This window comes from Devosia sp. BK, assembly GCF_032907385.1.
GTDB lineage: Bacteria > Pseudomonadota > Alphaproteobacteria > Rhizobiales > Devosiaceae > Devosia.
Map to the genome: position 1 here is coordinate 284,051 of NZ_JAIMBX010000003.1, position 57,139 is coordinate 341,189.

Annotated in this window: 53 protein-coding genes (2 of these 53 cut by a window edge); 21 read left to right on the plus strand and 32 right to left on the minus strand. The window is 60.8% G+C overall.

Going from position 1 to position 57,139, the window contains the following annotated elements:
- Positions 1–382 carry the 3' portion of a TetR/AcrR family transcriptional regulator gene (locus DevBK_RS16950; protein ID WP_061909320.1) on the plus strand. The gene continues 155 nt to the left of window position 1, outside the view, so only the last 382 of its 537 coding nucleotides appear in the window; the start codon falls outside the window, past its left edge; it ends in the stop codon at positions 380–382.
- A 3-nt stretch (positions 383–385) separates the two neighbouring features.
- Here the strand turns inward: DevBK_RS16950 and DevBK_RS16955 are convergent, their stop codons facing one another.
- Complete coding sequence (locus DevBK_RS16955) at positions 386–640, minus strand: hypothetical protein (protein ID WP_156464082.1); 255 nt, start codon at positions 638–640, stop codon at positions 386–388.
- A gap of 78 nt (positions 641–718) precedes the next feature.
- The gene (locus tag DevBK_RS16960; protein ID WP_317186288.1) at positions 719–2,629 is read right to left on the minus strand and encodes a methyl-accepting chemotaxis protein; all 1,911 of its coding nucleotides are present in this window, start codon (positions 2,627–2,629) and stop codon (positions 719–721) included.
- Between the two features lie 266 nt (positions 2,630–2,895).
- On the opposite strand from DevBK_RS16960, the gene DevBK_RS16965 reads away from it, so the two are divergent.
- From DevBK_RS16965 to DevBK_RS16980, 4 genes are read left to right on the plus strand one after another with little or no spacing between them, the layout of a single operon-like run.
- Positions 2,896–3,486: a hypothetical protein gene (locus DevBK_RS16965; RefSeq protein ID WP_317186289.1), complete on the plus strand. Its 591-nt coding sequence runs from the start codon at positions 2,896–2,898 to the stop codon at positions 3,484–3,486.
- Positions 3,487–3,488: 2 nt separating this feature from the next.
- Positions 3,489–3,905: a phage holin family protein gene (locus DevBK_RS16970; protein WP_062629949.1), complete on the plus strand. Its 417-nt coding sequence runs from the start codon at positions 3,489–3,491 to the stop codon at positions 3,903–3,905.
- A complete protein-coding gene (locus DevBK_RS16975) occupies positions 3,905–4,948 on the plus strand; it encodes a DUF3618 domain-containing protein (protein WP_317186290.1) in 1,044 nt (347 codons plus the stop codon). Before DevBK_RS16970 ends, DevBK_RS16975 begins: the two co-directional genes overlap by 1 nt.
- A complete protein-coding gene (locus DevBK_RS16980; protein WP_317186291.1) occupies positions 4,932–5,174 on the plus strand; it encodes a hypothetical protein in 243 nt (80 codons plus the stop codon). The genes DevBK_RS16975 and DevBK_RS16980 overlap by 17 nt, the downstream gene beginning before the upstream one ends.
- 42 nt (positions 5,175–5,216) lie before the next feature.
- Here the strand turns inward: DevBK_RS16980 and DevBK_RS16985 are convergent, their stop codons facing one another.
- The 13 genes from DevBK_RS16985 to DevBK_RS17045 form a co-directional block, all read right to left on the minus strand.
- Positions 5,217–5,918, minus strand: coding sequence for a TfuA-like protein (locus DevBK_RS16985; protein WP_317186292.1), 702 nt, complete (start codon positions 5,916–5,918; stop codon positions 5,217–5,219).
- Complete coding sequence (locus DevBK_RS16990; protein ID WP_317186554.1) at positions 5,915–7,066, minus strand: YcaO-like family protein; 1,152 nt, start codon at positions 7,064–7,066, stop codon at positions 5,915–5,917. The genes DevBK_RS16985 and DevBK_RS16990 overlap by 4 nt, the downstream gene beginning before the upstream one ends.
- Positions 7,063–7,290 carry a hypothetical protein gene (locus DevBK_RS16995; RefSeq protein WP_317186293.1) on the minus strand — a complete coding sequence of 76 codons (228 nt, stop codon included), beginning with the start codon at positions 7,288–7,290 and terminating at the stop codon, positions 7,063–7,065. The genes DevBK_RS16990 and DevBK_RS16995 overlap by 4 nt, the downstream gene beginning before the upstream one ends.
- Before the next feature lie 11 nt (positions 7,291–7,301).
- A complete protein-coding gene (locus tag DevBK_RS17000; protein ID WP_317186294.1) occupies positions 7,302–8,936 on the minus strand; it encodes a hypothetical protein in 1,635 nt (544 codons plus the stop codon).
- Between the two features lie 753 nt (positions 8,937–9,689).
- Positions 9,690–10,649 (minus strand): nucleoside hydrolase, encoded by a 960-nt coding sequence (locus DevBK_RS17005; protein ID WP_317186295.1) that lies wholly within the window; start codon positions 10,647–10,649, stop codon positions 9,690–9,692.
- A 3-nt stretch (positions 10,650–10,652) separates the two neighbouring features.
- The gene (locus tag DevBK_RS17010; protein ID WP_317186296.1) at positions 10,653–12,170 is read right to left on the minus strand and encodes a DUF5060 domain-containing protein; all 1,518 of its coding nucleotides are present in this window, start codon (positions 12,168–12,170) and stop codon (positions 10,653–10,655) included.
- 10 nt (positions 12,171–12,180) lie between these two features.
- Positions 12,181–13,758, minus strand: coding sequence for a DUF5060 domain-containing protein (locus DevBK_RS17015; RefSeq protein ID WP_317186297.1), 1,578 nt, complete (start codon positions 13,756–13,758; stop codon positions 12,181–12,183).
- Between the two features lie 37 nt (positions 13,759–13,795).
- On the minus strand, positions 13,796–14,620 hold the full coding sequence (locus DevBK_RS17020) for an ABC transporter ATP-binding protein (protein ID WP_061909287.1): 825 nt from the start codon (positions 14,618–14,620) through the stop codon (positions 13,796–13,798).
- Complete coding sequence (locus DevBK_RS17025; RefSeq protein WP_317186298.1) at positions 14,617–15,528, minus strand: ABC transporter ATP-binding protein; 912 nt, start codon at positions 15,526–15,528, stop codon at positions 14,617–14,619. Before DevBK_RS17025 ends, DevBK_RS17020 begins: the two co-directional genes overlap by 4 nt.
- Positions 15,525–16,436, minus strand: a complete 912-nt coding sequence (locus DevBK_RS17030; RefSeq protein ID WP_317186299.1) for an ABC transporter permease — start codon at positions 16,434–16,436, stop codon at positions 15,525–15,527. Before DevBK_RS17030 ends, DevBK_RS17025 begins: the two co-directional genes overlap by 4 nt.
- Complete coding sequence (locus DevBK_RS17035) at positions 16,433–17,434, minus strand: ABC transporter permease (RefSeq protein WP_317186300.1); 1,002 nt, start codon at positions 17,432–17,434, stop codon at positions 16,433–16,435. The genes DevBK_RS17030 and DevBK_RS17035 overlap by 4 nt, the downstream gene beginning before the upstream one ends.
- A gap of 72 nt (positions 17,435–17,506) precedes the next feature.
- On the minus strand, positions 17,507–19,366 hold the full coding sequence (locus DevBK_RS17040) for an ABC transporter substrate-binding protein (RefSeq protein WP_317186301.1): 1,860 nt from the start codon (positions 19,364–19,366) through the stop codon (positions 17,507–17,509).
- A gap of 320 nt (positions 19,367–19,686) precedes the next feature.
- Complete coding sequence (locus DevBK_RS17045; protein WP_200940911.1) at positions 19,687–20,517, minus strand: DeoR/GlpR family DNA-binding transcription regulator; 831 nt, start codon at positions 20,515–20,517, stop codon at positions 19,687–19,689.
- Here DevBK_RS17045 and DevBK_RS17050 point away from each other — a divergent pair.
- From DevBK_RS17050 to DevBK_RS17070, 5 genes are all read left to right on the plus strand, one after another.
- Positions 20,502–20,762 carry a hypothetical protein gene (locus DevBK_RS17050; protein ID WP_317186302.1) on the plus strand — a complete coding sequence of 87 codons (261 nt, stop codon included), beginning with the start codon at positions 20,502–20,504 and terminating at the stop codon, positions 20,760–20,762. The genes DevBK_RS17045 and DevBK_RS17050 overlap by 16 nt on opposite strands.
- A 71-nt stretch (positions 20,763–20,833) precedes the next feature.
- Entirely contained in the window at positions 20,834–21,667 is an 834-nt protein-coding gene (locus DevBK_RS17055) for a transketolase (RefSeq protein ID WP_410494100.1), read from the plus strand.
- On the plus strand, positions 21,667–22,626 hold the full coding sequence (locus tag DevBK_RS17060) for a transketolase family protein (protein ID WP_061909276.1): 960 nt from the start codon (positions 21,667–21,669) through the stop codon (positions 22,624–22,626). The genes DevBK_RS17055 and DevBK_RS17060 overlap by 1 nt, the downstream gene beginning before the upstream one ends.
- Entirely contained in the window at positions 22,623–24,116 is a 1,494-nt protein-coding gene (locus DevBK_RS17065; protein ID WP_317186303.1) for an FGGY-family carbohydrate kinase, read from the plus strand. Before DevBK_RS17060 ends, DevBK_RS17065 begins: the two co-directional genes overlap by 4 nt.
- The gene (locus DevBK_RS17070; RefSeq protein ID WP_317186304.1) at positions 24,113–25,099 is read left to right on the plus strand and encodes a sugar phosphate isomerase/epimerase family protein; all 987 of its coding nucleotides are present in this window, start codon (positions 24,113–24,115) and stop codon (positions 25,097–25,099) included. Before DevBK_RS17065 ends, DevBK_RS17070 begins: the two co-directional genes overlap by 4 nt.
- A 49-nt stretch (positions 25,100–25,148) precedes the next feature.
- Here the strand turns inward: DevBK_RS17070 and DevBK_RS17075 are convergent, their stop codons facing one another.
- The 9 genes from DevBK_RS17075 to DevBK_RS17115 form a co-directional block, all read right to left on the minus strand.
- Entirely contained in the window at positions 25,149–25,910 is a 762-nt protein-coding gene (locus DevBK_RS17075) for an ABC transporter ATP-binding protein (protein WP_317186305.1), read from the minus strand.
- Positions 25,907–26,947 carry a FecCD family ABC transporter permease gene (locus DevBK_RS17080; protein WP_410494092.1) on the minus strand — a complete coding sequence of 347 codons (1,041 nt, stop codon included), beginning with the start codon at positions 26,945–26,947 and terminating at the stop codon, positions 25,907–25,909. Before DevBK_RS17080 ends, DevBK_RS17075 begins: the two co-directional genes overlap by 4 nt.
- On the minus strand, positions 26,944–27,972 hold the full coding sequence (locus tag DevBK_RS17085) for an ABC transporter substrate-binding protein (RefSeq protein ID WP_062629930.1): 1,029 nt from the start codon (positions 27,970–27,972) through the stop codon (positions 26,944–26,946). Before DevBK_RS17085 ends, DevBK_RS17080 begins: the two co-directional genes overlap by 4 nt.
- A 166-nt stretch (positions 27,973–28,138) precedes the next feature.
- Positions 28,139–29,224 (minus strand): sn-glycerol-3-phosphate ABC transporter ATP-binding protein UgpC, encoded by a 1,086-nt coding sequence (locus DevBK_RS17090; RefSeq protein WP_317186306.1) that lies wholly within the window; start codon positions 29,222–29,224, stop codon positions 28,139–28,141.
- 13 nt (positions 29,225–29,237) lie between these two features.
- Positions 29,238–30,062 carry a carbohydrate ABC transporter permease gene (locus DevBK_RS17095; protein ID WP_317186307.1) on the minus strand — a complete coding sequence of 275 codons (825 nt, stop codon included), beginning with the start codon at positions 30,060–30,062 and terminating at the stop codon, positions 29,238–29,240.
- On the minus strand, positions 30,059–30,994 hold the full coding sequence (locus DevBK_RS17100; RefSeq protein WP_317186308.1) for a sugar ABC transporter permease: 936 nt from the start codon (positions 30,992–30,994) through the stop codon (positions 30,059–30,061). Before DevBK_RS17100 ends, DevBK_RS17095 begins: the two co-directional genes overlap by 4 nt.
- Positions 30,995–31,166: 172 nt before the next feature.
- Positions 31,167–32,468, minus strand: a complete 1,302-nt coding sequence (locus DevBK_RS17105) for an ABC transporter substrate-binding protein (protein WP_200913607.1) — start codon at positions 32,466–32,468, stop codon at positions 31,167–31,169.
- Positions 32,469–32,576: 108 nt separating this feature from the next.
- Entirely contained in the window at positions 32,577–33,734 is a 1,158-nt protein-coding gene (locus tag DevBK_RS17110) for a serine hydrolase domain-containing protein (RefSeq protein WP_317186309.1), read from the minus strand.
- Entirely contained in the window at positions 33,731–34,687 is a 957-nt protein-coding gene (locus DevBK_RS17115) for a hypothetical protein (RefSeq protein ID WP_317186310.1), read from the minus strand. Before DevBK_RS17115 ends, DevBK_RS17110 begins: the two co-directional genes overlap by 4 nt.
- 120 nt (positions 34,688–34,807) lie before the next feature.
- Between DevBK_RS17115 and DevBK_RS17120 the strand changes: the two genes are divergently transcribed.
- Entirely contained in the window at positions 34,808–35,821 is a 1,014-nt protein-coding gene (locus DevBK_RS17120; RefSeq protein ID WP_317186311.1) for a LacI family DNA-binding transcriptional regulator, read from the plus strand.
- A gap of 10 nt (positions 35,822–35,831) precedes the next feature.
- Here DevBK_RS17120 and DevBK_RS17125 read toward each other — a convergent pair whose 3' ends face one another.
- Positions 35,832–36,458 (minus strand): arylesterase, encoded by a 627-nt coding sequence (locus DevBK_RS17125; RefSeq protein ID WP_317186312.1) that lies wholly within the window; start codon positions 36,456–36,458, stop codon positions 35,832–35,834.
- Between the two features lie 66 nt (positions 36,459–36,524).
- Here DevBK_RS17125 and DevBK_RS17130 point away from each other — a divergent pair, with 66 nt between their 5' ends.
- The 4 genes from DevBK_RS17130 to DevBK_RS17145 all read left to right on the plus strand — a co-directional run bounded on the left by DevBK_RS17130 (position 36,525) and on the right by DevBK_RS17145 (position 43,595).
- Positions 36,525–37,229, plus strand: coding sequence for an ABC transporter ATP-binding protein (locus tag DevBK_RS17130; RefSeq protein ID WP_317186313.1), 705 nt, complete (start codon positions 36,525–36,527; stop codon positions 37,227–37,229).
- A complete protein-coding gene (locus DevBK_RS17135; protein WP_317186314.1) occupies positions 37,226–39,769 on the plus strand; it encodes an ABC transporter permease in 2,544 nt (847 codons plus the stop codon). The genes DevBK_RS17130 and DevBK_RS17135 overlap by 4 nt, the downstream gene beginning before the upstream one ends.
- Before the next feature lie 63 nt (positions 39,770–39,832).
- Entirely contained in the window at positions 39,833–40,330 is a 498-nt protein-coding gene (locus DevBK_RS17140) for a DUF427 domain-containing protein (protein WP_062629922.1), read from the plus strand.
- 139 nt (positions 40,331–40,469) lie between these two features.
- Positions 40,470–43,595, plus strand: a complete 3,126-nt coding sequence (locus DevBK_RS17145) for an autotransporter domain-containing protein (protein ID WP_317186315.1) — start codon at positions 40,470–40,472, stop codon at positions 43,593–43,595.
- A 12-nt stretch (positions 43,596–43,607) separates the two neighbouring features.
- On the opposite strand, the gene DevBK_RS17150 is transcribed toward DevBK_RS17145, so the two are convergent.
- The 5 genes from DevBK_RS17150 to DevBK_RS17170 all read right to left on the minus strand — a co-directional run bounded on the left by DevBK_RS17150 (position 43,608) and on the right by DevBK_RS17170 (position 47,961).
- A complete protein-coding gene (locus DevBK_RS17150) occupies positions 43,608–44,858 on the minus strand; it encodes an FtsX-like permease family protein (protein WP_061909252.1) in 1,251 nt (416 codons plus the stop codon).
- The gene (locus DevBK_RS17155) at positions 44,855–45,523 is read right to left on the minus strand and encodes an ABC transporter ATP-binding protein (protein ID WP_061909247.1); all 669 of its coding nucleotides are present in this window, start codon (positions 45,521–45,523) and stop codon (positions 44,855–44,857) included. The genes DevBK_RS17150 and DevBK_RS17155 overlap by 4 nt, the downstream gene beginning before the upstream one ends.
- A gap of 7 nt (positions 45,524–45,530) precedes the next feature.
- On the minus strand, positions 45,531–45,971 hold the full coding sequence (locus DevBK_RS17160; RefSeq protein ID WP_317186316.1) for a hypothetical protein: 441 nt from the start codon (positions 45,969–45,971) through the stop codon (positions 45,531–45,533).
- Between the two features lie 129 nt (positions 45,972–46,100).
- Complete coding sequence (locus DevBK_RS17165) at positions 46,101–47,627, minus strand: alkaline phosphatase (protein ID WP_317186317.1); 1,527 nt, start codon at positions 47,625–47,627, stop codon at positions 46,101–46,103.
- 112 nt (positions 47,628–47,739) lie between these two features.
- Positions 47,740–47,961 (minus strand): hypothetical protein, encoded by a 222-nt coding sequence (locus DevBK_RS17170; protein WP_061909243.1) that lies wholly within the window; start codon positions 47,959–47,961, stop codon positions 47,740–47,742.
- Between the two features lie 162 nt (positions 47,962–48,123).
- On the opposite strand from DevBK_RS17170, the gene DevBK_RS17175 reads away from it, so the two are divergent.
- Complete coding sequence (locus DevBK_RS17175; protein WP_317186318.1) at positions 48,124–49,434, plus strand: esterase-like activity of phytase family protein; 1,311 nt, start codon at positions 48,124–48,126, stop codon at positions 49,432–49,434.
- An 80-nt stretch (positions 49,435–49,514) separates the two neighbouring features.
- Here DevBK_RS17175 and DevBK_RS17180 read toward each other — a convergent pair whose 3' ends face one another.
- On the minus strand, positions 49,515–50,354 hold the full coding sequence (locus tag DevBK_RS17180; protein WP_317186319.1) for a MurR/RpiR family transcriptional regulator: 840 nt from the start codon (positions 50,352–50,354) through the stop codon (positions 49,515–49,517).
- A 63-nt stretch (positions 50,355–50,417) separates the two neighbouring features.
- Positions 50,418–51,155 (minus strand): HAD-IA family hydrolase, encoded by a 738-nt coding sequence (locus DevBK_RS17185; protein ID WP_317186320.1) that lies wholly within the window; start codon positions 51,153–51,155, stop codon positions 50,418–50,420.
- Between the two features lie 143 nt (positions 51,156–51,298).
- Between DevBK_RS17185 and DevBK_RS17190 the strand changes: the two genes are divergently transcribed.
- The 5 genes from DevBK_RS17190 to DevBK_RS17210 form a co-directional block, all read left to right on the plus strand.
- Positions 51,299–52,165, plus strand: a complete 867-nt coding sequence (locus DevBK_RS17190) for a metallophosphoesterase family protein (RefSeq protein WP_061909235.1) — start codon at positions 51,299–51,301, stop codon at positions 52,163–52,165.
- Positions 52,158–53,081: an ABC transporter permease gene (locus DevBK_RS17195; RefSeq protein WP_317186321.1), complete on the plus strand. Its 924-nt coding sequence runs from the start codon at positions 52,158–52,160 to the stop codon at positions 53,079–53,081. The genes DevBK_RS17190 and DevBK_RS17195 overlap by 8 nt, the downstream gene beginning before the upstream one ends.
- Positions 53,078–53,983, plus strand: a complete 906-nt coding sequence (locus DevBK_RS17200; RefSeq protein ID WP_317186322.1) for an ABC transporter permease — start codon at positions 53,078–53,080, stop codon at positions 53,981–53,983. The genes DevBK_RS17195 and DevBK_RS17200 overlap by 4 nt, the downstream gene beginning before the upstream one ends.
- A gap of 93 nt (positions 53,984–54,076) precedes the next feature.
- Positions 54,077–55,624, plus strand: a complete 1,548-nt coding sequence (locus DevBK_RS17205; protein WP_317186323.1) for an ABC transporter substrate-binding protein — start codon at positions 54,077–54,079, stop codon at positions 55,622–55,624.
- Positions 55,625–55,686: 62 nt separating this feature from the next.
- Positions 55,687–57,139: the 5' portion of an ABC transporter ATP-binding protein gene (locus DevBK_RS17210; RefSeq protein ID WP_317186324.1), read on the plus strand. 269 nt of this gene lie beyond the right edge of the window; 1,453 of the gene's 1,722 nt are visible here — the first part of the coding sequence; the start codon lies at positions 55,687–55,689; its stop codon lies off the right edge, out of view.

A 57,139-nucleotide genomic window follows, 5' to 3' on the forward strand; every position in this document is an offset into this window, starting at 1 on the left:
TGAGCTAATCAAGGCGCTGGTTGACCGCTGGACGGGTCAATTTGATGCCGAACTCGCCGACAATGATGATCAAACGATGAGCGGAATTATCCGTCGCTATATCGCGGTGACCCGAACATCGCAGGGCGCGATGAATGCCAAGCTCGCCGGCCTGATGATTGCCTATATCCAGGACCCGGAGAACCTCAAGGAAACGAGGGCCTGGTATCAGTCCATGTTCGATAAGTTCGCGGGTAAGGATCCAGACGCGCAGGCTGTGCGTGTCGCGTTCCTGGCGGTCGAGGGCCTGTTCCAGCTTCGCATCGCGGGGATCGACGAAGAGGGCGCCTGGCTCGGCTTTCTCGACGACGTTGAAGCCGTGCTGAGCCGGCTGCTCGACTAGGGGCTACCAAGAGCCGCGGATGCGGTCGATGATCTGAGCGAGCATCAACTGTCCGGCCGAGGTGAAATGGAAGCGGTCGCCATCCAGCTTGCCCAGATCTTTTTCCGAAAGCTCAGAAATGGCTTGGGGGTCTGCGCGATGGCCGGCCCCGTCACCAGCAATAACACTGGTTACTGCATCACCGGATTCGAGCTGATGGTAGGCGGCGAATGCAAAGACGGCGAGTGCCTTGTCGCTCAGGTCATTTGGGGTGGTCATGCTGGTCTCTGCTTCTGAGTTTGGCCAGAGCAGAAACGACATCGTGGATGACTTGTTCCTCCGACAAGAGCGGCAGCCTCAAGCCGCGCGACGCGAGGCGCGGAGACCGGTAGTGTCGATGGTAAAGACCTCGACGATCTGATCGAGGACAATGGCCTGGGATTCAGTCTGCTCGATAGCAGCGTTGGTTTCCTCGACGAGGGCCGCATTCTGCTGGGTCATTTCATCCATCTGGCGCACGGCCGTCGAGATTTCGGCAATCGCGGTAGACTGCTCCTGGCTCGAGGCTGCAATCGCTTCCACGAGCTGAGCAGCATCGCGGACGCCTGATACCATGGTGCTAAGGCGGGTCGTAACTTCGGCGACGAGTTTGGAGCCGCCATCAACCTGGCTTGCAGATTCTTCGATAAGCGCCTTCACCTCGCTCGACGCCTGCGCTGCGGACTGGGCAAGACGGCGAACTTCGACAGCGACTACGGCAAAGCCCTTGCCTGCCTCGCCAGCGCGCGCCGCTTCCACAGAGGCATTTAGGGCCAACAAATTGGTCTGGAAGGCAATGTCATCGATCATGCCGATGATGTTCGATATTTTCCGCGAGCTGGCAGAGATGTCTTCCATCGCCTCGTTGGCGCGAGCCATGACAGCGCCAGTCTGATCTGCGGCTTCTGCAAGTTGCACAGACTGGCGGCTGGCGGTCTTGGCGCGGCTCGCGTTCTCGGTGACTGTTTGTGAAAGCTGTTCCATCGCCGCCGAAGTTTCCTCGATGGCGGCGGCCTGGCGGGTCGTGCGGCTCGAGAGGTCATTGGCGCCGGTCAGGATTTCGCCGGTGGCATTCTTGACGCCGAGCGAGGTGTGGCGGAGGCGACCAACGATTTCGGTCAGGCGATCGGAGACGGTGTTGACGTTGTGCTTGAGTCGTTCAAAGGCGCCGGCATAGTTGCCCGCGACCCGCTTGGTGAGATCGGTGTTGGACAGAGCCGTCAGCACATCGCCGGTTTCCCCGAGGCCGCGATCGACAGTGTCGACGAGCTGGTTGACGCTGCCGGCGAGCGTGTTGAGCTCGGTATCTGGAAAATTGGCATCGACGCGGCGGGAGAAGTCGCCATTGACGGCGGCGGAGACCACCTCGCCGAAGGCAGCCTGGAGGTTGGCCATCATCTTGCGGCGATCCGCGGCCGTAGCAGCGGCTTGGGCCACTTCGGCCTCGGTCATGTTTGCGATCTTCAGCCCGTTCTGGCGGAAGATCTCGGCGGCCGTCGCGATGCGGCCGATTTCGTCGCGGTCACCCGCCGAGGGAATCTTGGTATCGAGCTTGCCTTCGGCGACCGCGAGGAGAGCCCCTTCCATCTTGGTGAGGCGGCCAGACACGGTGCGGAAGATAACGAAGCTCGCATAACAGACGGCCGCTAGCGCAATAGCGCCCATGCCGTAAAGGATCAAAAGCAGCTTCGAGAACCCGGCCTGACTTTGCGCATAGACATCAAGCGCGACATGGCCCTGAAGATTGACGAGATCAGTCAACGCTGCGCTTAGCGGGTCGATCGCCGGGTAAAGTTCAGTATTGATGAACTGAACGAGGCCCTCGCTATCTTGAGCCTTGAATAGCGCCAGTGCTTTTTTCGTTGCAGCTTCGGCAGTGGTCCGAGCGGCGTCGGCCTTTTTTACCAATGCTTGTTCTTCAGGCGTCAGATAGGTGCTGACATAAGCCTGCCACTGCTTCGTATCGGTCGCTATCGCGGCTTCAACGGACTGCGCACCCTCTTCCCAAGAGAAGGCGCCGGAGCGAACTTTGTGGGATGCATCGACAACGAAGACGGCATAGGCATCTGCGACTTCCTTGATCTGTTGCAGCGGGATCAGCCGATCCTCAATGACGGTCTTGAGGTCGCCATTAAGACTGAGCGCCGAAGAGAAATTCTCGAAAACCAGCGCTGTGACGACCAGACTCAGTGCGGCCAGCGTCAGAACCAGCTTGGTTTTGATCGTCATTGCTTTTTTCGCCTGCATGCAAACGGCAAGGTCCGCCCAACCTCAAGGATGCTTCGCGTAGCTGGCATCTTCCCAATGTGCCGTTAGCCACAAGCATACGTATTTATACGGATATAGAACTTAATATTGGACGAACGCGGGAAATGCGGTTGGTTCCAATCTGTCGATCGATTGCCTTGAGGCAATAAGCGGAACTGGCTCCACCACTCTCCATTTTCCGGAAAGCGTCCGCCACGGGTTGCGGCCGATACTTCCAGGAGTTTCAGATGAGCATCGAGGATCCGAATGCGAACGGCGCTGCCGGCGCATCGCCGGAACTGAAAAATCAGGTTGCTGACGATCTGAACCAGGCCGTTTCGAGGGCCGGTGATGATCTGGAGGCGGTAACTCAACGAGCGGCTCACGATGCCAAAAACCTTGGGCATATGGCTGAAGAGAAAGTTTCAGAGGTCGCAGGCAAGGCAAAATCCTTTGCCACAGACCAAAAGGATCTGGCAGCGGACCAGATCAACGGCATAGCGGCGGCGATTTCGAAAGTTGCCGGTGAACTCGAAAATTCGGACCAGCAGACGGTTGCCCGCTATGCGCGCGACCTTGCCAATGGGCTAACCCGCGTTGGGGATCGGGTACAGACGTCCGATGTCGATGAGCTGATGGGTTCGGCGCAGGATTTTGGCCGGACGCAGCCCGTGGCTTTCCTCGGTGCCGCGGCTCTCGTCGGGTTCGTGGCCAGCCGGTTTGCGATGGCTTCAGCGCAGCGACGCGAAGCGGGCCGCCAGACGCAACCGAAGAGAGAACCAGTCTCGCCAACGACTGCCTATGATGCGCAGACGACGCGCGATCAGGGAGGGTTCTGATCATGTCGCAGGCTCAAGAAGGTCGCCCGCTTGCCGAACTGCTCGGCGGGTTGGTTGGGGATCTCTCCAATCTCTTCCGCAAGGAAGTGCAGCTTGCTAAGACCGAGGCCTCTGAAAAGGCATCTCAGGTCATGGGCGCTGCTGGATCGATAGCAGTTGGCGGCGTCTTGCTGCTCGGCGCACTCGGCGTTTTGCTGGCTGGTCTCGTCTCGCTCCTCGCCGCGTGGATGGTCAATGCGGGTATGGACCCAACGCTTTCCAACGCAGTCGCCGCCGGCATCGTGACGGTGGTAGTCGGATTGATCGGCTGGATGACGCTCTCGAAGGGGCTAAGCGCCCTCAAGGCAAGCAATCTCAATATGAACCGGACGGCCGCCTCGCTCGGCCGCGACGCTGACGTGGTCAAGGAGAGACTCTAATGTCGAGTGATACGGAACAGAAAAGCTCCGCCGAACTGCAGCGCGAAATTGAAATGCAACGCAATCGGGTGGAAAACACGATCGACGAAATTTCCGCCAAGCTTTCGCCGGGCCAACTCGTCGATGAACTCCTCGCCTATACCAAGGGAAGCGGCGGCGAATTCGTTTCAACCCTGCAACGCCAGGTAACGGCCAATCCGCTTCCCGTTGCCTTGCTCGGCGTCAGCCTTGCCTGGTTGATGGCAAAGCCCGCGAGTGGGGATAAGGCTCGCGCTCAAAGCGATCGTGCTTGGGATGATAGCATCAATCGCAACCGCGGTTATGCGGCGTCATCCGATATCGACGAAAACGATTATCCGGTTACGATCATTTCCGGCAGCAGCCTTCGTCGTCAGAGCTTCGCATCGGACGCGCAGGGAAGACGCATTAGCCGGTTCTCAGATGATGCCGGCAAAACATATTCGGCAGAGTCAGACGAACAAGGCAATCGCGCCAGTCATTTCGTCGACGAAGCTGGCAATCGCTTCAAGGGCTTTACCGACGCGACTGGCGCGCGCATCGAGCATTTCCGCGATGAAGCTGGAAATGCGCTGGAGGAAGCCAGCGGCTGGGCGTCCCACACCTGGCAGAGGGCGCGTGAACGCATGCATGATCTGCGTGATGCTGCAGGATCCGGCGTGCATTCAGGGCGCTCGCATGCTGGCGAGATGGCAGGCTCTGCCCTTCATGGTGTCGAAGGACTGCAGCATACTGTCTTGCATCAGTTCCGCGATCAGCCACTTGTTGGCGGTGCACTCGCCTTCGCACTTGGTGCAGCTCTCGGCTCGGCCCTTCCGCATACCCGCGAAGAAGACAAGCTGATGGGCGAAGCGGCAGATGCGCTGAAAGCCAAGGCAGGCGCGGCCGTGCAGGAGGGCTATGAGGAAGGCCGCGAGAAGGCCACCGAGGTCTATGAAACTGCCACGGAAAAAGCTGCTGAAGTCTATGGCCAAGTCAAAGACGGGCTTAGAGACAAAGGAGCCAATGATGGCAGAATACAATAGCGACGCACGGCATCAGCCGAAGGGCGATGATAATCGGCGGATTGCGCTGGGAATGGATATCGAGGTCTTCGCGGCTGAAGCTGGGCTGACCCGTGACCAGGTGCATGACTATGAGGCCACCAGCATAGACCACGCCTTTGACGAAGACGTGGCGGCCCGCTATCAGACCGCACTCGAGAGGCTGGAAGCCAACCCGCCAGTGTCACAGACTGTTCGGAACCAGTGAATGCAGAGTCAGATGGAGGTGTTGGATCCGATCGGATCGGGATCAACGTGCTTCTAGCAAACCCAAAAGCGCCGGTGACTGGCTTAGCGCCCAGTCACCGGCGCTTCTTTGCTCATTGTTTTTCAGCATTTCCGTGAGCAGCAGGCAGGCATCGTGTTGCTTGGTCCGAACGACATGGGTTTCATAGAGTGCGCGGATTTTTATGCCGCGGGCGATCTCGAAACTATACTCAGTAAAGAGCGTATCAAGATCGCGGGCGCTGAAGTGGATACTTTGCGCGATGGCCAGCATTTCAATGGATTCCGCAGCGGAGATTGAGCCATTGCGCTTCAAGCACTCTATCGTCGCGCGGACGTCCACAAGCGGTTCGGTAAAGGGTATAAAGTCGAACTCGGCTGGGCCGTGCAGCAAAGCGACGTCGGCATCATCGGTCAGATCGCCAGCGATGTAGGCGTGCGCAATGCTGCCGACTGGGATCATCCCGAACTGCCAGCATTCGGCAGCGCGTAGCGCGCCCATCGAGGCGGCGCCAAAAACCTGGCAGCCGTTGGACAATGCGTAAAGGATTTCTTTGTGCCAGACGGAGGCGCAAGAGCCGAAATAGCCATCGACGAGCCCGATATGTGTGGCGCCGGCTTCGACCGCGGAAATGAGGTCGCGCTGTGCTGCGGGAGGGGCAATGGTCAAGCCATTTGGGTGCGCGATGCCGTACAGGCTCGGTCCAGCGAAAACAATGCGGGTCATAGCGCCGTCATCGCTTTTATGGCGCGCGCGCCGGGCCGCCAGTGAACATTGGTCGGGCGATCTTCGAGCTTGGCCGAGAGAACTTTGACCACCGAGATGTCGGCGTTCGGTGCGGAAAGCGGGACGACGATGGGGCTGTCGCCGAGAATGTTCGGAAGTCGTGCAAGCTCGTTTTCTGACATTGCCGGAGGGAGACCCCGTTTGGGATGTACTTTTGCGATGAGCTTCGGCAGCCAGTCTGGAAGCGGCTTGGAATAATCACCTGGCTCAATATCGTCCCGGGCCCCGGCAATGTCGGAAATGCGGGTTTGGGCAGCTTCCTCAAGCGCGCCAAGAAGCGCTCTAACGGGCGAGGGATGAGTGCACACGCCGGAAGCAATATCGAAGAAAAGGGCAGGGGTTCCAGACCAAAGAAGTGCCATCATCGTTGGCACGCCGAGATCCGTGGTGAGATCGAAAACCAACACCTCGATCTCAGCGGCGCGAAACCGCTTCAGTGTGGCCAAAATGCAGGCATCGTCTAGGCTTGAGAGATCGAGGGCGGATTTCGCGCAATGATTGAGCGAGCGCAAAGCCCAGAGGGTAGAGGCGTCGCGCTCGAGCACCTCGAAAAATCCATGGGATATAGCTTCGGCCTCGCCAAAGCCCGCGGCAAGGCCGTTGGACGATTGGGCAAAAGGCAGTTTTTCTGGCGCGTTGGGCGCAATGGCGACACTGTCGAGAGGGACGAGAACGGGGTTTCTCGAACCGATGCGATAGCCGTAAAGCCATTGGATTTGCGTGTCTGCCGCACATTCAAAACCGCGCGGAAGTTGGCGGTCGGGCCAATGGAATGCCCGACTGTCGCGCGTTAGGTCCTCGCGTGAAGCTCTGACCCATGGCGCCTGAGGTCGCTCGCCAACTGCAAATTCGACCGCTTCCATAATAGCTGAAAGTTTTGCGGTCGCGTTGGTCGTTCCCTTGCCCTGATGCACCGAGAGCGTTTGAGAATTGGGACGGATGGCGGCATAGCAGGGGATGCCGATGATATCGAGATTGGTTTGTTGCGCGAGGCGCGTAATGCCAAACTCAGAAAGTCTCGGCATAATTAGAGACAGGGCCTCGTCTGGCTGATGCCGACGACGAAGCCCTTCCAGCCAATGAGTCAGCGTACGGCCCCGCCATCGAAGAAGAAGCGGCCAACCGCATCTTCGCGGCTTTCTACGGCAACGGCGAGATCGACGCCCTTGATCACCGCTGCGCCGCTCTGGCGTACCTTTGCGATGGCTTCATCCACGGAATCAGCCGACACTTTTTCAATCGCGCCGCTGTCGAGATCGATCAGCGATAATCCTGCTTCGCCGGCAAGACCCAGAAGTACAAACTTAGTCATCAGTTCCCCAATTACTTAAATCCTGCCTTGCGCAGGGCGTCGCGATAATGACGGCGGTGGGACGCGTCCCTCACCGGCAACACACTAATCCAGTCATCAAGCTTAAAGCCCGGATCCGTCTCTAGAAATCGTGTTCTGGCGAGATTCGCAAGGCTGTCTTGACCTGCCATTGCTGCACAGGCAGCAGTCAAACGCAGTACAGGCTCGCGATTTTTTACTTTTTCAAGGTGCTGCAGGGCTTCGTTATAATCACCGACGAAAAACTTGATGCCGGCAGACGCCCACCAATAGGCGTCTGGCGCCAGCGGATTGAGCTCGATGGCCAGTTCGATCGTGCTGTTGGCGCGTTTATCGAGGGAAGAGTGCATGAGGGTGTCGGCGAAGTCGCAGAGCATATCTGCATGATGCGGATTGAGCGCTTCGGCCTCGCTGAAGTGTTCGAGGCTGGTGGAAAAATCACCGGCAAAGAGGCTGGCGCGCCCGAGCATTTGGTGGGCGCCACCAAAGAGTGGGTCGACATCGCGAGCACGTTCGGCAGCGGCACGGGCGCGGCTGAGCACATCGATGTCGCCGCGGCCGCGCATAACCCATTCATAAATCAGCGATTGGGCGAAGCCGGCATGTGCTGGAGCGAAATTGGGTGATAGCGCAAGGGCTTCCTTAAAACTGTTCCGGGCGCGGCGGACGCTGGGAAGGTCGAGGATTTGCAGGTCACGCTGGCCATTGAGATAGTGGATATAGGCGTCTGGCTTGGCAGAGGCCTGGAAGGAACGAAGCTTGGAGCGTTCGATGGCATCGACCAGGCTGAGCGCGATGCCATTGGCAATTGCTGCAAACTGGATCGGGCCGGTATCATGATTAAGGACGATAGATTCGGCCCAGATCATGTCGCCGGTTGATGCCTTTTCAAGCATCAGCGAGAACTTGGCTCGATTGGCTGCGTATTTGGCGCCAATGCCGACCAGTTTGGTGGTGACGACATAGTCGGCACGCAGCATGGCTGACTGTCCCGCGACATCACCGATAATGATCTGCCGCGCGGTATGCGGGGCCAATATGGAAACCGAGCGCAGCCGGGTGAGGGCGATGGTTACGTCATCGACCATGGCTTCGGCCATGAACTGTTCGGCGATTGCATCGGTCATCGGCTTTGGCGGCAGAATGACAAGATGGGGGACGCCGGCGTGATCGCGCCCGGCTTGTGGCAATGGCGTCGTATCGATCGGTGTTGGTGTGTTCGGAACTGCAGAAATTGGCGCGAGTTCGCGCGGCGTCGGGAAATTCTTGTGGCCATCGACGAGTTGAATATCGCGCAAAATCCGCCGGGCCTCAGGCAGCTTTCCTTGCTTAATGAGGTCGGTCATCAATTCGCGTCGAAGGCTGACACTTGTAGGCGCAACTTCGATACTGCGCGACAGAGACGATTGCCGCAGTTCGGACGAGGCTTCGCTGATAGCCGCCAGAAGGGTTTCGACAAACTCGTCCTCAATGGCGCGCCGGTGTTGCAAAACCCATTGCCCAACGGGATCGCCGAGCGTGGGAACGCCTTGCAAAAATGGGCCCTGATATAGGGACAGCAGATCCTTGGCTTTTGCCGCAGATGCCCACTTGCCTTCCTTGAGCAAGAGCAGGTCCGTGCTGACCATTTCGTCTAGTTTGATGGTGTCGCCTTCTGCGTTCAGAACCCGAACGCCAGCGCCCAGTTCAAATTGGCGTACTCTGAAAATTAATTGCCGGAGATTTCGCGGGCCCTGGCCAGCAGCGGAGAGTGGCCAAAGGAAATCAGCCAGTTCACGCTTACTCGCCCGCTCCTGAGGCGATCGGACGAGAAACGCGGCAAGCGAAAAGGCTTTTTTCGGAAAATTAGAAAGATGAATGCCGTCTTCGGAAAACAGCGTCGGTTCGCCAAGTAAATTCAAGCGGGCCGTTGGCATGCGTTATGGGGTTCCGCATTTTTCGTGCTTCAAACAGGCGTTCCGCGGGCACTGGAAGCCTATCGAGGCGTCTGGGGTCAACATGGTTCAGCGTTATATCACCGTTACAGGATCGGCCCTTAGCGAAAAGTGACAGTTTTTAGTTTTCTAACAACACGATAGAAAGAAATGGCACAGCAGACGATGATTAGGGCGTGGATGACCTTCCCCTGCCTAGAGCTACGTCAACGCTGTGACCCTAGGGCCGTATGAATTCTCAGTGGCCGAGCTAGTGGCATGGATGCCGTACGGTAACGCCGACGGTCGGTGGTGGAAAAGGGGTTGACCTCCACCGAAAGGGCCCGTCTGCGGAACCGGCATCCATGCCACATCAGCTCCTTCGTCTTTCTAATGATCTGAGAAATCGACGCCGTCGCCGGGTCGCAACCGCCGTCTGCTCGATTGGCTTTGGCTCAATCTGCGTTATTACCGGTCGGCGTACAGCATCAGCTTGGCGAAAAAGTCGCCGAAAGTGAGCCGGTTGTCGATCTGGGTATAGACGCGGATTTGTTTGTCGTTGGTTTTGGCGCCATAGCTGCCGTCGTCACGGATCGCCAAGCGGTCATGCCAGACATAAAAACTTGACGATGGGTCAGGCTGAAAGGCCGATTGCAGGGCAGTGAGGGTCACAAGGGGACTGTCGCCCATGGCGTAGGTTTCCCCGAGGTGGAAATTGGCCTTTGCTGTCCAAGCCATGACAGTTTCGATCGCGTCTTGCAGATGGCGACCCAATGCGCCGTGCTGACCGATTGAAACCTGGAGTTCGGCATAACTCATGAGAACCTGCCGATAGACATTGCGGGGCACCTGCCAGATCGGCATGTCCGAATTGAAAACAACCTGCGCGGCGGGAATATCGATGCGCAGATTGTATTCGATGCTGTCCGCTGCCGGCGGCGGTTCGGCCAATCCAGGATATTCGGCGCCGCCGATCCAGACGAGAGTCATGCGTTTCGCAATATTCGGCTCGATGAGAAGAGCGCTCGCGAGATCCGTGAGGCCGGCACCGGCGCAGTAATAGAGCGGGAGATCGGTGTCGGTGCGATTGGCTTCGGCAATGATCGCGCGAGCAGCCGCGGTGTCATGCGGCGTGTCGATATTCGGTATCGCGGTCTCCGCACCGCGAATGACTGTGAGATCATTCTCGACGCCCATGACGCTCAGAAGTTTGCGGACAACCTTCTCTGCGTTGGCCGCCTGTTGTGTGCTCGGATCCCACGGATCCCCAGCAGACAGGTGCGACGGGACGATCAGAGGAATTTCGACTGATGGCGACAGGATATGATGAGCCGTCTGGACAAGGTCGTCGGGATCGCCGGAATAGTCATTGTCGATGATAACCCGAGCGCGGGGCGTAACAAGCGGCCAATCAAGTCGGTTGGGCATTGCTCAACCCGCCTTTGGACGGACGCGAAGCGCCAGATATGGGCGACCCGGAAGCTCGACTGCGAAAGCAGCGTCAGGCTTGCGGGGCCGAGTGACGCTACCGTGGCGGGTAGGGTGGTTGGCTGGAGCCGGAACGACGGTGGCCTTCTCCACGGTCATGTTCCAGGTGTCGATGATCTCTGCTTTGTACTGCCGGTCGTCCTGAGGGAGGCCCGTTGCCCATATGATGGGCTGGTGCTCGCCGAAATAGATGATGGTCGTGTCGCCATCGCGGGCGCCGGAAATCCGGTTCCAGGGAAAGCCCATCTTGGGATCGATCGGATCGAACCCGGATTTGACGCTTTCTTCCATCACTTGGCGCAAGAAGCCAATGCGCTGCCAGGCCGTGCCATGCAACTCGCCACCCTTAGCCCACCAGATTAGGTCGTCGGGGTGGCTATAGGTTTCGCCATGGCCTGCATAGCCGCCGCGCGTGGCGGTGATCCAGAACCGATGGACCAGCTCTTCGGCCGATATATTGCCCCAGCACTGAATGATGTTGCCTTCATATTCCGGCTCATCATTGACCACCGGCTTGCCATAGGCTTCCCGCCATTCGCCGGTGCGCTTCACATCCCAATTCTGGATGCAAGTGTGGGTCACCCAAGGCTTGGTGTGGTCGTAATTGGCTTCAGGATCGCCATTGTGGATGGAGCGGAGATGATCATAAGGATCGTTCTCCTGGATGACGGCGAAGAACCGATCCCACTGTTCCATGGGTTTGGTATCGAGGAGGAAGTCGTATTCGTTGGCGAGCGACCACCAGACATTGTGATAGGCGCCGAGCCGGGCGACGAGATAGGCGAAATAGCGATAATCCTGCTCTGCGCTCATGCCGGAATAGCCCCAGCGGTCATATGGGTGCAGCATGATGATGTCGGCCTGAATGCCCATATCGCCGAGCGCCTTCACCTGGTTTTCGAAGTGCCGGAAACTCTCGGGATTGGGCCGGTCGAAGTCGAAGCTGCCATCTGCCTTGCGCTGATAGACATCATGCAGCGGCTCGTTGACATTGTAGGGATAATCCTTGGGAAACACGCCCATGCGCAGCTTGTTGAACCGCGCCTTTGCAAGGGTCGAAAGCGTCTTCTCCTGCTCGCTTAGCGGTTGATGCGTCCAGGCGTAGCAGGTGGTGCCAAACGAGAGGAACGGCGTGCCGTCGGCATGGGCAAAGTGGAACTGATTGGCCACGTGCACCGGCCCATGGACCCCGGCCCGCGGTGCCGTTGCGGAAAAGCTCCCGGTCTTGCCAGAGAGAGCCGGCGCCGACGAACTGGTCTCGTAGCGCCATTCCCCTTCTGCATCAGGCATGAAGCGAATGAGATAGCGGCCCTCGCCATCGTAAAATCCCGGCACGCGCACGGTGCTGCTGCCCTGCGAAAACACCGCCGCAAGCTCCACCTCGAGGAAAGGATTACCCTTGCTCGGGCCGTCCAGTGACAGTTCGAATATATCCCAGACGGCTGTCGTACTATTGGTCATGGTCATCCCCTCAGGCGTCGACACGGTTGAGGCGCAGTGCCTGATAAGGCTTGGCCTTGAAGCGCAACACATCGCCGCGCTGCACGCTCTCGGCGATAACCGTTTCGGTCATGTCCCAAGTGTCGATCAGCGTTGCCCGATAGTGCTCGTTGGGCGGCACGGGCACGGCATATTCGCCCGGCTGGTTCTGCCCGAAATAGGTCAGGTAATAGCGGTGCGGCTGGCCTGCCGTTGCAAAAGGCGCGCCCACGCGCACCCAGCCTTCTTCACCGGGATTGGGGCTGATCAGCTCGCGCAGGTCCGCATGGTCGAGCCCGCCCGCCATCATGATTTTGTATGCGCCGGTCGTGGTCACCGGATCGAGCCCCTCTTCGGGCGCGGCCTCGAGAACTTTCTTCAAGAAGGCAATGCGCTCGACGCTTTCGCCAACCAGCTTGCCACCCTTGGCCCACCACAGGTTTTCGACGTCGTTATAAAACGTCTCGCCATGGGTCACGGAGCCACCGGCCACCGTGCCATCCCAGAACCGGTGCACCAGCTCGCGGCCCGATATATTGCCCCAATGCTCAGCGATATCGCCCTCGTAGCAGCATTCATCATCCGATACCGGCTTGCCGAATTGCTTGCGCCACAGCGCAATGCGATCGGTATAGGGCCGCTGAATGCTGACATGGGTGATGCGCTTGTCTGAATAGTCATAGGGCGCAAAACCATTATGCACCGAGAGCAGATGGCCAAATGGATCAGCCTCGGCGACAACGCCGATCATGCGATCCCAATCGGCCAGGGTCTTGTTGAACATGAAGTCATATTCATTGGCCATCGACCACCAGACATTGGGAAAGGCCGTCAACCGCGCCACGACATAGCGCAGATAGCGATCATCCTGCTCCGCCGACATATGGGCAAAGCCCCAGCGATCATAGGGATGGAGCAGGATCAGGTCCGCCTCGACCCCCAGCGCATTGAGATCGGCAATGCGCTTTTCGAGGTGCCGGAAATAGGCCGGTTCGATGCGGTCGCAATCGAACTCCCAGCCGCCATTCTTCATCGCGCCGTCCCACTCGCTGGTGCCGCGCTTCAGTAGCGCGAATGGGTAGAGCGGCGGCTCGTTCTGGTTGTAGCGATAATGCTTGGGAAAGACGCACATGCGGATTTTGGTGAAGGGCGCATCGGCAAGCGTTGCCAGCGTCTCTTCTTCCATCGCATCGCCCTGGAGGTTCCAGACATAGGCCGTCGTGCCGATATTGATGTAGCGGCTGCCATCAGCATAGCGGAAATGCTCGCCCACCGCGCGCACCGGCCCATGATCACCGGGCTTGGCTGGCCCCACATTGACCGAACCTTCGACCCCATCGAGCGCCGCGACATTGCTCGACGTCTGATACTGCCAGACCCCCTCGACCTGCGGCATGAAGCGTAGGCGGTAGACGCCGTCGCCGTCATAAAAGCCGGGCACCTTCAGCACTGTACCGCCCTGGCTGAACGTCGCCTCGAAGGTCACATCGAGAAAGGGGTTACCCGTCGAAGGACCATCGAGCGCAATCTCGAACAGGCCCCAAAGCGTTGCGGAAAGAGGATCACTCATGAATCAAATCCAATAGTCTTGGGTCTACAAAATGGGCTCAGCCAGCGCGGCTGACCCGCGGCCGCCAGCGGCTCTTGGTGGTGGGAATGGAGTCGAGCAGAAGCCGCGTATAGGCGTGGCTCGGATTGCTCATCACCGCGCGGGCCGGCCCGAACTCGACCACCTGCCCTTTGTTCATCACCGCCACATAGTCGGAGATGTAATAGGCCGTCGCCAGATCATGGGTGATGTAGAGAAAGCTCCGCCCCGCCTCGTCGCGCAGCCGCTTGAAGAGGTTGATGATGATCATCCGCCGCGAAGCGTCGATCATGCTGACCGGTTCGTCGGCAATGATCAGCTTGGGCTGCGGGATCAGCGCCCGCGCCACCGAAATGCGCTGCAATTCGCCGCCAGAAAACTGGCCGGTATATTTGCCGCGAATCTCGTCATAGTTGAGCCCGACGTTTTTGAGCGCCTCGTCCACCGCCCGATCGGCCTGTGCCTCATCGAGCCCAGCCACGCGCCGCGCCGTTTCATGGAGATAGGCATCGACCGGCCGGTAGCGGCTAAAAGCCTCGAACGGGTTCTGGAAGATCGGCTGCACGAGCCCCAGAAAATCGCGTTTCGACGGCGTCGCGCCGGACCCGGCCACCACCGTGTCATAGACAATCGCCCGGCCCGACGTCGGTGTTTCAAGCCGCAACAAGGTCTTGGCCAGGGTCGTCTTGCCGCTGCCCGATTCGCCGACGACGGCGATCACCACCGGCTTGTCGCTCTCGACGGTTATGTTGACCTCGTTGAGCGCACTGATGGATTTGCCGCCCATCAGGCCACCACGACGGTAGACCTTGTTGAGGTTTTCGGTCTTGAGAATGAGGGTCATGCCGGCACTCCCGCCGTCTCGTTCGCGAGCGAAACAAAGTGGTTGGGTTTGACCTCGACAAGGCCAGTCCCGACCCCAAAGGCACGATCGCCCCCTGCCCCTGCCGCACTGGCGATGACGCCGCGCATGCTGTCGTCACCGATGGTGGGCAGGCTATCGATCAGCATCTTGGTATAGGCGTGCTGGGGGTCGGCGAAGACGCTTTCGGTGTCGCCATATTCGACCACCTTGCCGGCATACATGATCAGCATCTTGTGGGTGACCTGATAGTGCACGCCCATGTCGTGCGAGACGACGAGGATGGTGTTGTTCATCTCCTCCTGCAGCTCCATCAGCAGCATCAGGATTTCCTTTTGCACCACCACATCGAGCGCCGTCGTCGGCTCGTCGGCGATGATGAGGCCGGGCTGGAAGAACGTCGCCAAACCAATCATCACGCGCTGCCGCATGCCGCCCGAAAGCTGGTGCGGATAGGAGGTCATGACCTCCGGCGGCAGGCCGAGCTTGCCGAGAAATGCCGTTGCCCGATCGAGCACGCGCTTTTTGTCACGATCGGTGCCAGGAAAATCGGTGAACTGCTTGCCGATGCGGATCACCGGATTGAGCGAGTTCATCGAGCTCTGCGGCACATAGGAAATGGTCTTGAACCACTCGTCGCGGATATTCGCCGTCGTGACCTGCCGACCGTCGGCGCCTTTAAAATCGTAGTCGATCGAGCCGCGCGAGATATACATCGGCGCCTGGATATCGCCGTAGATGGCTTTCATCAGCGTCGACTTGCCCGACCCGGATTCCCCCGCGATGCCCACGATAGAGCCCTCGGGAATAGTGAGGCTGACGCCGTCCACCGCATCGATGACGCGGCTGCCGATGCGATAGCTGATCTTGAGATCGTTGAGGCGGATCATGAGACACCCCGCTTGCTGGCAAAGGCTTGGTTGAAGCCTGTCGAGGTGAGGAAAAGCCCGAGGAACAGCGTCACCGTGGCAACGATCGGCGCGACGAGCCAGACATATTGGCCGGTAAAGAGGGCATTGTAGTTGAGCGCCCAGAAGATGATCGAGCCAAGGGTCGGCACTTCGACCTTCGAGAGCCCGATCACTGCCAGCGTCGCCTCGGTATTGATGGCAAAGAGCACCACGTTGATGAAACCGACCACCATATAGGCCGACACATAGGGGAAGATTTCCCGTGCTATGATTTGCAGCGTGTTAGCGCCGGAAAACCGCGCCATATTGATGAATTCGCGCTCGCGCAACGACAGCGCCATCGAGCGGACGGTGCGCGCATCCCAGGCCCAGCCGAAGATGATGATGATCAACCCGACCGTGAAGAACGAGGTATTGCCGCGGATCAGCGCGCCGAGAATGATCAAGATCGGCAAGAGCGGAATGGTGATGAACGTATCGACGATCAGCATCACGACGCGCTCGAAGCGCCCGCCGATATAGCCGGCGCTCAGCCCAACGATCGTTGCGATCAGCGTAACGCCCACCGCCACCAACACGCCAAGCGCCAGCGAATTGCGGATGGCAAAGACAAGGAACCAGAAGATGTCCTGGCCCAGGGAGTTGGTGCCGAGCCAGTGCACGCCGGACATCGGCAGGTTGCGCATGTAGCTCGCCTGGATCGAGGGATCGACCGGCGCGAACCAGGGCAGGATCATGCTGCCAAGGCCCATAACGACGAGAATGACGAGGCCAATGGCCAGCCGCGGATTGAAGAGCCAGACGAGGCTCCCCCGCCGCCGCGACTTGGCGATGGGCGCCGCCGGAACGGCCAAGACGATGGGATCGACGTCCTTGCTCATGCTCATTTGTGACGGATCCGAGGGTCGAGAAGAGGATAGATGAGATCGATGACGAGCCCGGCCGTGGCCACCGCGATGATAGAGAGCGTGATCGCGCCGTAGAGCACGTTATAGTCCCCGCCCGTCGCGGCCGTGCGCATGATAAGGCCAATGCCGGGATAGGAGAAAATCATCTCCGTCAGCAGAGCGCCGTTGAACACCATGCCGAGCGATAGCGCCAAGGCCGTCACCTGCGGCAGCAGCGCATTGCGGAAGACATAGCGCGTCATCCGCGTCCAGTTCGACGCACCCTTGAGCCTTGCATAGGTGACATAGGGCTCTTCGGTCGTCGCGACGGCCAGCGCCTTCATCGAGAGGATGTTCCACCCAAACCCGGCAAGCACCAGCGTGATCCCCGGCAACAGTGAATTGTAAAAGATCATGCCGATCTTTTCCGGCGTCATCTGCCCCACTGGGAAAGTGGGCGAGAGCGGAAAGATCGGGAAGATATAGGCGAGCAGCAGCAGCACCGTGACGGCGAGGATGTAATAAGGGATCGGGTAGAGCAGGATCCCGAGGAATTCGAGGATCGAAGCGGCCCGCTTCTTGTGGAAGTAGCCGGCAACGAGCCCAACCATGTTGCCCAGCACCCAGGCAATGAAGGTCGCCGTCAGCAAAAGCCCGAGCGTCCAGGGCAGCGCGTTGAGGATCATCGCCGAAACCGGCTGCGGGTAATAGGTGAAGGACGGCCCGAAATCGAACTGCAGCACGACGCGCTTCAGATACGACACGTATTGGCTAAAGATATTGCCGTTGAGCCCATAGAGTTGCTCGAGATTGGTGCGCATCTCGGCGATGGCTTCCGAGGTCAGCGTGCCATTGGCGCGGCTCTGAAGCTGGCCGATATAGCCGTCCACCGGATTGGTCGGCATGAGCCGCGGCAACATGAAGGTTATCGTCAAGCCAATGAACAGAACGGCCAGATAGAGGCCGAGGCGCTTGGCGACGTAGCGCAGCACACCCATGGGCGGATCCTTTTACGGAGAAGAGAAGGCAGGGCGGCGGAGGACGTGCCGCCCTGCCCGAAACCGGTCAGATTATTGCTGGCCGGTCGGTTCGATCGAGACCACGGTCTTCTTGAACGAGCTCCACCAGGTGTAGGGCGCGGCGTAGAAGTTGTCCTGCTTGGGGAAATTGGTCCAATAGGTCGAGTTCGTTGGGATCGTCGTCGGGATGTTCATCAGGTTGATGATCTGCATCTCGCTGGCGATCCGCATCGCGATGTCCTGCCCGTTCTGCACGAATTTCGGATCATCGAGCGGCAGCTTGGCGCCTTCGGCGACAAGATCGAGCACTTGCTGATCGGTGATGCGCGCATAGTTGCCGCTCAAGGGATCGTTGGAGTCGGCCGGCTCGATGTTTTCCGTGCGGAACTGGTTCCAGTTGCCAAGCCAGTTGGAGTTGTAGACGCAGGTATTGGACCAGTTGATCTGCAGCTCGTTGCGGGCATTGGTGTTCTGGACGGTGGTATATTCACCATTGTCCACCTGGCGCGCATTGACGTTGAACCCGGCCTGGCGCCAGCTGTCGGCAATCGAGAAGCCGAGGCGCTGGAGCACCTTGTTCCAATCGCCGGGTATGACGAATTCGATCACCCAGGGCGAGCCGTCGGGCATGGCATAGAAGCCATCGGCGCCCTTCTTGATGCCCACCGAGCCCAGAAGCTTTTCCGCTTCCGCCGGGTCGTGCTTCCACCAACCAGAGCCGAAGCCGGCATTGATGGCATCGCCCGTCGGCAGGAGCGAGGGATCGATGCCCTGCGCCTTAAGCGTTTCGACGAGAGTCGCGCTAAAGTCGGGATCGAAGGGCTTGTAGCCATCCCCGATCGTCAGATCCTGCAGCTTCTGGAGATTGGCCTCGTAAAAGATCGGGCCGGTGATCGGCGTATCGGGCAGCGGCAGGGCGGCAGCCTTAAACTGTCCGCTCATGGCCGAAATACCGATCTGCGAGAGATCGAGCGACAGCGCCAGAGCCCAGCGCACTTCCGGCATGTCGTAAGGCGCGCGCTGCTGGTTGATATAGACGCCATAGGAACAGGCGTCGTTCATATCGTGATAGGGGAAGGTCGGCGAGAAGGTCTCGACCTTGGGATTGCGGGCCTTGGCAGCATCGATGCTGTCCGGGCTCATGAAGGTGTCGACGTCGTACTGGTTCTGGACGAAGGCCAGCGCGCGAGTTTCTTCGGCGCCAAAGTCCTTATAGAGGATGAATTTGGGCTTCGGCATGCCGAGATTGCCCCAGCTCGACTTCTGCCAATCCTCGCGCAATTCCCAGAGCTGCCAGAAACCGTTGGGGTCGAATTCCTTGACCTTATAAGGCCCCAGGGTGACCGGCGGCGCATTCTGGAAGGTCACGACTTGATCGCCAAGCGGCTCGAAGACGTGCTTGGGCACCCAGTTGAAGGGCGTGCCCCAGGTATAGACGCCGAGGCGCGTCGTGAGATCATAAGACGGGTTCACCGTCTCGACCTCGAACGTATAGTCGTCGATCTTCTTGTAGCTCTTGAGATAGACCGTAACGCTCGCAACGTTGGTCAACTGCTCGCGATATTTGAAGGCCGTATCGAGCGAAAAGATGATGTCGTCGGTGGTGAATTCGACGCCGTCGCTCCAGGTGATACCCTTGCGGATCTTGATGCGGAACTGGGTGTGCTCGGGGTTGAGCACTTCGGGCATGCCATCGGCCATTTCGGGATAGGATTCACCGGTGGCGGTGTCCATTTCCCAGAGATAGCCCCAGCCCAGCTCACGGAAGCCCCGCCAGATGGCATAGGAATTGAGGGGGTTTTGTGCCGTCGGATTGGCGGAACGGCCATCGAACGTCTGCACGATCAGCGTTTCGCTGCGCGGGGTGCCGACATCGGTCATCGCCCCTTGCGCAAACGCTGTGGTGGTCATCAGGCTTCCCAGGAGCAGGGACGCCATCCAAGAACGGCTAAGCCGTGCCATAGTCTTCCTCCTTTGCTGGTCGCCACTGACGGGCTGACCAAAGACTCCGGGGCTGATCGGAGTTGGCAGACAACCGCTTCCGCTCGCGCTCCGGGGCAAACCGGGCGCGTCAAAACCGTGGCGTTTCGTCTGTATCCTCCCGCGCGTTCCCGACGCGGCCGCAAGTTTCGCGTTTTCGTTTTCGATTACTTGCGATTTCTAACGAATAGGATCGAGCCTTTCGCTTGTCAATGCCCCTCCGGCACACAAGTCGAAACGTTCGCAACCCATCAGGGCGCGACGATGACCTCGACGCCACGCCGCTCGAATTCGGCGCGATCGGCGTCGGATATGCCATTGTCGGTGATGAGTGTGTGCACCATCTCGACGCCGCCTAGCGCCGAGAACGACACGCGGCCGATCTTGGTCGAGTCGGCAAGGAGATAGACGTGCGAAGCGGCCTTCACCATGGCGCGCTTGACGTAAATGTCACCGATGGCCGGATAGGTCAGCCCCACATCGAAGGACACCCCAGCCGTCGCCAAAAACAGCTTTTGCGCATAGATGCCGACGAAAAACTCGACCGACTTCTCGCCGCTCAGCGACAGCGTCGGCGCCTTGAACTGCCCCGCTGGCATATGGACGGTATTGGTGGGGATGGCGCCGAGGATCAGCGCGATATTGAGCGCATTGGTGATGATGTTAAGGTCCTGACGAACCCTGAGATTTTCGGCAAATTGGGTGGTCGTCGTGCCGGAATCGATGATCAGCGTATCGTTGTCTGACACAAGGGCGGCAGCGGTTTCGCCGATGGCCTTCTTGCGATCCATGTTTTGCACATGTTGCAGCGACATGGACTGCACCTGCTGCGGAATGGACTTGAGATAGGCGCCACCATGCTCGCGGGTGATATAGCCTTCATTATCGAGCCGCTCGAGGTCCTGGCGGATCGTCGCTTCTGAAACCCCGAAGGCTGCCGACAGATCGCGAACCCGCGCACTACCCTCTTCCTGCAGCCATTCGAGGATGCGCATGCGCCGCGGCTCGGCCAGCAATTGCGGTTGCCCGGCACCGCCGGCAGACGCAGCACTCTTCCTGACCGGTCTTGGTTTTTGTGCCATCGTCATCATCCCCCGAATGCCGTTTATTTTATCGCGTTTGGGCCGCCGGCAGTGCGCTCTCGCCGCTTTTCCACGATTTAGATTTCTTCGCCGCAATCAGAAATCAAAAGAAAAACGAAAAAATCGAGAATTTTCCTTATTGCACGAAAGCGGGTGCGGCTGTAGCTATTCAAAAAACAAAGAACGGCGCAAGCTGGTCGGAGGAGTTCTGCAAGCGATCACCCGGTTCGGCCATTGCGCCGTAGACCGCGGGTTGCCGGCTGCGCCTTGGCGGATCACCTTGCGCCTTCCGGCTAGTCAGGAGGCCGCCTTGCCCGTGCCCGCCACACCTTTGAAAAACGATCTCGTCGCCGAGATTGCCGCGCAGGCGCTCTGGATTCGCCGCCGTAGTTTCCAGATGGTCTATGAGGCCCAGCAGGGTCACCCCGGCGGCGATTTCAGCGCCACCGACGTGCTTGCGACCCTCTATTTCGGCGTCATGCGCTACGATCCGAAAAATCCGCGCGATCCCAAGCGCGATCGCTTCGTCATGAGCAAGGGCCACTGCACCGGGGCCTTCTATTCGGTCCTCGCCCGCGCCGGTTATTTCCCCGAAGCGGACCTGTCCGACTACATGAGGCCATTGAGTAAGCTGAATGGCCACCCGAACCGCAATTACCTCCCCGGCGTCGAAACCAATACCGGCCCTCTCGGCCACGGCCTCCCCGTCGCTCTCGGCATCGCTATCGCCGGCCAGATCGACAATGCCGACTACCGCACGTTCGTCCTCACCGGCGATGGTGAACTGCAGGAAGGTAGCAATTGGGAAGCCGCGCTCACCGCCGGCCACCGCAAGCTCGAAAACCTCACCCTGATCATCGACCGTAATCGCCTGCAGCAGGGCGCCCGCACCGAGGACACCGCCTCGCTCGATCCGCTCGACGACAAGTGGCGCGCCTTCGGCTGGCATGTGGAAGTCGTCGATGGCCACGACCACGCCAAACTGCTCGACGTCCTCTCAAAGTCCCCAAAAGGTCGCGGAAAACCGCTCTGCGTCATCGCCAACACGTTCAAGGGCAAGGGCGTCAGCTTCATGCATGACAACGTCGCCTGGCACCATGGCGTGCCGACCAAGGATCAGTTTGAACAAGCCATGCGGGAACTCGTCTGATGAGCGCTGCTGTCCCCTCCAAAGCCGGCCTTTTCGATTGCCGCGACAGCTTTGCCAAAACCATCGAGGCTCTGGCCGAAGCCGATCCGCGCATCGTCACCGTCGTCAGCGATAGCGTCGGCTCCTCCAAACTCGGCGGCTTCCGCACGAAGTTCCCAGATCGCATGGTCAATGTCGGCATTGCCGAACAGACCCTCGTCGCCGTCGGCGCTGGCCTTGCCAACGGCGGCAAGGTGCCCTTCGTCTCGGCCGCGTCGTGCTTCATCACCGGCCGCGCGCTGGAACAGGTGAAGGCCGACATCGCTTATTCCAACGTCAACGTAAAACTGATCGGCCAGTCCTCCGGCGTCGCCTATGGCGAGCTGGGCCCCACCCATCACTCCATCGAAGACCTGGCCTGGCTCCGCCTCTTCAACAATCTCAAGCTCATCGTCCCCGCCGACCCCTGGGAAACCGAGCAAGCCATCCGCGCCGCCGCCGCCTTTGACGGCCCCGTCTTCGTTCGCCTCAGCCGCATGGCCGTCCCCGCCCTCGAGCGCCCGGCAAACGCCGTCTTCGAGATCGGCAAAGCCGAAACCCTCGTCGAAGGCACTGACACCACTATCATCGCTAACGGCACCATGGTCCACCGCGCCGTCGCCGCCGCCAAAACCCTCGCCGCCGAAGGCATCTCCACCCGCGTCGTCAACATGGCCACCGTCAATCCGCTCGACGAAGCGGTCATCGCCGCCGCCACCGAAACCGGCGCCATCGTCACTGTCGAAGAACACTCCGTCCGCGGCGGCCTCGGCGGCGCCGTTGCCGAGGTGGTCATCTCGACCAATCCCGTGCCCATGCGCATCCTCGGCTTCCCCGGCTTCGTGCCCACCGGCTCCGCCGATTTCCTCTTCGACCATTTCGGGCTCAACGAAACCGGCATTGCCGACGCCGTGCGCCAGACCATCGCGCGCAAAAAATGACCAGCGAGCTGATCCTCGCCATCGACCAGGGCACCACCAACACCAAAACGCTGTTGGTGGACGCCTCCGGTCGCGTCCTGCACCAAGCCTCGGTGCCCAACATCGTCACCTACCCACAGCCCGGCTGGGCCGAGCAATCGGCCACTGCATTGGTTGACGGCGTAAAGTCCGTCATCGCCGAAGTCGTCGCCAAGGCCGGCGACGCTGACATCGCCGGCATCGCCATCTCCAACCAGCGCGAGTCCATCCTTGTCTGGGACGCAGCAACCGGCGAGCCGATCGGCCCCGTCGTCATCTGGCAGTGCCGCCGCTCCGCGCCCAAATGCGACGCCCTCCGCGCCGCCGGCCATGCCGAAACCATTGAGGCCAAAACCGGCCTCGCGCTCGATCCGCTCTTCCCCGCCGCCAAGATAGCCTGGCTACTCGACAACACGCCCGGCGCCCGCGCCCGTGCCGAAAAGGGCGAACTCCGCACCGGTACCGTCGACTCCTGGCTCCTCTGGAATCTCACGGGCGGCGCAACCTACGCCACCGACCATTCCAACGCCTCCCGCACCCAGCTCTTCAATACCGAAACCCTGACCTGGGACGCCGACCTCTGCGCCCTTTTCGGCGTGCCGCAAAACATGCTGGCCGAGGTCAAATCCTCCGACACCAATTTCGGTGTTACGGCAGAAGGCGCCACCGCCCTCCCGGCCGGCACGCCGATCCTCGCCATGATCGGCGACTCCCACGCCGCCCTCTTCGGCCACGGTGTCCGCACCCCCGGCACGGTAAAAGCCACCTACGGCACCGGCACCTCGCTGATGGCCCTTACGCCAAACCGCCTCCGCTCCACCCACGGCATTTCCTCGACCATCGCCTGGAGCCAAAACGGCCAGGTGCAACACGCGCTTGAAGGCAATATCTCCGTCTCCGGCCAAACCGCCGCTTTCGCCGCCGAATTTTTGGGGCTCGCCGACGCCTCTGCCCTCTCGGCCCTCGCCGAAACCGTTCCCGACAGCAACGGCGTCGCCTTCGTCCCCGCCCTCGTCGGCCTTGGCGCTCCCTATTGGCGCGCTGATGCTCGCGGCACCATCACCGGCCTGTCCCTCGGCACCAAGCCGGCCCATTTGGCCCGCGCCGCCCTGGAAGCCATCGCCTTCCAGGTCGCCGATGTCTATTCCGCCATGGAGGCCGACATGGGCTCGCCCCTCGGCGAACTCCGTGCCGATGGCGGCGCCTCGCGCAACACGACCGTCATGCAGTTCCAGTCCGACATTCTCGGCCGCCCGGTCGCCGCTGCTGCCGCGCCTGAGGTCAGCGCCCTCGGCGCCGCCGCCCTCGCTTTCTCGTCCATCGGCATTTCCATGCCGGGCGTCCCCGCCGCCGGTCACTTCGCGCCCGCCATGGACGAAACCACAGCCCAAAAACATCGCCAGCGCTGGCAGTCTGCCGTGACCCAGACCCTGGCTACCCAAAACCAACAAAATTCCGGAGGAACCCCATGACCACCCCACGTTTCGGCGCCGGCATCTGGCACTTTGCGACTTATCTCGATCGCTACGCCACCGACGGCTACGGCCAGCCGCGCAACATCATCGAAGCCATCGACATCGCCGGCCAGGTCAAAGACCTTTCCGTCGTCGACCTCAACTGGCCCTACTTTGGCGGTGAATTCTCCGACGCCGAGATTAAAACCGCGCTCGACCGCAACAACCTCTCGGTTATCGGCATCACACCCGAGATCTACACCCGCGAATTCGTCAAGGGCGCCTTCACCAATCCGGATGCCGGCGTTCGTCGCCGTGCCCACGAACTGATCACCGACGCCTGCAACGTCGTCCGCTTTCATAAGGCAGACTACGTAAAACTCTGGCCCGGCCAGGACGGTTGGGACTATCCCTTTCAGGTCGATTACGGCACCCAGTGGCAGCGCTCGCTCGACGGCGTCGGTCAGCTCGCTAGCGAAAACCCCGACCTTAAATTCGTCATCGAATACAAGCCGCGCGAACCCCGCGTCCGCATGAGTTTTGGATCGGTCGCCCGCACCATTCTCGGCATCGAAAAGATCGGCCTCCCCAACGTCGGCATCCTCCTCGATTTCGGCCACGCTATCATGGGCGGCGAATCCGCTGCCGATAGCGCCCAGCTCGCCATCGACCACGGCCGCCTCTTCGGCATGGACGTCAACGACAACTACCGCTCCTGGGACGACGACCTCGTCGCCGGTAGCCTCCATCCGCTCGAACTGTTCGAGTTCTTCTACGTCCTCAAGAAGAACAACTGGAACGGCGTCTGGCAGCTCGACCAGTTCCCCTTCCGCGAAGATTCCGTCGCCACCGCCACTCACGCCATCGATTTCCTCAAGGCCGCGGCCAAGGGCCTCGACCGTCTCGACATCGACGCGCTCCAGGAAGCCCAGAGCCGTCACGACGCCATCGGCGCCATGAAGATCGCCCAAAAGGCTCTCTTTGGCGCTCTAGCGGAGTAGGGGGCAGTGCCGGGCTTTCGAGCCCGGCAATTTTCGCTGCCCCAAATGACTAGCGCATGTAGTGAATGTGCGGCTTGCCATGGTGAGGAGACCGCTCGACAATTGCCTCGACGCGGAAAACGGTGTGGAGCAAGTCCGCCGTCAAGATATCTGCCGGAGCGCCGTGAGCCACGACTTTTCCTCTGTCGAGTACGACGAGGTCGTCACAGAACATCGCTGCATGGTTGAGGTCGTGGATCGCGATGATCGATGTCAGCGATATATCTGAAATCAGACGCAAGAGCTCGATCTGGTGCTGAATATCGAGGTGATTGGTCGGCTCATCGAGTAGCAATTCGCTGGGCGACTGGGCAAGAGCGCGGGCAATATGCACCCGCTGCCGCTCGCCCCCGGAGAGGCTTTGCCAATATTGGCCTTGCCGTTCCAACATGCCGACGCGGGCCAAGGCGCTGTCGACAATGTCGTCATCGGCCTTGGTCCAGCCGCCGAGAGGCGGATGATGCGGAATGCGGCCAAGCTTGACCACTTCGCGCACCCTTACATTGGATTCGGTATTGGCATGCTGTTCCACAAGGGCAACTCGCCGCGCGACGGCATTGCGCTTGATGTGGCTGATGTCTTTGCCATCAAGTGTGATCGTTCCCGAGTGAGCTTTTCGGAGGCCCGCTAGGAGACGCAGAAGCGATGATTTTCCGGAGCCGTTCGGTCCAAGCAGGCCCAATATCTTACCCGGCTGAGCCTTGAGCGAGACATTGTCGACGATGACCTTCGCCCCAATTTTCCATGTGAGATTTTTGGCTTCGATCGTCATTGGCTGCGCTGCGATCGGTAGAGAATGACAGAGAAGAATGGGACGCCGACGAGCGCCGTGACGACGCCAATCGGCAGGACTTGTTGTGGTAGGATGACTCGCGAAACGATGTCGGCCAGCACCATAAAGATGGCGCCGGTGACAAGACAAGTTGGCAGCAGCCGCATGTGCGATGGCCCGACGATGAACCGCGCTGCGTGCGGAACAACGAGGCCGACAAATCCTATTGAGCCGACCATCGAAACGATGGTGGCCGTGAGCAGTGCTGTCACGGCGAACAGCACGACGCGGACGGTATCGACCGGTATGCCCAGCGATGCCGCAGCATCGTCGCCGAAGGCGAAGGCATCGAGTGCCTTGGCAAAATAGATGCAGACGAGAAAGCCGACAATGACGACGGTCAGCGCAAGATAAAACTCGGGCCAGCGGACGCCGCCAAAGCTGCCCAGCAGCCAAAACATGACGTCGCGGGCTTGTTGGGCATTGCCCGACGTGCTGACGACATAAGAGGTGAGGGCGTTGAACAACTGGCTTGCCGCAACGCCTGCAAGGATCGTCTTACCTGCACCGGCCCGAGCGCCGTCGGACAAAAGAGCGACGAAAATAAAGGCCGCAAAAGCGCCGACGAATGCACCTGCGGATAGGGTGAGAACGCCAGATCCGAAGCCGAGGATCATGATGGCAACGGCGCCGGTTGAGGCGCCGGCGGAGACGCCCAGCACGTAAGGTTCGGCCAAGGCATTGCGCAGCAGCGATTGGAGGATCGCGCCGCAAAGAGCCAATCCTGCACCACAGCAGGCGGCGACAAGCGCCCGGCTCAGCCGGTAATCCCAAATGACGCTTTGGTGGATCGGATCAAGATCGGCCGCGGTCCAACCGAACTTGTTCGTCACGGCGAGAAAGGTCGTGTCGAGCGGGATCGGCATTTCGCCAATACCTGTCCCTGCCGCAATCGCAAGGAGCAGCAAGGCGGTTGAAAGCAGAAGGAACAGGCCGAGACCGGCTTGTTCCCCAAAATTGCGCTTCGGTGTCGTCACTTGAAGAGGCCAAGCGCTTCCAGTTGTGCCGCGACCTGCTCAGCACCGTAAATGGTGCGAATGGTCGGGTTCATGGCCTGCGCATCCATCTTGACCAAGCGGTTTTGCTTGACCGCTTCGAGCTGGCTGATGGCGGGATCGGCTTTGAGGAAGGCGATCTTGTTGTCGGCCTTATCGAGTTCCCAGCCGCGGGTCAGAGCGACTTCGCCGACGACGATGACATCGGGATTGGCCGCCATAATGCCTTCCCAGCTTACGGTGGGCCATTCGACTTCGGTCTGGATGACATTGTGGCCGCCGAGGAGATCGGCGATGAAGCCGGACGAGCCGTTCTTACCGCCGAGATAGGCATCTGCTTCGGGGGAGGGGCTCGAGAACCAGAAGGCGTAGGATAAGTCGGTCGCTTCGTCCGAAACGCGGGCGCGAAGGGCGGCTTCGCGGGCCTTGAAATCGGCGATTAGTTCCTGGCCGCGGTCGGCGACGTTAAAGATCTGTGAGAGCTCGTCAATTTCCTGGTAGAGCAGGTCCATGCTCCAGAGCTCGGCACGGGCGCCATGAACGTCGCCGCTGTCGTGGTTGGCGACGCAAAGGCCCGGGGATAGATAGCTGTTGATGCCGAGATTGGCGAAGTCTTCGCGCTTGGCGACCTTGCTTTCTGGGCCGAGGAGATGGGCGAGCTGTGCGGCGACGAAGTCGGGGCGCTCGGCGAGGATCGATTCAAGGGTCGGGATTTCCTGCGACAAGCGCTTGACCTTCGCATTGGCCTCGGCGAGCTCGGGCAGGACTTCGGACGGCCAGAAGGCGGTGCCGACCATGGAGTCGGCGACCCCGAGGAGAAGCAAAATTTCAGCGCTGTTTTGGCCCAGGGTCACGGCGCGTTCCGGCGCCTTTTCAAACGTCAATTCGACACCGCAATTGTCGATCGTCAGCGGATAGACGGTCGAGGCCGCATGGGCGGGGGTGAGCGACATGACAACAGGGAGGATCACGCCGCAGACGGCGCCGATCGACTTCACTGAAAACATTGAGAAAAACTCGAGGCAGGAATGGAAGGAAGCGATTGGATCGCCGAGGTGACCTATCCGCGAATGCTGTCAAAAACAAGAGTGCAATAGTCAACAAATCAAAAGCCCCCCAATTTTTGGGGAGCTTCACTCGTGCCCTAGGTCCCGAATGCAGACCCGGGGATAACTATGCGGACCCGAGAAGCGAAAGGCCGTTTTTGTCGAAGAGAATGGCCTTTGCCGGGTCCGCGGCGAGGGAGAGATTTTGGCCGACTTCAAGCGGTTGGTCGCCGTCAAGAACGGCGAGCCAGGGGGCTCCGGAGGCAAGTTCGAGGTTGACGATGGTCTCGTTGCCGAGGCGCTCGACGAGGCTCACCCGACCGAGAATGGCACCTGCGTCATGCGGCTGAAGATCGTGCGGACGGATGCCTAACGTTAACAACGCGTTAACGTTGACGCCTGTTACGCGCGCAGGAACGCGCAAACGCGCGACATCCTTGCTCGAGACGACGAGCGCGTCGGATTCGACGGCGTCGACCGTGACTTCGACGAAGTTCATTTTCGGCGAACCGATGAAGCCGGCGACGAAAAGATTGGCGGGTCGCTGATAGAGTTCGATGGGCGAGCCGACCTGCTGGACGACGCCTGCATCGAGAACGACGATCTTGTCGGCAAGGGTCATGGCCTCGACCTGATCGTGGGTGACATAGATCATGGTCGAGCCGAGCGTCGCGTGCAGCTTGGCGATCTCCATGCGGGTATCGACGCGAAGCGCAGCGTCGAGATTGGAGAGCGGCTCGTCGAAAAGGAAGACTTCGGGTTGGCGCACGATGGCGCGGCCGATTGCAACGCGCTGGCGCTGGCCGCCGGAGAGTTGGCCCGGCTTGCGATCGAGCAGGTGCTCCATTTTGAGGATGCGCGCAGCTTCGCGGATTTTCTGGTCGCGGATGACTTTGGGGGTCTTCGCGAGTTTGAGACCGAAGCCGACATTGTCGTAGACGGTCATGTGCGGATAGAGCGCGTAGGACTGGAAGACCATGGCGATCGAGCGGTCGCGCGGCTCGACATCGTTGCAGAGTTGGTCGCCGATATAGAGTTCGCCGCCAGTGATATCCTCGAGGCCGGCAATCATGCGGAGCAAGGTCGACTTGCCGCAGCCAGATGGGCCGACGAAGACGACGAATTCGCCATCTTCGATGGTGAGATCGACGCCTTTGATGACATCGACCTTGCCATAGGATTTGTGCAGGGCGCTTAGGGTCAGTCCGGCCATGATGAAACTCCGATCAGCCCTTTACCGCGCCCTGCATGAGGGCGGCGACGAACTGGCGCTGGAAAATGAGGAAGAGAACGACGGTGGGTGTGAGGATCAGCAATGATCCGGCACAGAGCAGCGGAATGTCGGTGCCCCATTGGCCCTGGAAGGCGCCGAGGGCGCCGGCCATGGTGCGCTGCATGGGATCCTGAACGAGGACGACGGGCAGGAGGAACTGGTTCCAGGTCCAGAGGAAGAGGAGAATGGTAAGCGACATGATGGCGGGGCGCGCCAGTGGCACCTGCACGTGCCAGAACTCGGTCCAGCGGGTGGCGCCGTCAATCTGCGCGGCTTCGCCGAGATCCTGCGGCACGTTGAGGAAGTGGGCGCGCATCCAATAGACGCCGAAGGGCATGTAGAGCCCGATGAGCGGAAGGATGATGGCAAAGCGCGTGTTGAGGAGCCCCATCGCCCGCACTTCATAATAAAGCGGGGTGATGACGGCTTCGAAGGGCAGCGTCAGGCCGAAGACGAAGACGAGGTAAAGCCACTTGTATTTGTCGGAAGTGAGCTTGGCGAGGCCATAGCCGCCCATGGTGGCGACCAGCACCGAAATCGGGACAACGCCAAGAACGATCAGCATGCTGGAAAACAGCAGCTGATCCATTTTGGCGACCTCGAAGGCGCGCGCAAAATTGCTCCATTGCGGATCGGTGGGCCATTGGAGGCCATTGGGGTAGGAGCCCTGCGGGGCAAGCGCTGCCGAGAGCATGCTGAGGAAGGGCAGCAGCGTGATCACCATCAGAAGGACGATGAGGCCGCGGGCGATGAGCGTATTGGCGGAAGAGGATTTCATTTTTTGTCCCGCGTAAACCATTGGACGGGAGCAATCGAGAGCAGGACCAGAACCATCAGGACTATAGCAAGCGCTGAGGCGAGGCCGACCTGACGATGGGCAAAAGCCAGCCGATAGATTTCAAGGCCGGGAACGGTGGTGGTGATGCCGGGGCCGCCCTGGGTCGAGATATAGACGATGTCGAAACTGGCGAGCGCAGCGATGACGGTGACCGTGATGCAGACGCCGATTTCCTGGCGGAGGCCGGGCAGGGTGATGTAGCGGAATTCATGCCAGGGGCGGGCGCCATCGAGACGCGCGGCTTCGTAAAGGCTGGCGTCGATCTTGGTAATGCCAGTGACGAGCAGCATGGTGCAAAGGCCGAGGAGCACCCAGGCGCCGATGACGCCGACGGCGGGCAGCGCCCAGACGAAGTCGCCCAGCCAGCCCTTGACCCAGCTCGAAAGCCCGACGGATTTGAGCGCCTGATTGATGAGGCCGGTCGAGGCAAACATCCAGCTCCAGGCAATGCCGGCGGCGACGAGTGGAATGACCTGCGGCAGGAAAAGGATGGTGCGGGTCGCCATGCCGAAACGGCCATTCATCTGGCCGCGAATGGCCGAGGCGACGGCGAGCCCCAAGCCAACAGGAATGACGGTGAAATACAGCACCAATTGGAAGGCATTGCCGATGATCTGAAGGAGATCGGGGTCGGTCAGGACGGTGATGTAATTGGTGAGACCGTGGAAACGGGCTTGGCCGATGCCGTCCCAGCGGAGGAAGGAATAATAAAGGCTCATGCAGAGGGGCACGAGCACGAAGGCTGCATAGGCAAGGAAGGCAGGAGCGATGAACAGCACCGCGGTGAGCCACGTCTTGCGGCTGCGCCGCGAGGCGGGGAGACGTTTTTGTTCTGATCTTGCGTCCGGAACGGACGATGTTGTTTCAGGCATGGGTCATTCCGGTCGCTTGTGCAGCGGAGAGTTGGAGCCGTCTGTCTCGACTGTTACCCCGGCGAAGGCAGGGCCCATCTCAAATTCAGAGGGTGGGTCCGGCCTGCGCCAGGGTGACAGTGCGGCGGGAGAGCGGCCTGTGGCGGGCCGCGCTCCCTGGGGTTGAGAGTGATTAGCGGGACAGTTGGGTTTCGTATTCGTCCTGCACGGCTTCGAGGAGACCCTGAGGGGTCTGCTGGCCGCCGACCATCTTTTGCAGTTCCGGCGTCCAGCCGGCAGCGAAGATGGCACCGGTGGCGTTGGCGATGAAGTCCATGGCGCCATTGTCCTGAGCCAAGGTCGCGCCAGCCGAGAGAGACTGCTCGGTCACCGAGCCGGGCTCGACGGCGGGAATGGCCATATCGGCGGGGCCGCCCGGATTGGAGCCACCCACGGCGACGTTGATCTTGCGCGCTTCTTCATTGGTTGCGACCCAATCGAGGAAGAAGGCCGCGCAATCGGCATGGGCCGCCTTGGCGCCGATGCCATAGCTCAGCGGAGCGGACATGGAGGCATGGCGACCGCCTTCTTCGGCGCTCGGCATGATGAAGAAGCCGAACTTGTCCTTGGCATTGGTATCGAGATTGCCCGATTCCCAATCGCCATTGAACATGAAGAGGCCTTCGCCGCCGATGAAGCGGCTCATCATCTGGAAATATTCGATGGCATTGGCATCGGTTGGGAAATAGCCCGCCTTGATCCAGCCATCGAGATGTTCGGCTGCTTTGAGCGCATCAGGGGTATTGATGGTGGCGCCATCCTTCTGGAAGATCCAGTCGTTAATCGGCTCCGGCGGACCATAGGCGCCCATCAGGTTTTGCAGCGGGAAGGCGAGGCCGGCTGTGCCCTTGTTCCACTGCATGATCGGCTGAATGCCGGCTTCCTTGGCCTTGGCCAGAAGCGCATCGAGCTCGGCAACGGTCTTTGGCGGCTCGGTCATGCCGATCTGTTCGGCGAGGGCCTTGTTGTAGAAGACGCCGGTCATAGAATAATTGAGACCCATGCCAAAGAGCGAACCGGTGCCGCGCGGGCGGCCGCCTTCTTCGACACGCAACTGCACCAACTGGCCTTCGGGGAACTTGTCCCAGCCAAACTCGGTGAAATAGGTATCGAGATTGAGGAGGAGATTGTTTGCGACGAGATCGGTCAGCGAGGGCAGACGGATCAGATCCGGCGCATTGTCTTCGGACAGAATGCGCGGCGAATTCTCCATCATATTGGCGAACTGATCTTCCTTGATGTCGAAGGTGACATTGGGGAATTGCTTGGTGAATTCTTCGCTGAGACGCGTCGGCAGGGGGAAGCCGGTCTCAAAATAGGCATTGAGCACGACCGGGTCCGGCCCGCAGCTTGGGGCGGCCATTGCGGTGCCGGCCATGGCGGCGACCGAGAGCGTTACGAGTGTGCGAATGGCGTGGCGATTTTGGTTTTTCACGACTTGCCTCCTCCAGGTGTAGTCTACAGAATTCGATGTCTGCTAAATGGATTTAGCGCATGAGCCATCGGCGCTGTCAATATGGCGCCAGTGCTCCTTGCGCGGTGATTAGACCGAGGCGCGGAGGGCCGAGATGATCTCGGTTGCGCGCTGGTCTTCCGGCCCCATCATCCAATTGGTGACGAAGCCGAAACCGATCCGGCGCCGGGGATCGGCAAAGCCGACCTGTCCACCTGCGCCATCATGCCCGAAACACTGGTCGTCGAGATAGCGCCGAGCTGGGGAATCGAGCTGGAAGCCATAGCCCCAGCGCGAATATGGCGGCTCGCCACCAAAGACTGATGCGCCTTCGCTCTGGACCTTGGTCGCTTCGGCAATGACGGGGGGCTCAAGAAGCTTGATGCCGCGTGTGGGGACGACCGTTGCCGACCAGATGGTGGCGAGGGCTTCGGCGGAGGCAATGCCGCCCGCGCCGGGAATTTCGGCGGCGCGAATGCGCTGCGTGTTAAAGCCGCCATTGTCCGAGACGAGATCGGCCGGCAAGGCATTGCCTAGGGTCATGGCCTTATAGGGCCAATTGGGCGCGGGTTTGCTGGCTTCATCGGCCCAGAGCGCCGAAAGCGGCGGGCTGACCTGGAGATGCGCCACGCGATCGGCTTGGGCTGAGGGGAGGCCGATCCAGGCATCGACGCCGAGCGGGTTGGCGATGAGGCTCGAGATATACTGTCCGACCGACATTCCGGTGATGCGGCGGATGATTTCGCCTGCGACCCAGCCATGGGTCAGCGCGTGATAGGCATAGCCGGTGCCGAGGGGCCAGAGCGGCTCCTGCGCTGCAAGGGCCGCCGTGACCCGCTCCCAATCGACGATATCGTCTTCGCTGAGATCGGCGCGTGGCGCGGAGAGACCAGCCTGGTGGGCCAAAGCTTGGCCCACTGTAACAGCGGCTTTGCCGGCTGCGGCGAATTCGGGCCAGTATTGGCTGACCGGGGCAGCGTAATCGAGCCGGCCTTCCTGAACGAGACGCGCCGCCAGGATCGAGACGAGGCCCTTGGTGCAGGAGAAGACCACCGAGGGGGTATATTGGCCCCAGAGCCTGCCGGTGCGCGCATCGGCGACGCCACCCCAGAGATCGACGACGGTATGCCCATCGCGCACGATGTGAAGGGCCGCACCCATTGCCGGACGACCCTCGAAGGCTTTGGCGAAGGCTTCGGCGACGGCTTCATAGCCGCGCTCGGCTGAACCCAAGATTGTCGCGCTCATTGGGCGGGCTCCACGGTGAGATAGCCATCGGGGCCGGTGGTGACTGGAATGGGATCGGAAATGCCGCCGTTGAAAGCGCCTTCGGTCGTTACATTGTTGAAAGCGAGGAGGACGGGGGCGCCGGTTCTGTCAAAGGCAATGCGGCCGGCATAGAGCGTTTCATCGACGAGGCGACGGGCTTTGCTGAAATCGACCGGGCCAGGGAAGGCGTCGAGCGGCTGAGACCAGACGCCGCCGACTTGCCCGGTGCGAGGGCCGACGAGCTTGGCGCTATCGCAGCAGAAGATCACATGCTGGCGCCCATCGACCGCGACGATCTGGAACACTTCGAGATGCGCAAAGCCGGAGCCGGGTTCGCTGAGGGCGGGCCGAACCGACCAATCGCGTAGATTAGTCGATGTGGCGTGGGCCATGACGCCGCGATCGGGCTCGGTGCCGTGCTTGCTGCGGGCGGTGACCAGCATGTGCCAGAGATTTTGGGTGGCGTCCTTGAACACCCAAGGGTCGCGCCAGGCTTCTTCGGGCCAGGACGAGGTGCCGAGGGTTTCGTAAAGCGCGGGATCGGCGACGCAGATCGGGCCGGGCTGTTTGGTCCAGGTGAAGAGGTCCTCGGAGGTCGCGAGGCCGACGGTTTCGATATTGGCGACGCTGTCGGAGGAGAGGAAGCGGGAGCCGGTGTAGAACATGTGCCATAGACCGCTGTCGCGGACGACGCTGCCGGTCCAGGTGGCGCTGCCATCGAAACTGCCCGGTGTGCTGGCATCGAAGGCGAGGCCGTGATCGGTCCAGGTGCGAAGATCGTTCGAGGTCGCGTGGCCGATGCGGGCATTGCGATGGCGCAAATCGGGATTACCGAGCGATTTTGGCGCGTGGAGATAGAAGAGGTGGTAGAGCTCGCCGTCATCGGCCAGCCAGAAATCCCAAACCCAGTGATCTGCTCGGTTGAAACTCATCCACGCCCCCTGCTAAAACCATTTAGCAAATGCAATGCCTCGTGCTGGTTGTCAAGCGGCGGCGGCATGGCTATCCAAACATGAACAAGGCGGGTGTATGCCGCCGGGCGAGGGGCTGGGTTGGAAAAGAAACGCGTTACACTGGCCGATGTCGCTCGCCTTGCGGGCATGTCGACGACCGCCGCCTCGATGATCCTGACCGGCCGGCCGGATACGCGCCTCTCTGCCGAGGCGCATGCCAAGGTGCATGCGGCGGCGGCGAGCCTCGGCTATCGGCCCAACGTAGCGGCGCGGGCGCTGAGGACCGACAAATCGCACTCGATCGCCTTTATCTCGGACTATGTGGCGACGACGCGTTTTGCGAGCGGCTTGATCCGTGGTGCGCTGGCGGCGGCGGAAGAGGCCAAGCATGTGATGCTGGTGCTCGAAACCGGGGGCGAGCCGGCGCGGGAAATCCAGGCGGTGGAGACGGCGCTCGATCGGCAGGTCGATGGACTGATCTTTGCGGCGATGCGGGCGCGAGAGGTATTCGTACCTGACCTGACGATCAATGTCCCGACGGTCATGCTCAATGGCACGAGCGCGCGGTTTCCAACCTCGGTGCTGCCCGATGAATATCGCGGCGGCCAGACAGCGGTGCGGCTGCTGCGCGAGGCGGGGATCACGGATGGCATCGTACTCTTGGGGCACAATGCCGAGGTGGAGACGGAGCTTTTTCGGTCCGAAACCATTGCGCGGCGCTTTGCCGGCATACGCGAGGCGATGCGCGACGCGGGCATGGCGTTTTCAAGCGAACTCAGTTGCTGGAACTGGGAGCCGGGCAATGGCTACGAGCTGACGCGGAAGCTTTTGAAGACGAAGAAGCCGCGGGCGCTGCTTTGCCTTAATGACAGGTTGGCCTTTGGCGCCTATCAGGCCATGGCGGAGGCAGGGCTGCGGGTGCCCGAGGATATCGCCGTCGTGTCCTTCGACAATGACGAATTGGCGTCTTATCTGCGGCCGGGGCTGACGACGGTTGGCCTGCCGCATGAGGAAATGGGGCGTGTCGCCATTGAACTGCTCCTCGGCGACAAGCCCGAACCAACGCTGGTGCCCATGCCGGTGATCGAGCGGGGCTCGTTGCCCCGCCCTTAGGAGGCAGCGCTTACGAGGCGAGGAAAGCCTTGATCGTGGGCAGGATGGCTTGGACGATGATGCTGACGCCTTGGGCGTTGGGATGCATGCCGTCGGCCTGGTTGAGGGCGGCATTGGTGGCGACGCCTTCGAGGAAGAAGGGATAATAGGCGGTGTTGAATTCTGCGGCGAGGTCGGGGAACACCGCGTCATAGGCTTTGACATAATCGGCGCCGAGACTTGGGCTGGCGCGCATGCCGGCGAGGAGGACGGGAATGTTCTCGTCCTTGAAGCGCTGAAGGATCGCGGTCAGATTTTGGCGCATGGCGTCCACGGGCAGGCCCTGAAGCATATCGTTGGCGCCGAGTTCGAGGACGACAGCGTCGGGCCGATCGCCAAGCGACCAATCGAGCCGCGCGAGGCCATCGGCCGAAGTATCGCCGGAAACGCTGGCATTGACGATTGCGACATCAGGCCCAAGCGCTTGCTGCAATTGACCGGCGAAACTGTTCTCAGCCGAAAGGCCAAGACCAGCCATCAGGCTGTCGCCATAAAGCATCAAAGTGCGCTCGGCAGCACGCGCAGGCACCAGCGTCAGGCCAATCAAAGCGAAGGCCAATGCGGCATGCCGGATGGTGTCACGAACAATTTTTCTCATCGCTGATGTTCTTTCCGTCGGGACTACATACTTCTAATCGAAAGATTTCCTGAGAAAGTGCCGCTGATGAGCAGCCCCGTCGTCGCGACTGCCGCCATGAACCTGCAGCTCCAATCGGGCAAGACGCCACTCCACATTCTCAAGGATATCGAATTCTCCATCGCGCCGGGGGAGGTGGTGGCGGTGGTCGGGCCATCGGGCAGCGGCAAGACTTCGCTGCTCATGGTACTGGGCGGGCTGGAACAGGCAACAAACGGTCGCGTGAGTGTCGCGGGAACTGAGATCACGGGCCTCAGCGAAGATGACCTCGCAATCTTTCGCCGCCAGCATCTTGGCATCCTCTTTCAGAATTTTCATCTCATTCCCTCGATGACGGCGCTCGAAAACGTCGCGCTGTCGCTCGAAATCGGGGAGACGGGGCAAACCTATTCTCAGATTATGGCTGCGGCCAGAGAGGCGCTGATTGCGGTGGGTCTGGGCGATCGGCTCGATCATCGTCCGAGCGCCTTGTCGGGCGGCGAGCAGCAGCGCGTCGGTCTCGCTCGTGCCATCGTCAACAAGCCCAAACTCCTCTTGGCCGACGAACCCACGGGGAATCTCGACCAGGACACCGGGGCCAGGGTCATCGAACTGATGTTCGCGCTGGCGCGAGACAATGGCACGGCCGTGTTCCTGATAACGCATGATCCGGCGCTGGCGCGGCGGGCTGACCGCGTGCTCTCGATGAACCACGGGCGGTTGACGGACCTGACAGAGGACGTGCCTGCATGAGCCGATATCTGGGCTGGATGCGCATCGGTGTTCTCGATCTGCGCGGGGACGTCAGGCGGTTCATCATTCTTCTTGCGTGCCTCGCGCTCGGGGTCGGGGCCATTGCGGCCGTGTCTTCGGTCGGTGCTGCCTTGCAGGCGGCGGTGCAGCGCGATGCGCGCGTCATCCTTGGAGGTGATATCGAGGTTCGCGAGCGCGGCAACGATATCACGCCGGAGCAGAGAAAAGCTGTCGAGGCGCTGGGCCAGACCGCACGCGTCGTCGATATCAATGCACGCGCCAGCGCCAATGAGGCCAGCACGCTCCTCAGCCTCCGGGCTGTCAGCGACAATTACCCACTTTTGGGAACGGTGACGGTGGCGCCCGAGAGTGCGCAACCGCTCGGCGCCTTGCTTGCCGTTCAAGAGGGTTTGCCGGGTGCGGTGGTCGATCAAGGCGTGCTCGACCGACTGGGTGTGGCAGTCGGCGACACGATCCGGATTGGCGACGCGGATTTTGGCGTCCGCGGGACGCTGGTCGCTTTGCCCGATCAGGCGGCGCAGGGGTTTCAACTGGGTTTGCCGGCCGTCATTCTCGACAGCGCGTTGGCTGAGGCGGGATTGCAGCAACAGGGTGTTCTCAGCCGCTTCAGCTATAAGGTTCTGCTGGCAGACGACGATGCGGCTGCGGCCATAAAGGGTCTTGAGACGGCTTTTCCCGAGGCGGGTTGGAATTTGCGGCAACCGGAGGACGCAGCCGCAAATCTCAAACGCTTCTTCGATCTTTTTGCGCGTTTCCTTACTCTCGTCGGTCTTTCGTCCCTGCTCGTGGGCGGCGTTGGCGTCTCCAATGCGATTTCGGCCTATATCACCGAGAGGCGCAGTTCGATCGCGACGCTGCGCAGCCTTGGCGCGACCAGCGCGCGGGTGCTGGTGCATTTCCTGACCCAGGTCATGGTCTTGTCGCTTGCCGGTGTGGTTCTGGGGCTGATGCTGGGCGCGGCGACGAGCCTTCTGGCCCTGCCGGTTCTGTCCGGCATGCTCGGCCTTGATCTCGCGCCCAGTCTTGATGCCCGATCGCTGCTGACTGCCGCTGGTTTTGGTATGCTGATCGGCTTTGCCTTTGCCCTGCTGCCGCTTCGCGGCGCGCAAAAGCTCAAGCCGGCAAGTCTCTTTCGCGCCTCAGATGGCGGCGAGACCCGGCTTGGATGGCGCGACCTCGCCGATTGGCGCACGGCGCTGCCGCTGCTTGGCGCGATGATTGCCATTGTGGGGCTAGCGGTCTTTACCACCGGCTCGCCATGGCTGGTGCTGTGGTATGCGTTTGGGGCGATCATCGCCTTTGCCCTGTTGCGCGCGGCCGCTTGGCTCTTGCAGGTCGTGTTGCGTCTGCTGCCACCCTTGCCCAACACCACACTGCGCCAAGCCTTCAAGGCTATTCACCGATCCGGCTCGGTCGCGCCGGTAGTGGTGCTGTCGCTGGGCCTTGGGCTGGCGCTCTTGTTGATGATCACGCTGCTCGACCAGAACCTCCGCAGCCAGATCGACGGCGCGGTAGCCGAGGATGCGCCGGCTTTCGTGCTGCTCGATATGCCCAAAGACCAAGTGCCGCTGGTCGAAACCTTTGCCAAGGCTGATCCCGGGATCAAGACGCTGGCGACCATCCCCATGCTGCGCGGAACCATCGAGACCATCAAGGACACCGCGGCAAAGGATATCGGTCCCGTGCCCGACGACATTGCCGATATGTTCGAAGGCGATACGGCCTTGAGCTGGGCCCGCAGCCTGCCGCAGGGATCGACGGTGGTCGATGGGACGTGGTGGCCGGACGATTATTCTGGGCCGCCGCTCGTTTCGCTCAGTACCGAATTGCGCGCGCCCCTTGGTCTTGCGGTGGGCGACAGCATAGGTATCGTCGTCGCGGGGCGGCCGATCGCGGTGACCGTGGCCAATTTCCGCGAGATCGATTGGCGCGAGGGCGGGCTCAATTTCCGTCTGCTGTTTTCGCCCGGTGTGATCGAAAATGCGCCCCAGACAGTCATGGGCAGTATCGATGTGTTGGACGGCGCGGCGCCAGAGGTCGAGAGCCGGCTGAGCAAGGCGTTTCCAACGCTGAATTTCTTGCCGGTGGGGGATGCTCTCGAGCGGATCGAAGCGATCCTTTCAAGCCTTGCCAATGCCGTGGCGCTGGTCGGTAGTCTTGCCGTCGTGTCCGGGGTTCTTGTCCTTGCCGGCGCCATGGCCGTCGGTCGCAAGCAGCGGGAGGCGGATGCCGTGGTCATGAAGGTGCTGGGGGCGCCGCGCCGCAAGGTTATTGTGGCCTTTGTCGTCGAATATGGCGTGTTAGGCGCTCTGGCAGCGGCGATGGGTGCCGGACTTGGGGTTGCTGCGACCTGGGCCATCCTGACCTTCGTCATGGACATTCCGTTCGCACCCAATCTGACAACCATCGCCATTGTGGTCGCAGGGGCCGTCGTGACGACGATTGCGACCGGTGTGCTGACCACGTGGTCGGCCATGTCCGTCAGGCCGGCGCGCCAGCTCCGTGCCGATATCGGATGAGCCCAGCATGCCGATCCAGAGTTCGGGATCAGACGTAGAGACACTGATCTTTGAGGTGAGCCAATGAACATTCCCGATCCAATCGAGCCACAAGTAGGGCAGGAAAGTGTTTGGGACTATCCGCGTCCGCCGCGCCTCGAACGTGTCGAGAAGCGGATCGAGATCGATTTTGCCGGGATGCGTATTGTTGACGCCCCGCGCTGTTTCCGGGTCCTCGAAACCAGCCATCCGCCGGTCTACTATATCGCGCCTGAATTCATCAGGCCGGATGCGCTCAGGCAGGCTCACGGCACGAGCGTTTGCGAATGGAAGGGCCGCGCGGACTATTTCGATGTCGTGGCCAATGGCAGAACCGCTCAGCGCGCCGCATGGCGCTATCCCTCTCCGACGGCCTCATTCAGCGCCATTGCCGGGTTCTTCGCTTTTTATGCGGGGCCAATGGATCGTTGCACGGTGGGCGGCGTGATAGCTTCGCCGCAGCCGGGCGGATTTTATGGCGGCTGGGTGACGCCCGATGTGGTTGGCCCATTCAAGGGCGAGCCTGGATCGATGGGCTGGTGAACCGACAGCGCCGGACGCTATTGGCGCACGGCGCTTGGTTATCGAAACCTTTAAAAAAGGACTTTGTAAACTATTCGCCCGCATAGGTGGGTGATAGCCTTGCGCCATGAGCGTAGGGCTCCGCAGATGTATTGGCAGCATGGCCAGATTACGTAGACATCGCGAGGACTACCCCACACGCCGCGTTTTCGGATGGTCGGCGGCGCTCCTCTGTGGCACGGCGCCCCTTCTCGCGCAGCCGGCTTTTGCCCAGAGCGCGGCGCCCTTTCAGATGCTGTCGAGCGATTTGCAGAAATATGCCAATGGCGCCCCTGTGCCGGGCCCGTTTCAGGTCAACGCCACCGATGTGCAGGCCGCAACCAATTTTTCTTCCGGAGCGACGGCGAGCGGCACGCTGACGCAGAACACCGGCGAGACGGTGATTTTTACCGGCACGGGTTCTGCGGGCAACGCCGTTGTCATCAACAATGATGGCGGCGCGACGCGGTTTTACGACAACAGCACCGCGGCCAGCGCCAACATCACCAATAATGGCACGCTGCAGTTTTCCAATACCGCGAGCGGGGGCCAAGCGCAGATCGTCACCAATGGCGGGGCTGTCACGGTCTTAACCGACACTGCGGTGGCGGGGGCGGCGGGCGCGACGCTCACCAATAATGGCACGACCATTTTCCTCGATCAGTCGGGGACGGGCGGGAGCGCAGTCGTCAACAATCAAACCGGCGAGCTGCATCTGGCCGGGAACAGCACCATCGGCGGCGCATTCGACAATAGTGGGCTCGTGGTTGCCGGCGGCGCGGCCAATCTCGGCACGGGCCTGGTCGTCAACAATGCCACCGGCAATATGCTGCTGCGCGAAACGGCGAGCGCGGGGAGCGCGACGCTGGCCAATAGCGGCACGCTGGTCTTTACAGGCAACAGCACCGCCAACGCGGCAACCATCAACAACAACCAGACCGGTATTGCCGCTTTCCTTGGCGCCTCCAATGCGGGAACTGGCAGCCAGTTGACCAATGATGGCCGGCTCTATTTCGGCGAGAATGCGAGCGCGGGCCAGTCGATCATCAGGACCCAGGCGGGCGGGCAGACGATCTTTTACGGATCGGCATCGGGCGGGACAGCAGCGCTGCGGGTTGCCAATGGCGGGGTGCTCGATATCTCGCTGCTCGATACCGCCGGCCTATCGATCGGGGCGCTGACGAGCGATGTGGGCAGTGTCGTGGCCTTGGGCAGCAAGACGCTCACCGTGGGCAGCACGAACCAGCAGCCCATGGTGGTTTCGGGCCTGCAAGATGGCGGCCTTGGCGGCGGCACCGGGGGATCGCTGACCAAGGTCGGCACGAGCGAATTGGAGCTCACCGGGACGAACAGCTATGCCGGCTTGACCCGTGTCGAATCCGGACGTTTGAAGGCGGCTTCGGCGGGCGCCTTTGCACCCTTGTCTGGGGTCGTGCTGGCGGCCGGTTCAGAGCTCGATATCGGCGCCTGGGACCAGACCATCGGCTCGCTGGCCGGGGCGGGGTCGGTGATCCTGGGCAATGTGCCGAACCGGCTGACGATCGGGACGAACAATCAATCGACCGAGTTCTCCGGCGATTTTCAGGCCGATGGCGGGATTATCAAGGTCGGCACGGGCACGCTGACGCTGAGTGGCACCAGCACCAATACCGGCGACAGCCGAGTGGAGGCGGGTACGCTGCGGGTGAATGGCAGTTTTGCGCAATCGCCGCTGACGGTTGCCGGAGGAACGCTCGCCGGGTCGGGCGCGGTGGGCGATACCCATGTTTTGGCGGGCGGCACGATCAATCCGGGGAGCGGCAGCAATCTCACCATTGCCTCGGATTTGTTGCTCGATGCGGGCGCGGTCTATCGGGTCGATATTACCGGCACGGGGAGCGACAGTCTCACCGTTGGCAATACTGCCACGATTGGCGGGGCGACACTGGCGCTCGGTGATTTCACCACCCCCGATCCGACCGGCAGCTATGTCATCCTGAGCGCGGCCACTATTACCGGGTCGTTTGTCTTTGATCCCTATGACTATGCGTTCCTGCTTCCCGAACTCAATCAGGGGGCGACAGCGATCACCTTGACCATTGCGCGCAATGGGCTGCGGTTTTCCAATATCGCCTTGACCCCGAACCAGCGAGCTGCGGCGACGGCGCTTGAAGGGTTTGCTCCGGCCGATCCCGTATTTGGTGCGCTGCTGACGGCCAATGCTACGGATGCGCGGCGTTTTTATGAGCTGGCGGCGGGAGAGGCGCATGCGGTGGCCTCGACGGTGTCGCAGCGGTCTTTTGGGCTCTTTGCCGATAGCCTCAAGCCCAGCCGGCGCGCATCCCTAAACGGTATCGTCGAGCATCGGTCAGCGGGAACGGCCGTTGGGACGGCGCTCGATGTTGGTGTCGATACGCCGACAGTGACGCAAACCGGCTGGGTCGCGCCGCTTGGCGGCATCGGCACAATTGCCAACGATGGCAATGGCGGGGCGGTAAACTGGACCAGCGGCGGATTGGCGGCAGGCTATGAAATCGCCAGCGAAACGGGCAATGGCCATACGGTCGTCGGGTTTGGTCTCGGCACGATTGCGACCAGCGCAACGATTGACCAGCGTCTCTCGTCAATCGCCGGGCAGGGCTATTACGCAGGACTTTATGGCCAGTGGCGGGAAGGGCCGGTTTGGCTCGATGGGCAGCTGGCCTATGGCGCCAACCATATCGAGACATCGCGCAGCCTTGAAATCGGCGGCCTAACGCGCACGGCAACTGCCGACTATTGGACCCAGGCGCTCGGCGCGGGGCTCGAAGCGCGCTATGAGTTCGAGTTGGCGCATAATCTCTTTGTCGGGCCGGTGGCTTCCCTCGATGTGGGTTGGACCGGGCATGGCGGAGCGTCGGAAACCGGGGCGGGAACGCTCAACCAGACCATTGCACCATCCGATCAATGGAAGGTGGATGCCGGGATAGGCGTTGCAGCGCGATACGATATGCCGCTCGACAATGGGGCCAATCTCTCCGTGGTCGGGAAGGCCCTTTGGCAGCATTCGTTCGTCGATGGCGCGAATGCGCAAACGGTCTCGCTTGCAGGCGGCGGCGGGCCGTTCGTCGTGACGGGTGCAAGTCCTGGCCAGGATCGCCTGCGGCTCGTCGCCGGGGTGGAATATCAGCCAAGCCCCGATGTGATCGTCTCGCTCGACTATGCTGCCACGCTGGGCGGCTCCGAAATGAGCCACGCCGCCCGCCTCGCGCTGCGGGTCAAGTTTTAGACGCTAGTCGGCTTAACGCAGGGCGTCCACGACTGGACGGCGGTAGATAATCAGTGCGGGGACTGCGGCCAATACCAAGCCGAGCCCAACCAAGGCGCCAACCAGTGACAGTTCGCGCGTGCCGATTTCGGCGCGCATGGCGACGCCGGTCGATTGCGCGAGGAGATCGGAGACAATCGCCGCTCCGCCCCAGCCGAGGACGAGACCGGCCAGAGCGCCGGTGATGACGATGGCGGCGACGTAGACCCAGACGGTTGTGAAAATGAAGAGTGGTGAGGCGCCGAGGGCACGCAGCACGGCAAAGCGTTGCCGCTGCAGGTCGAGAATGGCCACCACGCCAGCGAGGATTGCGGCAACGACCAGCGCCTGCGCGGCAAGGGTCAAGGCGCTCATAATGGCCGTCGCGTCGCCAAGGAGCGCATAGAGACCTACAAGGACTTCAGCGGGAAAGAAGGCCGTCGACTGCGGCGTGCGATAGGCAGCACGAAGGCCGTAAGCGGCGGAAACGTCTTTTGGTTTTACGACGACCGCCGGTACGCCTGGTAGCGTATCGGAATCGAAGGGCGCGCCGATATGGGTGTCATCGGGCAAATGTCCGGTGCCGAGGCCGTGGGCTGCCCAATTATATTCGATGGGGACGACGATGGCGCGATCCCACGGCGTGCCGGTCGGCTGCATGCGTCCGACGATGGTCAGGTGGGGATGATCGCCATCGCCGCCGGGAATGGCCTCACCATGTTCGATTGCGTCGGCGGCCGCGTCCGCATCTGTGCCGGTTGCGCCGCCGTGGCCATGGGACACTTCTAGTTCTTCGCCCATCGTGTGGGGCGATAGGGCGCCGATGACGGCTTCATCGCGTTTTTCGAACAAGCGGCCTTCGGCAAGACCACCCGAAAGGTGGTCGACGAAGGGTGCGACGGTCCCGACCACTGGATCACCCTCGATGGCATCGCCAAAACCGATTGGAGCGACAAAGTCCGCTTCGGGCTCATCGAGGAGCAATCGCGTAATGGCAGGATCGAGCAGTTCGACCGCGCTAGGGTCTAGGTAGACCGTCGAAAACAGCACGTCATTGTGGCTCCCAGGCGCGGCCACGATGAGATCGAACTTATCCGCCGCGCGCGCACTGCCAGCCCGCAGGGCACGTTCCTGCGCTGAAATGGCGATGCCAAGCGCTACGGCCAACGCCACGATGATCAGGAACAAGATGCCCGTGAAGCTGTTGCGCCGCAATGAGGCCCAGGCGATTGGAAATGGGTTCATGACGCCGTTTCCCTTTTGCCGTGATCGAGCATGATAATCTGATCGGCCAGTGCCCTGATCGCCGGGTCGTGCGTCGCCACCACGACGGTACGCCGCTCTTCGTGGGCAAGGCGCTGCAGCACCGCAGCGACGGTTTCGCCTGCCACTGCGTCGAGACTTGCCGTCGGTTCATCGGCAAAAATCACGCTGGGGTTGCCGATCAGGGCGCGGGCGATGGCAACGCGCTGCTGCTGACCCCGGGAGAGTTTTGCAACGCTTGCGCGCTCGGTGGGCACGTCGAGCTGGTGCAACAAGTCTAACGCGCGTTCTTTCTTTGACGCGGCGGATAAACCGTCGAGCCATATCCGCACCAGCACATTGTCGAGCGGGCTCATTTCTTCGATCAGATGAAAATTCTGGAAGATGAATCCCGCTTGTTTCCGGCGCCAGCGATCGCGTTGGCTTTCGCCGAGCTTGGCAAGATCGGTTTCGGCCCATGCTATGGTGCCGGCATCGGGCCGGAGCAGGCCGGACAGCAAGTAGAGTAGGGTCGACTTGCCGGAGCCCGAGGCGCCCGAAAGCACGGTCAGCGTGCCTGGCGCGACTGCAAGGCTCGGCAAATCGATGACATTGGCGCCAGCGAAGGCAAGGAGTAGGCCGGAAACGGCCAAGGGCAGTCCCGGCATGGGCAACTCAGAGAATGGTGTAGCTGGTGTCGAGCAGGCGAACCTTGCTGACAAAGCCCGTCGGCCCATCGGTCTCGATGCCCGTGTCAAATGTTCCCTCGACGCGGATAAGGTTGGAAAACCGCGTGAACTTCATATCGCCCGCAAAATAGGTGAGGACGATGTCGTTCGGCCAATCCGTCGCGTCATCGCAGAAGGGGCAGGTGGCCATGGGCGTCTTGGTAAGAACGAAGAAGTTGATCTCGGGTTTTAAGGGCGGCGCCATATAGCCGGTCATGACGATGCGCAGACCTTGGAGCGCCACGGCCTGATCCGAAAGATCCTTGCCGCGCGAATACATATCGCGGAAGCGCAGGGAAGGCAGATCGGCGAAGGCGGGTGTGATTGCGCCGAAGGTGCCAGCCAGCGCCGCCGTGGCGGAGAGGCCAAGAAAGGAGCGTCTGTGCATGGGAATTGTCCTTCCGCGTCGCAGAGTGAGAAATCTCAGGATAGGCCCCGGCCTTCACCGGGGTGACCGTCTGTATTCGGAATGAAAAGGTGGCCGCTGGTGAACCAGCGACCACCGCCGGGTGCTAAGTTACTTGGCGGCGTTGAGGCCGATGGCCTTGGCCATGACGTGGTAGATCAGGTTCTGTTCGATGACGCCGTCGAAGAGATATGCCTGCGGACCCTGGGCGAAGACGGCGACGTCGTCGCCGGCGTGGCTTTCCGAACCCATCGGGATCAGCGCTTGCTGCAGGAAGTCGATGTCGGTCGTGTCGACTTCGGTGAGGTCGGCGCGCTGCAGGGCAGAACGAACGTCTTCACCCGACATGGTCGAAACATCGGCACCTTCTTCGAGGGTCTTGGCGCCCGGGCCGTTCATGTAGCCGAGCGTGGTGTAGGGCAGGCCATCATCTCCCGTACCGGCAATGCCGAGGATCGGGTTGTTGCGGGTCGGGTAGCCGGCGATCGAGAACACGTGGCTGTGGTCAGCGGTGAGGAGGATCAGGGTCTCTTCCGGGTTCACGGCGTCGAAAGCAGCCTGGACGGCTTCCGAAACGGCGATGGCATCGGTGAGGGCGCGAGCGGCATTGCCAGCGTGGTGAGCGTGGTCGACGCGGCCGCCTTCAACCATCAGCACGAAGCCGTCTTCGTTCTTTTCAAGGATATCGATGGCCTTGACGGTCATTTCGGCAATCGAGGGTTCGCCGCCGGCATCGGTTTCGCGATCGGCTTCATACTGCATGTGCGAGCCGTTGAAGAGGCCGAGAACCTTGGTGGTTTCCGGGGTCAGGCCGTCAAAGCCGTCCTTGTTCCAGATATAAGTGCCGTCGGTGTACTTTTCCTGCCATTCGGCGATGAGGTCGCGTTCGATGCGGGCGCCGGTCTTGGTCTCGTCTTCCGGGTCCTTCTGGGTGCTCAGCATGAAGTTGGAACGGCCACCACCGAACACGACGTCAAAGCCGTCGCCGAAGTTGGAATCGACGAGCTGAGAGGCGATATCGGCGCACTTGCCGACGGCATCTTCAGGCAGGTTCTTGTCGGCTTCCCAATCACGGCCAACCGTGTGCGCATAGGCAGCGGCCGGGGTCGCGTGGGTGATGCGGGCGGTCGAGATGATGCCGGTCGAAAGCCCGGCTTCTTCAGCCTGCTCGAAGATCGACATGGTGGTGGCGCCGGCCTGGGTCGAGCAATCCTCGAGCACGGCAGTCTGATCGACGCCGATGGTGCCATTGAGCGACTTTACGCCCGAGGTGATGGCCGTCGCGGTCGGCGCGGAATCGGCGACCTGGCTGTCATGGGTGTAGGTCTTGACGAGCGCTGTGTGCGGCAGCAGCGTCTCAAAGGCGAGGGAGTGGCTTTCGCCATCGACGCCGGCGAGCTGGCCTTCATGGATGCGGGCAGCGGTGATGGTTGGGACCGAGAGGCCATCGACGATGAAGACGATGACGTTTTTGGCCTTGCCGGTATTGGGCTGGACCGCTTCCTTGGCGGCGAGCTGTTCCTGGGCAGCGAGGAAGTAGCTGTCATTGGCCTGCGGCACTGCAGTCTGCGCGAGTACGGGGACAGTGAGAGCGAGCGTCGAAACGCCGGCGAAGAGAGCTCGGGAGAGCTTGACCATGAAATTCACCTATCTGTTGCGGCGTCCCGCGAAGACTAGGAAGCGGGTGGTCGAGCCATAGACAAGCGGTGTGACAGGCATGTGTAACTCCCTGTCGCACAGATCAATTCGTTCAATCCTCGGCGGTGTGTGTGGAAATCGCGAAGTTCTGGAGTGCGCGGCTCGTTTCAAGATCCACGGCACTCTTGTCGATCATCACGCCAAAGGCGGCGCGGATAATCTGCTTCTTGGATACTTTGGGATGGGCCTTGCGGATGGTCTTCAGCGCATCATCGGGTTTGGGCATTTCAGCGAGAACGCGGACGATGGTCTGTTCGAGGCTTTCGGTCTTCATAACGCACCTATTCAGAATTGGCGGCATGTAGGCAGGTCGAACTGTCATAATCCAGCGCCCCAAAAGCAGGGTGGCATTGTCATGCGGCGGTCACGCCCCTGTGATGGTCGCGACATCATGGCTGGCTAGGGCAGGGCGTCCATTTTAATTCTGGAGATGACCATGCTCAAAGCTCTCGCCCTTGGCGTCAGCCTCAGCCTCCTTGCAACCCTTGCAATGGCTCAAGAGGCGGAAGGTCCGGCAAAATTTGACGCCGTGCTCAAGGCCCATGCCGAGCTTCCGGCCCAGACCTTTCTGCCTGTTCCAGCCGATGCACCCGCGGGCCTCCAGATGTCCGGCCGCTTCACCTCGGGCACAAGGGTCGAGACGCCCTATGGTTGGGCCAATCCCGCTTCGGGCATTGCCATGCCGTTTCCCGGCCAGCCGCTACAGGGCATGAGCGGCGTGCGTTCGCTGGGCGATGATCGCTTTCTCTTCCTCACCGACAATGGCTTTGGCACCAAGGCCAACTCGTCGGACGCCATGCTGATGTTCAACATCCTCAAGATGGATTGGGATGCTGGCAAAGTCGGCATCGAAAAGACCATCTTCCTTAGAGATCCGAACCGCGTCGTTCCTTTTCCGATCGTCACCGAGCATAGCGACAGCCGTTATCTCACGGGCGCCGATTTCGACCCTGAATCCATTCAGCCGGTTGGCGAAAATTATTGGATCGGCGACGAATTCGGCCCATGGCTGATCGAAGTCGATGCCGAGGGCGTCTTGTTGCAGGTCGTCAAAACCAATCCCGGTGGCATCGATTACAAGTCGCCGGACAACCAGTTCACGTCGCAACCTGCTGCCGGCGCAACCGTCACCGGCATCAATACCGGCCGGTCGGGCGGCTATGAAGGCATTGCTCAATCGGCCGATGGCAAGACGCTTTATCCGCTTCTGGAAAAGCCGTTCTTCGACGAGGCCGCTGGTGCGCTCGAAACCGTGGACGGCAAACCGGTTATCCGGATGCTGGAATTCAACGTCGCCGACGCCACCTGGAGCGACACCGTTCGCTACTATCCGCTCGACGATGCCAGCCATGCCATCGGCGACTTCAATCTCTTTGACGGCACGCGTGGCCTCATCATCGAGCGCGATAACAATGAAGGTGACGATGGCCGCGAAAAGGCTGCGGCCTTCAAGCGCATCTATCTCATCGATCTCACGCGGGCCGACGAAAACGGTGTGCTTGAAAAGATCGCCTATATCGACCTGATGGCGATCAAGGATCCAGACGCTATGGCGCCGCGCGGCACAAAGGATGGCGTCTTCACCTTCCCATTCGTTACCATCGAAGACGTCGATCTTGTCGACCCAACCACCATCATCGTTGCCAACGACAACAATTATCCTGGCTCGACCGGGCGCGAAGCTGGCCGGGCGGATGATAACGAATACATCCTGCTCGACGTCGCTGAGTTTTTGAAGGCGGAGTAATCTAGAGGTTAAGTGGGGGACGGGTCAGATCCGTCCCCCGCGTTTGAAAAAGGCATCCTCTAGTAACGACCGACTTACATTTACACGCGCTTGACCGAGAGCACGTCGAAGGTTTTGTCGATCGTCGTGACGGCGCGGTCGTAGTCGGCGAGGGCCAGCGCGGCGATCAGGGTGTCGATGACAGCAAGCTGAGCGATGCGGCTGGTCATGGCTTCGGTGCGGAACTGGGTTTCGCGCGCCAGGGTATGCAGCACGATATCGGTGTGGGTGAGGAGCGGCGAACGGCCAAAATTGGTGACAGCGATGGTGGTGGCGCCGGCCTCCTTGGCGAGCTTGGTGGCTGTCAGGGTTTCGATGGTCGAGCCGGAATGCGAAATCGTGAGCACGGCGACCTCGGGATCGCAGAGCGAGCCGGTGATGGCCATGACGTGGCTGTCGACGCTGACGCGGGCGTTGAGCCCGATGCGGAGCAGGCGATACATCGCGTCCTCCGCAATAGGCGCGGCAGAGCCGATACCAAACACTTCGATGCGCTTGGCGGCGCGGATGGCGGTGACGGCGCGGGCGAGTTGGGTCAGGTCGAGCGCGTTGCGCGTATCCTGCAGCGCCTGAAGGCCGCCACCAAAGATCTTCGAGACGACATCGGCAAGGCCGTCATTGGGATTGAGGTCTTCGTGGATGAACTGGACCGGTTGCACCAGATCGCGCGCCAAAGCGATCTTGATCTGCTGAAAACCGCGGGCGCCCAATTGCTGGCAGAGGCCGACGACGCTGCCCTCGCTCGAACTAGTGCGCTCGGCAACTTCCGTGACCGACATGTGCACGACATCGGCAGCATTGGCAGTGATGAAATCGGCGATACGTCCGGCCGTTGGCGCAAGGTCGGCGCGGATGGCGGAGATACGGTCCAAGACGTTCATCAGGCGCTCTTGTTGCTTTGGCTCTGCCATGCGTATGCCCGTTTCATCATAAAATTCAGGCTATTAGAGCACATGAGTGACGGTTTCACGAAGGAGGTCCGGCAGTTTTCCCGGCATGACCTGCCAAAAGGGTACGCCGAGGCCACGTGCCCCGGCGCCATCCGTGTGCGGATTGTCGCCGATGACGACGCAATGGTGCGGCGCGATGCCGATCTTGGCGCAGGCATGGCGGAAGAGTTCAGGCTGCGGCTTGCCGATGACGCGGTGGGGCACGGGACCGGTGACGGCAAAGAGGGCGCCGGCGAGGGCGCCGGCTTCGGGCACGGGGTAGCCGTCAGCGCCGGGATGGCTGAGATCGGGCGCAGCCACCAACACTTCGGCGCCATCGCGGACGGCGCGGGCGGCTATCGCGAGCTTGGTGTAACTGAACTGGCGGTCGCGGGCGACGATCACCGTGTCGACATTCCGCTCGCAGAGATCGAAGCCCATATTGCGCGCCATGCGGCGAAGGGCAGGGGAGCCGAGTAAGAGCAATCGCGAGCCGGGCCGCTTGTCCGCTGCTGCCTCGAGAGCTGCGACGCCGGCAAGCACGATACGCTCGGATGGCACCGGCAGACGCCATTCCTTGAAGCGGCGAGCTAATTGGTCGGGCGTGTGCTCGCTATCATTGGAGACGATGGCGAACCGGTCGGCAGTGGCTTCGATCAACGCGCGGGCGCCGGGCAACAGGTGGGTGCCCGAGGCCAGCGTGCCGTCGAGATCGATGAGAAACCCCTGATGGGCAGCGAAGTTGAAGGACACGCGAAGCACTCCCTAGATGGCCTAAGGGTGGTTTGAGATAGTCTCAATGTCAAGTTATGAAAAAATGAGATATGTTCATATGGGTGTCACAGAGGCTGTCTACTGGTGGGGTCAACACCGCCAAATCTGCTCAGGACAGCGCCATGAAGATCGCCATCATCACCGACATTCACCACGGCCCGAAGTCCCATACCAAGGAGACCGGCTGGGACGGCATGGGCGCGATGGAGGCATTTGTCGAGCATGCCAATACGATTAATGCCGACCTGCTGCTCGATCTTGGCGACCATATCTCGGATACCGACCACGCGACTGACGTCCGCGCCGCGACCGAGGTTGCCAACACGCTGGGCCAGTTCAATGGGCCGCGCTACCACGTCGTCGGCAATCACGACGTTACCAACCTGTCGATTGCCGACAATGAAGACATCTTTGGCCAGTCGATGGAGAGCCAGGTCTTCGACCTTGGCGCAGCGCGGTTGATCCTCTGGCAGCCGGGCGTCAATATCGGGCTTCCGGGCGGCTTTGCCCCAACGACCGAAGCGCTTCCCTGGCTGGTTGAAACGCTCAAGGCCGATACTAAGCCGGCGATCATCGCCACCCATGTGCCGCTGTCAGGCCATAGCCAGATCGGCAATTTCTATTTCGAAAACAATTACCAGTATTCGACCTATCCCGACCATGCTGAGGTGCGCCGCGCCGTAGAGGCGACGGGGAATGCTGCCATGTGGCTGGCCGGCCATGTTCATTGGAACACAGTAACCCCGATTGCCGGCATCCAGCATGTAACCATCCAGTCCATGTCCGAACGTTTTACGACAGCGCCGGCCTCGGCGAATGCCTTTGCGGTGATCGAGATCATCGACGATCTCGCCGACCTGACCGTCCACGGCAATGATCCGTTCCATGCCAAGGTGGCCTTCCGCCGCTCGGGCGATCGTCCCTGGTTCAAGCCAATGGGGCCGTTTGGCTCAAACGCCGACGTCGCCGCCGAGCTTGAACATGCTTGATCAACTGGCTCGCCGCACCCTGGGAGCGATTGCGACGCTCGGCGTCGTCATCGTCGCCGTCTTCTCCGCGACCCGCCTCTCCGGCAATGCGGCGGACTATCTGCTGCCGCCGGGCGTCGACGCCAATACAAGGGCGCTGATGATCACCCAGATGGGGCTCGACCAGCCGCTGCTGCTGCAATTCGCACACTACGTGCAGGGTCTCTTCAGTGGCGACATGGGCATCAGCCTTTTTGAGCGGCGACCCGTCTTGGATATCTATGCCGAGCGCTTGCCCAATACGCTGATGCTGTTTGTCTATGCGCTGGGACTTGCAGTCGCGCTTGGTCTGCCACTCGGGCTCGTTGCAGCGCTCAATCGCGGCAATGCAGTGGGCGCAGCGATCATGAGCGTGGCCTTTGTGGGCTATGCGACGCCGAACTTTGTTTTGGCGATCATCATGATCCTGGTGTTCTCGTTCAACCTTCATTGGTTGCCCAGTTCTGGCTCAATGACCCCGATCCATTTCCTGATGCCGGCGATCGTTCTGGCAGCGCCAATGCTGGCCGAAATTATCCGCTTTACCCGCAATGCCATGCTCGATGTGCTGGGGCAGGACTATCTGCGGACCGCTCGCGCCAAGGGGCTCCCCGAACATCTGGTGGTGGGGAAACATGCGCTGCGCAATGCCGCCATTCCGGTCGTGACGATCCTCGGCCTGCAGGTGGCCGGTATGGTGGCGCGTGTCGTCATCGTCGAGAGCGTCTTCGCCACCAAAGGTATCGGCGACCTCGTGGTGTTTGCCGCCATTGGCCGGGATTATCCGGTCCTCCAGTTCGGCGTGATCCTGATCGCCCTCATTGTCGTCACCTCCTCTCTGGTGGTCGACTACGCCTATGCCGCCCTTGATCCCCGCGTGAAGGTTGCCGCATCATGACCGAGCTGACCGCTTCTCTTGCCCCTACATTAGCCGCCGGGCGACGGGGCAAACCGAGCCTTATCGCTACGCTCTGGTCGCGGGCCAATCTGTTCACCCGCATTAATCTCAGCGTCTTTGCGCTGATTTTGATCCTCGCGGCGCTGGCGCAGTGGATCTCGCCGTTCGATCCCGACGCGCAGAAGCTGCTGGCGCGCCTCAAGCCACCGATGGGTTTTGCCGGCGCCAATACGACCAATATTCTGGGCACCGACCAGCTTGGCCGCGATCTCCTAAGCCGCACCCTTTACGGCCTGCAACTGACCATGGCGATTGCCCTGATTGGTTCGCTGATCAGCCTCGTGCTCGGCGTGACGCTCGGTGTCATTGCCGGCTATGCCCGCGGCTGGTTCGGCGGCCTCATCATGGCGGTGGTGGATATCCAGCTCGCCATTCCCTTTACGCTGATTGCCCTTGTGGTGATCGCGGTGTTCGGCAACTCGCTGCCGGTGCTGATCGTCACCATCGGCCTCGCCGGGTGGGAAACCTATGCCCGCATCGTTCGGGCCCAGGTGTTGGCGACAGCGCGCATGCCCTTCGTCGAGGCGGCGGTCGCAGCCGGCGCCAAGCACGACCGCATCCTTCTCAAGCATATCCTGCCCAATATCGTGACGCCAATCATCGTGGTCTGGACCATGACTTTCTCGGCGCTGATCCTCGTGGAATCCTCGCTTTCTTTCCTTGGGCTTGGAGTGCAGCCACCAACCGCCACGCTGGGCTCTATGGTCGGGCTCGGGCGCGATTATCTCGCGTCCTCGGCCTGGATCGCGCTCGTGCCGGCCATCGCCATCATGTTCGTCTCGCTCCAGGTCCTCCTCATCGGCGACTGGCTGCGCGACGCGCTCGATATCCGCCTCAAATAAGTCCCGGCGCTACGGCGCCGGCCCCAAATGCCCCCTCATTCGATGTCCTCCCGACACCGAGCCCTTGCGCCTGCCTTTCAAAGGACCAAACAGATGATCAAGACGCTTCTTTCAACCCTCGCGCTCAGCACCATGCTGATCTCGGCTGCATCGGCGCAGTCTCTTACTGTCGGCGTGCAGAACCTGCCGCCATGGCTCGATCCGGGTAAGGACTTTGGCAACAATGGCAGCCAGATCTATTACAACACCTTCGATCCGCTGATCCTCAAGGACTATTCCCAGCCTGGAGCCGTCTTCAAGCCGGGTCTCGCAACCGCATGGGAAAGCCTGTCGCCAACCGAATTTCAGGTGACTTTGCGCGAAGGCGTCAAATTCCAGAACGGCGATCCGATGACCGCCGATGACGTGGTGTTTTCCTTCGAGCGTATTCTGCAGGATATGACGCCTGAATATGCCGGCATTCACCGCCAGTTCTTCGACAATTTTGCATCGGTCGAAAAGATCGATGAGACGACCATCAAATTCACCACCAAGAAGCCCGAGCCGCTGTTTGAAACCCTCCTCAACACTTCGGAAGGCTCCATTGTCCCCAAGGCCTATATCGCCGGCCTGTCAGGCGATGACGATGCGATCGAGCCTTCCGACTTCGACGCTTTCATGCTCAAGCCAATCGGCACCGGCCCTTACACCATCTCCTCGTTCCAGCCGGGCGAAAGCCTCGTCTGGACGCGCTTTGATGGCTATTGGGGTGACAAGGCTGCGCTTGACGAAGTGAGCCTTCGACGCATCCCGGAATTGGCTACCCGCGTCACCGCGCTTGCCAATGGCGAAGTCGATCTGATCACCAATGTGCCGCCCGATCAGCTGGCCACCATCGAGGGCAATCCGGCGCTCAAGGTCGTGGGCAATGTGACGCCGCTCTTTCACATCATCTTCTTCAATACCCGCAACCCGACGATGGCTAACCCAAAGCTGCGCCAGGCGCTGAGCATGGGCATCGATCGCAATCTTCTCAATGAAGCGCTCTGGGGCAATGAGGCCCTGGTTCCGAACACCCACAGCTATGCCCAATATGGCGAACTGAACGACACCGAGAGCCAGACCTTCGAATACAATCCCGAAAAGGCCAAGGAATTGCTGGCCGAGGCGGGCTACGATGGCTCGACCATCCGCTTCGACACCGATCCGGTCTACTACACCAATGGTCTTCTTGCCGCGCAGGCAATCCAGGAAATGTGGGCTGAAATCGGCGTCAAGGCTGAGATCAATGTAACGACCAAATGGACCGGCCCTGACGCAGACATGCAGGTGCGCAACTGGTCCAACCCAATGTATTTCGCCGATCCTGCCGGCTCGTTCGGTACCATGTGGTCGCCCAAGGGCTCGGGCACCGAAATGGCTTGGACCCCGAACGAGGCGTATCCGGCGCTTTGGGACAAGTTCCGCTACTCGACCGACATCGCCGTGCGCAAGGAAGCCTATGGCGAGATCATGGCCTATGTGAAGGAAGAGATGCCCTTCGTAGTGCTCTACCAGCCCTATGAAAGCTACGGCATGCGCCAGGGCGTGACCTGGGCGCCGCAGCCCGGTCACATCCCCTATGTGCTCGACTTCCGCGCCGGTGCCATCACCGTCGAATAAGCGCGTGAACCGGGCCGGCGTGTCCCCGCCGGCCCGAGCTTTCCCCTTTGAAAGGTCCGATCATGAGCGCCAATGCTTTGCTCGCCATAGAAAACCTCTCCATCAGCTTTGGCCATGGTGAAAAAGCCAAGCGCGTCGTCGAGGGCCTGAGCTTTGATGTGTTCCCCGGCGAATGCGTCGCCGTGGTTGGCGAATCCGGGTCGGGCAAATCGGTGACGGCTTTTTCGGTGCTCGGCCTGACAGTCTTCAACGGCGGCACGATCGACACTGGTGCCATTCTTTTCAAGCGCCGTGACGGCAGCGTCGTCGATCTCGCCAAGGCGGAGGAGCGCGTGATGCGCACCATTCGCGGCGACGAAATCGCTATGGTCTTTCAAGAGCCGATGACGGCGCTGAACCCGGTTTTCACCGTCGGCGAGCAGATTGCCGAAGTGCTGCGCCAGCATCGCGACATGGACCGCCAGACCGCCAATGCCAAGGCGCTGGATTTGATCACTCGCGTGCACATCAGTGATCCGGCGCGGCGCTTTACCCAATATCCGCATGAGCTGAGCGGTGGCATGCGCCAGCGTGTCGTCATTGCCATGGCGCTCGCCTGTTCGCCGCGCCTGCTGATCGCCGATGAGCCGACGACGGCCCTCGACGTGACCATTCAAGCCCAGGTGCTCGACTTGATGCGTGACCTTGCCCGAGAAGAGGGTATGGCACTGCTGTTTATCACCCATGACATGGGCGTCGTCGCCGAAATGGCAGACCGCGTGGTGGTAATGCACAAGGGCCGTAAGGTCGAGGAACAAGGGGTTGAAAAACTCTTTGCCCAGCCGCGCGAGAATTACACCAGGGCTCTGCTCAGTGCCGTGCCCAAGCTTGGTTCAATGGCCGGCACAGCCGGGCCTTTGGCTTTTGGAGCCGATCCTCGGACGGCCAAACCGGCGCCTGCGGCGCATGAGCCGCTGCTCGAAGTCAAAAATCTCTCGACCTGGTTCCCGATTCACAAAGGTCTCCTCAAGCGCCACGCTGGCGATGTGAAGGCCGTCGACGATGTCAGCTTCACTATCGGACGAGGCGAAACGCTTTCACTGGTGGGAGAATCCGGCTCTGGCAAATCGACAACCGGCCGTTCGATCCTGCGTCTCGCCAAACCCCATGCCGGCGAAGTTCTGCTTGAGGGGCAAGACGTCCTCAAACTCGACCGCGACGCGATGCGCGCCAAGCGGCGTGATATGCAGATCGTCTTTCAGGACCCCTATGCGGCGCTCGATCCGCGCATCGACGCTTTCGACCAGATTGTCGAGCCACTCGTCATCCACGGCGTCGAAAAGGGAAGTGCCTTGCGGGACCGCGCCGTTGAACTCGTGCGCCGCGTTGGGCTCGAGGCAGAACACCTCGACCGCTACCCCCATGAATTTTCCGGCGGTCAGCGCCAACGCCTCTGCATCGCGAGAGCACTGAGTCTTTCCCCAAAGCTGATTATCGCTGATGAGGCGGTCTCAGCCCTCGATGTCTCGATCCAGG

Coding starts and splice junctions, on each gene's coding strand:
- DevBK_RS16955 (WP_156464082.1), bottom strand. CDS start 640: ATGACCACCCCAAATGACCTGAGCGACAAGGCACTCGCCGTCTTTGCA.
- DevBK_RS16960 (WP_317186288.1), bottom strand. CDS start 2,629: ATGACGATCAAAACCAAGCTGGTTCTGACGCTGGCCGCACTGAGTCTG.
- DevBK_RS16965 (WP_317186289.1), top strand. CDS start 2,896: ATGAGCATCGAGGATCCGAATGCGAACGGCGCTGCCGGCGCATCGCCG.
- DevBK_RS16970 (WP_062629949.1), top strand. CDS start 3,489: ATGTCGCAGGCTCAAGAAGGTCGCCCGCTTGCCGAACTGCTCGGCGGG.
- DevBK_RS16975 (WP_317186290.1), top strand. CDS start 3,905: ATGTCGAGTGATACGGAACAGAAAAGCTCCGCCGAACTGCAGCGCGAA.
- DevBK_RS16980 (WP_317186291.1), top strand. CDS start 4,932: ATGGCAGAATACAATAGCGACGCACGGCATCAGCCGAAGGGCGATGAT.
- DevBK_RS16985 (WP_317186292.1), bottom strand. CDS start 5,918: ATGACCCGCATTGTTTTCGCTGGACCGAGCCTGTACGGCATCGCGCAC.
- DevBK_RS16995 (WP_317186293.1), bottom strand. CDS start 7,290: ATGACTAAGTTTGTACTTCTGGGTCTTGCCGGCGAAGCAGGATTATCG.
- DevBK_RS17000 (WP_317186294.1), bottom strand. CDS start 8,936: ATGGTCAGCACGGACCTGCTCTTGCTCAAGGAAGGCAAGTGGGCATCT.
- DevBK_RS17005 (WP_317186295.1), bottom strand. CDS start 10,649: ATGCCCAACCGACTTGATTGGCCGCTTGTTACGCCCCGCGCTCGGGTT.
- DevBK_RS17010 (WP_317186296.1), bottom strand. CDS start 12,170: ATGACCAATAGTACGACAGCCGTCTGGGATATATTCGAACTGTCACTG.
- DevBK_RS17015 (WP_317186297.1), bottom strand. CDS start 13,758: ATGAGTGATCCTCTTTCCGCAACGCTTTGGGGCCTGTTCGAGATTGCG.
- DevBK_RS17020 (WP_061909287.1), bottom strand. CDS start 14,620: ATGACCCTCATTCTCAAGACCGAAAACCTCAACAAGGTCTACCGTCGT.
- DevBK_RS17025 (WP_317186298.1), bottom strand. CDS start 15,528: ATGATCCGCCTCAACGATCTCAAGATCAGCTATCGCATCGGCAGCCGC.
- DevBK_RS17030 (WP_317186299.1), bottom strand. CDS start 16,436: ATGAGCATGAGCAAGGACGTCGATCCCATCGTCTTGGCCGTTCCGGCG.
- DevBK_RS17035 (WP_317186300.1), bottom strand. CDS start 17,434: ATGGGTGTGCTGCGCTACGTCGCCAAGCGCCTCGGCCTCTATCTGGCC.
- DevBK_RS17040 (WP_317186301.1), bottom strand. CDS start 19,366: ATGACCACCACAGCGTTTGCGCAAGGGGCGATGACCGATGTCGGCACC.
- DevBK_RS17045 (WP_200940911.1), bottom strand. CDS start 20,517: ATGGCACAAAAACCAAGACCGGTCAGGAAGAGTGCTGCGTCTGCCGGC.
- DevBK_RS17060 (WP_061909276.1), top strand. CDS start 21,667: ATGAGCGCTGCTGTCCCCTCCAAAGCCGGCCTTTTCGATTGCCGCGAC.
- DevBK_RS17065 (WP_317186303.1), top strand. CDS start 22,623: ATGACCAGCGAGCTGATCCTCGCCATCGACCAGGGCACCACCAACACC.
- DevBK_RS17070 (WP_317186304.1), top strand. CDS start 24,113: ATGACCACCCCACGTTTCGGCGCCGGCATCTGGCACTTTGCGACTTAT.
- DevBK_RS17075 (WP_317186305.1), bottom strand. CDS start 25,910: ATGACGATCGAAGCCAAAAATCTCACATGGAAAATTGGGGCGAAGGTC.
- DevBK_RS17085 (WP_062629930.1), bottom strand. CDS start 27,972: ATGTTTTCAGTGAAGTCGATCGGCGCCGTCTGCGGCGTGATCCTCCCT.
- DevBK_RS17090 (WP_317186306.1), bottom strand. CDS start 29,224: ATGGCCGGACTGACCCTAAGCGCCCTGCACAAATCCTATGGCAAGGTC.
- DevBK_RS17095 (WP_317186307.1), bottom strand. CDS start 30,062: ATGAAATCCTCTTCCGCCAATACGCTCATCGCCCGCGGCCTCATCGTC.
- DevBK_RS17100 (WP_317186308.1), bottom strand. CDS start 30,994: ATGCCTGAAACAACATCGTCCGTTCCGGACGCAAGATCAGAACAAAAA.
- DevBK_RS17110 (WP_317186309.1), bottom strand. CDS start 33,734: ATGAGCGCGACAATCTTGGGTTCAGCCGAGCGCGGCTATGAAGCCGTC.
- DevBK_RS17115 (WP_317186310.1), bottom strand. CDS start 34,687: ATGAGTTTCAACCGAGCAGATCACTGGGTTTGGGATTTCTGGCTGGCC.
- DevBK_RS17125 (WP_317186312.1), bottom strand. CDS start 36,458: ATGAGAAAAATTGTTCGTGACACCATCCGGCATGCCGCATTGGCCTTC.
- DevBK_RS17130 (WP_317186313.1), top strand. CDS start 36,525: ATGAGCAGCCCCGTCGTCGCGACTGCCGCCATGAACCTGCAGCTCCAA.
- DevBK_RS17135 (WP_317186314.1), top strand. CDS start 37,226: ATGAGCCGATATCTGGGCTGGATGCGCATCGGTGTTCTCGATCTGCGC.
- DevBK_RS17140 (WP_062629922.1), top strand. CDS start 39,833: ATGAACATTCCCGATCCAATCGAGCCACAAGTAGGGCAGGAAAGTGTT.
- DevBK_RS17145 (WP_317186315.1), top strand. CDS start 40,470: ATGGCCAGATTACGTAGACATCGCGAGGACTACCCCACACGCCGCGTT.
- DevBK_RS17150 (WP_061909252.1), bottom strand. CDS start 44,858: ATGAACCCATTTCCAATCGCCTGGGCCTCATTGCGGCGCAACAGCTTC.
- DevBK_RS17155 (WP_061909247.1), bottom strand. CDS start 45,523: ATGCCGGGACTGCCCTTGGCCGTTTCCGGCCTACTCCTTGCCTTCGCT.
- DevBK_RS17160 (WP_317186316.1), bottom strand. CDS start 45,971: ATGCACAGACGCTCCTTTCTTGGCCTCTCCGCCACGGCGGCGCTGGCT.
- DevBK_RS17165 (WP_317186317.1), bottom strand. CDS start 47,627: ATGGTCAAGCTCTCCCGAGCTCTCTTCGCCGGCGTTTCGACGCTCGCT.
- DevBK_RS17170 (WP_061909243.1), bottom strand. CDS start 47,961: ATGAAGACCGAAAGCCTCGAACAGACCATCGTCCGCGTTCTCGCTGAA.
- DevBK_RS17175 (WP_317186318.1), top strand. CDS start 48,124: ATGCTCAAAGCTCTCGCCCTTGGCGTCAGCCTCAGCCTCCTTGCAACC.
- DevBK_RS17180 (WP_317186319.1), bottom strand. CDS start 50,354: ATGAACGTCTTGGACCGTATCTCCGCCATCCGCGCCGACCTTGCGCCA.
- DevBK_RS17190 (WP_061909235.1), top strand. CDS start 51,299: ATGAAGATCGCCATCATCACCGACATTCACCACGGCCCGAAGTCCCAT.
- DevBK_RS17195 (WP_317186321.1), top strand. CDS start 52,158: ATGCTTGATCAACTGGCTCGCCGCACCCTGGGAGCGATTGCGACGCTC.
- DevBK_RS17200 (WP_317186322.1), top strand. CDS start 53,078: ATGACCGAGCTGACCGCTTCTCTTGCCCCTACATTAGCCGCCGGGCGA.
- DevBK_RS17205 (WP_317186323.1), top strand. CDS start 54,077: ATGATCAAGACGCTTCTTTCAACCCTCGCGCTCAGCACCATGCTGATC.